Source organism: Cellulomonas hominis, from assembly GCF_005239125.1.
Lineage (GTDB): Bacteria > Actinomycetota > Actinomycetes > Actinomycetales > Cellulomonadaceae > Cellulomonas > Cellulomonas hominis_A.
Genome location: NZ_SZYE01000004.1, coordinates 1 through 55,141, shown reverse-complemented (window position 1 = coordinate 55,141; position 55,141 = coordinate 1). Strand labels below are relative to the sequence as shown.

Here is a 55,141-nt window from a genome sequence, read left to right as displayed (position 1 = left end):
CATCTTGCCGACGCCGGGGTAGGAGAAGACCTGCTCGACGATGATCGCGCCGCCGACGATGAAGCCGATGGACAGGGCGAACGACTGGATCTGCGGCAGGACGGCGTTGCGCGCGGCGTACCGCCACAGGACGCGCCGGTTCGGCATGCCCTTGGCCTGGGCCACGGTGACGTAGTCCTCGTCGAGGACCGTCAGCATCATGTTGCGCATCCCGAGCATCCAGCCGCCCAGCGAGGCGATGACGATCGTGGCCAGCGGCAGGGTCCCGTGCTTGACCACCTCCCCGAGGAACTCCAGCGAGAGCCCGGGTGTGGTGCCGATCCCGTAGGCCTTGCCGATGGGGAACCAGCCGAGCGTGACGGCGAAGACCGAGATCGCCATCAGCCCGATCCAGAAGTACGGGACCGTCGACAGGAAGGTCGTGACCGGGATGAGGGCGTCCAGGCGCGACCCGCGCCGCCAGCCCACGACCGCTCCCCCGACGGTGCCGATCAGGAACGAGAGCACGGTCGCCAGCCCGATCAGGCCCACGGTCCACGGCAGCGCGTTCGCGATGACCTCGCCGACCGGCTGCAGCCCGTGGGTGATGGCGATGCCGAGGTCGCCGCGGGCGAGCATCCCCAGGTAGTCGACGTACTGCTGCCACAGCGTCCGGTCGGAGTCCAGGCCGAGCAGGGCGCGCAGCGCGTCGGCCGCCTCCGGGGACATCCCGCGGTTGCGGGCGAGGTAGTTGTCGACCGCGTCGCCCTTCATCAGGCGGGGCACGAAGAAGTTGAGGGTGATCGCGGCCCACAGGGTGAACAGGTAGAACGCGACGCGCCGGCCGATGAACCGCCAGGGCACGCGGGCCCTCGCCTTCGTGGCCCGGGTCGCGGTCGTGCCGTCGGCGACCACGTCGGTCTCCGGGCTGCTGATGGTGGTCATCGCGCACCTCCCACGTGGTCGGCGAAGAAGGACTCCGGGTCCGGGGACGCCTCGCGGAGCTCCCGGGTGTACGGGTGCTGCGGGCGCAGGATGACGTCGTCGGCCGAGCCGTGCTCGACGACCCGGCCCTGGTTGAGCACGATGATCTCGTCCGAGAAGTACCGCGCCGTGGCGAGGTCGTGGGTGATGTAGAGCACCCCGAGCCCGTCGGCGGCCTGGATGTCGGACAGCAGGGACAGCACCCCCATCCGCAGGGACACGTCGAGCATCGAGACCGGCTCGTCCGCGACGAGCAGCGCCGGACGCGGGGCGAGGGCGCGGGCGATGGCGACCCGCTGCCGCTGGCCGCCGGACAGCTCGTGCGGCCGGCGGTCGACGACCCCGGCGTCGAGCTGGACCCTGTCCAGCAGGCGGTGCACCTCGGCGTCCACCTGGTCGCGCGGCACGACCCCGGAGAGCACGAGCGGGCGCTCCACGTGGTGGCGGATCGAGTGGTACGGGTTCAGCGACGCGAACGGGTCCTGGAAGACCATGCGCAGCCGCTGGCGGTAGGTGCGCAGCGCCGCGCCCCGGGTCGGGATCGGCTCGCCGTCGAGGAGCACCTGCCCGCTGGTGGGCCGCTCCATCTGGGTGAGGATCTTGGCGACCGTCGACTTGCCGGAGCCGGACTGGCCCACCATGCCGATGGTCTGCCCGCTGGAGAGCGTGAACGACACGTCGGACAGCGCGTCGATGGATCCCGCGCCGCGGACGCGGTAGGTCTTCGAGACGCCCTGGACGTCGATCGAGGTCATCGTGCCGCCTCCCGCTCCGCCGTCAGACGCGGGAAGGACGACAGCAGCGTCTTGGTGTAGTCGTGGCGCGGCCGGAACCAGATGTTCGCCGCGGTGTCGAGCTCGACGATCTGCCCGGCGCGCATGATCGCGATGCGGTCGGAGATCTCGAGCAGCAGGGGCAGGTCGTGGGTGATGAAGACGACCGAGAACCCGAACGCCTCGCGCAGGCTCGTGATCTCCCGCAGGATCTCCCGCTGGACCAGCACGTCCAGCGCCGTCGTCGGCTCGTCCATGACGACCAGCTGCGGGCGCAGGGCGAGCGCCATGGCGATCATGATGCGCTGGCGCATCCCGCCGGACAGCTCGTGCGGGTAGCTCTTGATGCGGGCCGCGCCGACCTTGACGATCTCGAGCAGCTCGACGACCGCGGCGGTGCGCTCGGCCCGGGACATCGCGGGCCGGTGCACCTCGAAGACGTCGGCGAGCTGGGCGCCGACGGTCGCCACCGGGTTCAGGGCGCTCATCGCGCCCTGGAACACCATGGAGATCTTGTCCCACCGGAACGCCCGCAGCGCGGCGGCGTCCAGGGCGAGCAGGTCGGTGTCGGTGCCGTCGGCGTCGTGCCAGGTGACCGAGCCGCCGGGGATGACGGCCGGGGGCTTGAGCAGGCGCTGGACGCCGTAGGCCAGGGTGGTCTTGCCGCACCCGGACTCGCCGGCGAGCCCGAGGACCTCGCCGCGGTGGACGGTGAGGGACACGTCCCGGACCGCGTCCACGGGTGCGGCGGTCTCGTACCGGACCGAGAAGTCCCTGACCTGCAGGAGGGGGTCGCTCATCTGGGGGGTCTCCTTGCGTGGGGGTGCCAGGGGCGGCGGTGCCGCCGCCCCTGGCACCGGGATCACTCGGCGGGCTCGAGGGTGCTCAGGACGAGCGCGACCTCGGCCTGGGTCGGGTCGGCCGAGGCGTACATGTCCTCCTCGGTCGGCCAGCCGGTGTAGCTGCGCTCGTTGAACAGGCCGAGCAGCGGGTGCGAGCCCAGCGGGATCGCCGGGACGTCCCGGACGAACGCCTGCTGCAGCGTGGTCATCGCGGCGGCGCGGTCGGCGTCGTTGTCGGTGCTCGCGTAGGTGTTCAGCGCCGCGTCGACCTCGGGGTTGCTGTAGCGCCCGAAGTTGAAGTCGGCGTTCTCCACACCGGCGTCGTCGGTCGTGATCCAGCGGGTCCCCATGATCGAGTCGTAGACGCCCCAGGCGCCCTCGCCGTCGAGCCAGTGGATGATCGCGTCGAAGTTCCCGGTCTTGCGCGCCTCGTCCCAGCCGCCCCAGTCGGGCTGCTCGATCGTGACCTCGATGCCGAGCTCCTTCATCTGCTCGGAGAGCAGCGCCTGCTCGGTGTTCCAGTCGGTCCACCCGGCCGGCACGGAGATCGAGAAGGTGACCGGCTCGCCGTCCGGGTCGATCAGCTGGTCGCCGACACCCGTGTAGCCGGCGTCCTCCAGGATGGACTCCGCCTTGTCGAGGTCGACCTCGTAGGTCTCGCCCGCGAACTCGTCGACGACGTCCGGCTGCAGCGACGGGCCGAGGCCGGTCACCGAGTCCACGACGGCCGAGGCGCCCTCCCGGGCGATCTCGACGTAGGCCTCGCGGTCGACGGCCCACGCGAGCGCCTGGCGCAGCGCGACGTCGTCGAACGGCTTGCGGGTCAGGTTGAGGAACAGCGTCCCGGCGCCGGCGGTCGGGGTGACCAGGTAGCGGTTGGCCGGGTCCTTGTCGAGGAAGGTCTCCTGCACCTGCGGCAGGAACGCCTGCGCCCAGTCCGCCTCACCGGTGGCGAGGGCCGTGGCCAGGGCGGAGTTGTCGCCGTAGGACACGTAGTGCAGCTCGGGGACCGCCGGCTCGCCGTCCCAGTAGTCCGGGTTGGCCGTGAGCGTCACCGACTCCGTCGACCAGCTCGACAGCACGTACGGGCCGGTGCCGATGGCCTCGCCCTCGCCGGTCAGCGCGGCGGTCGACGGGTCGTCGAGGGTGTCCCAGATGTGCTTCGGGACGATCGGGACGTGCAGCACCGTGCCGCGCTTGACGAACTTGGAGTTGCCGAACTTCAGCGTCGCGGAGTCCCCGTCGACGTCGGCGCCCAGGTAGTCGAGCGCGGCCGTGTCGGTGAGCCGCCCGTCGAGGTACATGTCGAAGGTCCCGACGATGTCGTCGATGGTGAACGGCTCGCCGTCCTGCCAGGTCACCCCCTCGCGGGCGGTGACCGTGAGCTCCGTGTAGTCCGCGTTCCACTCCACGGTCGAGGCCAGGCGCGGGGTGACGACCGTCGGGTCGGCGGTGTTGACCAGTGCCATCGTCTCGAACATGGCGTAGCGGTAGCCGTACATGCTGGCCGAGCTGTCCCCGAGGAACGGGTTGTTCGACTCGGTGGTGATGGCGCCGTCGGGCTTGGCGATGGTCAGCGCGGCACCGGACCCGCCGGTCGAGCTGCTCTCCCCGCCCCCCGTGTCTCCGGAGCAGGCGGTCAGCGCCAGCGCGGCGGCCACGCCGAGCGCGATCGCCGGGAACTTCACCCTCATGGTTTCTCCTTCGAAACGAGACGCCCGCACGGGCGTCTGTGAGGTCGCGCCGCGTCGTCGCGATCGCGCTGGCCGGAACGTTACTACACTGTCAGTAAGTTCTTTCCAGCCCTCCGGAGGAGCCGTGACCAAGTCGTGACCCGGAGGGTCGGGGCCGCGGTCGGCGCCACTAGGGTTGGCCGCGCGCCGAGGAGCGCGACACGAGGATGTGAGGAACGGATGAGCACGACGAGGCACGTCCCCCGGGCCCGGCCGGAGACCCTGGCCAAGCGCACCGAGATCCTCCGTGCCGCCACCGCCACCTTCGGCGCCAAGGGCTACAACCGGGGCCCGCTGACCGAGATCGCCGAGCAGGTCGGCATGACGCACGCGGGGATCCTGCACCACTTCGGGTCCAAGGACCAGCTCCTCGTGGAGGTCCTCAAGTTCCGCGACCGCACCGACGTCGAGGGCCTGCAGGACCAGCGGATGCCGGACGGGCTGGATCGGTTCCGGCACCTGGTGCGCACCGCGTTCGCCAACGAGAGCCGCCACGGGATCGTCCAGGCCTACGCGGTGCTGTCCGCGGAGTCGGTGACGGAGGGCCACCCCGGGCGGGCGTACTTCGAGGAGCGGTACCGCACCCTGCGCCAGGACCTCCGCGACGCGTTCGAGGACGTCTGCGCCGAGCGCGGGATCACCGTGCCCGCGACGGTGGACCGCGCCGCGGCGTCGATCCTGGCCGTGATGGACGGGTTGCAGGTGCAGTGGCTGCTCGCGCGGGACGACGTCGAGCTCGCGGAGGCGAGCGCGTTCGCGATCGAGGCGCTGGTCTCCGCGGTGCTGGACCCCCGGCCGTCGCCGCTGGGCGAGGCGGGGACGGCCGCCGCGCGGGCCGCCCGGGCAGCCGACGCCGGGACCACCGGGGCGTGACGGCCGCACCCGCGGGGAACAAAGCGGGCGGCCCGCTCGTCGTTGCTGGCATGACGACACCGACCTCCGCCGGCGCCGGCCCCGCCGAGGGCCCAGCGCCGACCGAGGGCCTCGCCGCCGAGATCGCCGCGGGCGAGCGCACCGACACCGGCGCGCACCGCGCACTGGCCCGGCTGCGCGCCCGGCTGGACAGGCGGCCGTGGCTGCGGCTGACCTACAAGGTCGTCGTGACGGTCGTCGGCGTGACCGTGGTGCTCGCGGGCGTCGCGATGCTGGTGCTGCCCGGGCCGGGGTGGCTCGCCATCTTCCTCGGGCTGGGCATCCTGGGGAGCGAGTTCGCCGTGATCCAGCGGTTCAACCACCGGCTCAAGCGGCTGGTCCTGCGGTACTGGCACGCGTTCCGCGAGCGCCGCGCCCGCCGGGCGGCCGCGCGCCGGGGGGCCCCGGCGGCCTGACCCCGGGCGCGCGCCCGCGGTTCCCACCCGGTCGTCCCCCTGCCACCCGGGCGATCGGCGGGCGCCGCGACGATCGGGTGGGGATCAGGACGCCTCGTTGCCGCAGGCGTCCGCGGGGTCGACCACCGGGTTCTGCGCCTGCAGCCGGTTCTCCGGGTCCAGCGCGCCGAGCACCGCGAGCGCGATCGCGTCCAGCTGCTCGACCTGCTCGGCCGTCAGCCGGTCCACGACCAGCCGGCGCACCTCCGCGACGTGCGTCGGGGCCGTGGCCACCACCTTCCGCCAGCCCTCCTCGGTCAGCGTCGCGAGCGTCGCGCGCCGGTCCCCCTCGTCCCGGGTGCGGGTGAGGAACCCGCGCGCCTCGAGCCGGGCCGCGACGTGGGACAGCCGGGGCAGCGTGGCGTTCGTGCTGGCGGCGAGCCCGCTCATCCGCAGCGTGCGGTCCGGCGCCTCGGACAGTTTGGCGAGCACGAGGTAGTCGTAGTGCGACAGGTCGGCGTCGCGCTGCAGCTGGTGGTCCAGCGCCGCCGGCAGCAGCTCGGCGACCGCCTCCAGGCGCATCCAGGCCTGCAGCTCGCGCGCGGTGAGCCAGCGGGTGTCCTCGGTCATGGAGACATCCTACCCGAATGGTTGACGCTTCAACCTGGAGGTCGTACGTTGGTTGAAGCGACAACATGTCGGTTGCCGCAGAGCGACCCATCGAGGAGCAGACATGACCAGCATGACGATCATCGGGGCGGGCAACATCGGCGGCGCGGTGGCGCGCCTGGCGCTGAAGGCCGGCGCCGACGTGCAGGTGCTGACCCGCGACCCCGCCAAGGCCGCGGCCGTCGACCCGGCCGTGACGCCCGGCACCGTGGGCGACGCGGTCACCGGCGACGTCGTGGTGCTCGCCCTCCCCTACCCGGCCCTCGCCGAGGTGGCCGCGCAGTACCCCGACGGCTTCGCCGGCCGCGTCGTCGTCGAGACCACCAACCCGGTCGACTTCGCGACCTTCGACTCGCTCGTGGTCCCCGCCGGCTCCTCCGCCACCGCCGAGCTCGCCGCGCTGCTGCCGCAGGCCCGGGTGCTCAAGGCGTTCAGCACGAACTTCGCCGCGACGCTGGCCTCCGGCACGGTCGGCTCCCTGCCGACGACCGTGCTGATCGCGGGCGACGACGCGGACGCCAAGGCCGCGCTGGCCGGGGTCGTCGAGGCCGGCGGCCTGCGCGCGGTGGACGCGGGCTCGCTCAAGCGGGCGCACGAGCTCGAGGCGCTCGGCTTCCTGCAGATGACCCTCGCCGCGGCGGAGCGGACGTCCTGGACGTCCGGCTTCGCCCTGGAGCGCTGAGCGTGGCCGGTGCCCCGCTCGCGGTGGACCCCGCGGCGGCCCGGTGGGCGGCGACGCCGGGCGCCGGGCGCCCGGGGGCGGACGCGCCCCTGCTCGGCGGGCCGACGCGAGGTCGAGGGGTTCCGTCGAGGTCGAGGGGTGCGGACGGCTCCGGGCCGGCGAACCCTCGACGTCGACGTCCGATAAACGCGTGACCCGCGCCCGGTGGTGGTGGGAGCGTTCTTCTCACCGCGCGGTGAGTCCCGGGGCCCGGCCAGGCCCCTCCCGGAACGTTCGAGAAGGACCCACCACCATGCACCCCACCGGCACGTTCGACCTGATCCAGGCCGACCACCGCGAGCGGATCGAGACCGCCCGCCTCCTGTCCCGGCACGCCGCCCGGCGCGCCGCGGTCAGACCCGACGGCGAGACCCGCGGTCGACCGCCGGAACGCCTCCGGCAGCTCCGCCTCCGGGCCCTGCTGCCGGCGACCACCACGGTCGCCGCGATCCGCTGACCGGGCCGGCCCCGTGCCGACCCCGGCGGCGCGCCGCCGCCCGCACCACACCGGTGAGCCCGCCGGACGCACCCGTCCGGCGGGCTCACCCGTACCCTGAGCACGTGAGCACCATGAGCAACGGCAACGGCAGCGCCGACCGGATCGTCTGGATCGACTGCGAGATGACCGGCCTGGACTCCGTCCAGGACGCGCTCGTCGAGGTCGCGGCCGTCGTGACCGACTCCGAGCTCAACGTCCTGGGCGAGGGCGTCGACGTCGTCATCTCCCCGCCCGCCGAGGCGCTGGCCCAGATGGGCGACTTCGTCCGCGACATGCACACCGGCTCCGGCCTGCTCGACGCGCTCGCGACGGGCACCACCCTGGAGGACGCGCAGGCCCAGGTGCTCGCGTACATCCGCCAGCACGTGCCCGAGCCCGGCAAGGCCCCGCTCGCGGGCAACTCGGTCGGCACCGACAAGGTGTTCCTCGACCGCGACATGCCCGAGCTGATCGGCCACCTGCACTACCGCGTGATCGACGTCTCCTCCATCAAGGAGCTCGCCCGCCGCTGGTACCCGCGGGTGTACTTCTCCTCCCCGCAGAAGCACGGCGGGCACCGCGCGCTCGCCGACATCCTGGAGAGCATCGACGAGCTCCGGTACTACCGCGCGGCGCTGCTGGTGCCGCAGCCGGGCCCGGACTCCAAGGCCGCCAAGGCGGTCGCCGCGCAGATCGAGGCGACCTCGGTCGCGGCGGCGCACCGCGGCTCGACCGCCACGTCCTGAGGACCCCTCGGGACCCGGTATGCTTGTCGACGGCCCCGGAGGTCTCCTCCGGGCATGGTGGCTATAGCTCAGGTGGTAGAGCGCCTGGTTGTGGTCCAGGAGGTCGCGGGTTCAAGTCCCGTTAGCCACCCCAGCACGAAGGGCGCCGCTCCCCCGGGAGCGGCGCCCTTCGTCGTCCGCGGCGCGGCGCCGGCGTCAGAGCCGGCGGGTGATCGCGTCCGCGAACCGGTCGACCGCCTCGGGGGCCTGCGCGAAGAAGAAGCTCGGCTCGATGAGCTCGAGCTCCAGGACGACGGGGTTGCCCTGGTCGTCCGGGATGAGGTCCACGCGGGTGTACGCGAGCGGCTGCTCGACGCCCTGGATCAGCTCCGGCAGCGCGTCGACGACGCGCTGCCCGAGCGCGAGCTCGGCCTCGGAGGCCTCGCGCGGGGTCATGACCTCCTCCTTGTAGAGGACGCCGTCGGTCTCCCCCTCGCGGTACGGGCCCTCGAGCAGCGGGGCCTTGCGCACGGCGTGCGACAGCTGGCCGTCGAAGTACACCAGCGCGGTCTCGCCGACCGTGTCGACCTGCTTGAGGTAGCGCTGCACCATGACGTGCCGGCCGTCGTCCAGCAGGCGCTTCACGTGCTGGATGGCGAGCGCGCGGGACGGCGTCTCGTCCGCCGCGTACCGGCCGGTGTCCCGGGAGCCGGCGCTGACCGTCGGCTTGATGACGAAGTCGCCGAAGGCCGGGAACCGGGTGTGGATCGCGCGGGCGTTGAAGTTCCGGGCCGGGTCCATCCAGATGGTCGGCACGATCGGCAGCCCGGCGGCCTCCATCGACCGCTGGTAGATCTTGTCGATGTTCCAGGTCAGCACCTGCGCGGGGTTGATCAGCCGCGACGCCTGCGCGACGCGCTGCGTCCACCAGCGGAAGTCGCGCGGGCGCTCCGTGTAGTCCCAGGTGGAGCGGACCACGACGGCGTCGTACGACGACCAGTCGACGTCGGCGGCGTTCCAGACGGGCGACTCGACCTCCAGGCCCCGGTCCCGCAGCGCCGTCACGAGCGGCGCGTCGTCGGGGTCGAGGTCCGGCAGGGCGGCGCAGGTGGCGAGGGCGATGCGAGTGGTCACCCTGGGCAGACTACCCACGCGCTCCGGCGGACGGCTCGTGGTCCTGCGCGGCGGCGTCCGGGACCGCGTCCTGCGCGCCGTCCACCAGCCGGTGCAGGGCGGCCACCACGCGCGGCGCGTCGAGCTCCCCGACGACCTGCTCCCCCTCGCGCACCACGACCCGGCCGGTGGGCTCGGCGGCGAGCGCGGCGAACGCCTCGTCCAGCGGGTCGCCCACGCGGACGACCGCGGCGCCCGCCCGGCCGTCCGCCGCGGCGGTGCCGTCGACGGGCCCCAGGTCGCGCCGCTCGACGCGACCCAGGGCGAGCAGCCGCACCGCCGCCCCGGTGCCGACCAGGTCGGCGACCGCCGGGCTCGCCGGCGCGGCGAGCAGCCGCACCGGGTCCGAGAGCTGCTCGAGGTGCCCGCCGCGGCTGAGCACCGCCACGCGGTCGGCGAGCCGCACGGCCTCGTCCACGTCGTGCGTGACGAGCATCACGGTGGTGCCGAGCTCGGCCTGGATGCGGCGGAACTCGGTCTGCAGCCGGCGGCGGCCGACCGGGTCGACCGCACCGAACGGCTCGTCCATCAGCAGGACCGGCGGGTCCGTCGCGAGCGCGCGGGCGACGCCGACGCGCTGCCGCTCGCCGCCGGACAGCTCGTGCGGGTAGCGGCGGGCGTACCGGTCCGGCGCGAGGCCGACCAGCTCCAGCAGCTCCCCCGTGCGGGCGCGGGTGCGCCGCTTGTCCCAGCCGAGCAGCCGCGGCACGGTGCCGACGTTCTGCTCGACCGTGCGGTGCGGGAACAGGCCGACGTTCTGGATGACGTAGCCGATGCGCCGGCGGAGGGCGACGGCGTCGACCTCGGTCACGTCGTCGCCGTCGAGGAAGATCCGGCCCGACGTGGGCTCGACGAGGCGGTTGGCCATCCGCAGCGTCGTCGACTTGCCGCAGCCGGACGGCCCGACGAGCGCGAGCAGCTCGTGCTCCCGCACCTCGAGCGACAGGTCGCCGACCGCGACGGTGCCGTCGGCGTACGCCTTGCGGACGTGGTCGAACGCGATCGCGGTGGCCATGCCGACGACCGTACCCGCGCCCGCCGACACCCGCGCCCCTGCTCCGCGCAGCGGGTGTCGGAGGTGCCCGGTAGCGTCGGGCCGGTGACCAGCCTCGAGAACCCGGGGACCGCCGCGCACGTCGCGGCGGCCGCGGGCGACCCCGCGGCCAACCCCTGGCTGTCCTGGGACTACGTGCAGCGCAACTGGGGCGACATCTCCCGCGCGCTGGAGCAGCACGCGGGCCTCACCGTGCAGGCGGTGCTCATCGCGTGCGCGATCGCCGTCCCGCTCGGGATGCTCGCGCACCTGCGCCCGCGCCTCGCCGCGCCGATCGTCGGCACCAGCAGCGTGCTCTACACGATCCCGTCGCTCGCCCTGTTCACGGTGCTCGTGCCGTGGACGGGCATCGGCCGCACGCCGGTGCTGATCGGCCTGGTGGTCTACGCGCTCCTGGTGCTGGTGCGGAACGTCCTGGTGGGGCTGAGCGGCGTGGACGAGAGCGTCCGGGACGCGGCGCGCGGGCTCGGCTACGGCCGGCTGCGCCTGCTGCTGACCGTGGAGCTGCCGAACGCCCTGCCCGCGATCGTCGCGGGCGTCCGGCTCGCGACCGTGACCACCGTCGCGCTCGTCACCGTCGGCGTGGTCGTCGGCTACGGCGGGCTGGGCCAGCTGATGTTCCGGGGCTTCCGCAACAACAAGTACCACGCGGAGATCCTCACGGCGACGCTGCTCTGCCTGGCGCTGGCGCTCGTGCTGGACCTGCTCATCTGGCTGGTCGGCCGCGCGGTGACGCCGTGGGCCCGGCGCGGACGGGAGGCCTGAGCCGTGGACGTGCTGCAGGACGCCTTCACCTGGCTGAACGACCCGCTGAACTGGACGGGCCGCGACGGCGTGCTCGCGCTGGGCGCCGACCACCTGCGGATCAGCGCGCTCGCCGTGCTGCTCGCGGCGCTGGTCGCCCTCCCGCTCGGCGTCTGGCTCGGCCACCGCCGCCGCGGCGGCGTGGTGACGGTGGTCGCCGCGAACACCTCGCGCGCGCTGCCGACGTTCGCGCTGCTGACGATCTTCGCCTCGACCGGCCTGTTCGGCGCGACGGCGACGGTCCTCGCGGTGGCCGTGTTCGCGGTGCCGCCGATCCTCAGCAACACGTTCACCGGCCTGATGGAGGTCGACGCCGACGTCCGGGACGCGGCACGCGGCGTCGGCATGTCCGGGGGCCGCTCGCTCGCGCTGGTGGAGCTGCCGCTCGCGCTGCCGCTGGTCGGGGCCGGCCTGCGCACCGCCACCACCCAGGTGCTGGCCACCGTGCCGCTCGCGGCGCTCGTCGGCGGCAGCAGCCTCGGGTCGATCATCGTGCAGGGCATGGCGCTGCAGCGGTACGGCCAGGTGGTCGCGGGGGCGCTGCTCGTCGCGGGGCTCTGCCTCGTCGTCGAGGGGGTGCTCGCCGCGGTGCAGCGCGCGCTGACGCCGGCGCCGATGCGCGCCACCTCCGGCCGCCGGCGCCGCCGCGCACCCCGCGCCGTCTCCGAGCCCCCCGGACCAGCGCCCGCCGCGACCGGCCAGCAGACCGTGACCCGATCGTGACCGCGACGACCTCCCGCAGGGGTTGCCGCACCCGGGCCGCCTCGGTCGAATGATCGACGGCCGCCCGACGCCCACCGACCCACCCGTCCGGTGCCTCAGCCGCACCGAACCCCGTGTGCCCACCCGAGACCAGAGGACCCGCACATGAACGCACGTCGCACCACACTCCCCGCCGCCGCGGCCGGCCTGCTCCTCCTGCTGGCGGCCTGCGGCGACCCCGGCTCCGGCGGCGGCACCGCCGAGACCTCGGCGAGCGGCTCCGGCGGCACGGTCTGCGAGCCCGTCGCCGGGGACCAGCTCGTCGTGCTCGAGGACGACCAGGGCCTGCAGAACGCCGACAACGTCATCCCCGCGGTCAATGCGGCGGCGGCCCAGGCGGACCCGAACCTGATCCCGCTGCTCGACACCGTGTCCGCGGCGCTCGACACGGACACGCTGATCCAGCTGAACAAGGCGGTCGACATCGACCGCCAGACGTCGACCGAGGTGGCCCAGCAGTTCGTCGAGGACCAGGGCCTGGCCGCGAGCGACGCCACCGCCGGCAGCGGCAAGAGCGTGGTCGTCGGCGCCGCGAACTTCTCGGAGAGCGCCACGCTGTCCGAGATCTACGCCGACGTGCTGCGGTCCGCGGGCTACAGCGCCGAGGTGCAGACCATCGGCAACCGGGAGACGTACCTGCCCGCCCTGGAGAGCGGCCAGATCACGCTCACCCCGGAGTACGCCGCGACGCTGGCGGAGTTCCTCAACACGTCCGCGAACGGCGCGGACGCGGAGCCGGTCGCGAGCGGCGACCCGGACGAGACCGTGGCGGCGCTCACCGAGCTCGGCACGGCCGCCGGTCTGACGTTCGGCGCGGTGTCCGAGGCCCAGGACCAGAACGCGTTCGCGGTGACGTCGGAGTTCGCGGACGAGCACGGCGTGACCACGCTGTCGGACCTGGCCGAGGCGTGCGCCGGCGGCGTCGTGCTCGCCGGCCCGGCCGAGTGCCCGGAGCGGCCGTTCTGCCAGATCGGCCTCGAGGACACCTACGGCATCACGGTCAGCGAGTTCAAGAGCTACGACTTCGGCCTGATCGGCGACGCGGTGCGCCAGGGCGAGGCCTCGATCGGCCTGGTGCTGTCGAGCGACGGGTCGCTCGCGAGCTGACCCGCGGGACGGCGAGCGGGGCGGGACCGGTCACCGGTCCCGCCCCGCTGTCGTGCGCCCCGCCGGGTCGGGGTCAGAGCCCCGCCGTCTCCAGCAGCCGCAGCCACACCTCGCTCACCGTCGGGTACGCCGGCACCGCGTGCCACAGCCGGTCCAGCGGCACCTCCCCGGTCACGGCGATCGTCGCTGCCTGCAGCAGCTCCGCCGCGTCCGGGCCGGTGAAGGTCGCGCCCACGATCACCCCGCGGTCCTCGTCGAGGACGACCTGCGCGGTGCCGGAGTACCCGTCGGCCGCCACCGAGGCGCCCGCCACGGACCCGATCGGGTAGGACACGGCCCGCACGCGCAGCCCGGCGTCGCGCGCCTGCTCCTCGGTGCGGCCGACCCAGGCCACCTCGGGCCGGGTGAACACGACCTGCGGCACGGCCGCGTGGTCCGCGGACGCCCGGTACCGGGTGAACGGCGCCGCGTCCCGCTCGGCGGCCTGCGCCTCGGCGGCGCCCTCCCCCGGCTCGGAGGCGGACGCGGAGAACCGGGCGGCCACGACGTCGCCGACCACCCGGGCGTCGTACTTGCCCTGGTGCGTCGTGGCGGTGCGGCCGGTCACGTCGCCGACCGCGAACAGCCAGCCGTCGCCGGCACCGGTCGCCTGCAGCGCGTCGTCCACCGCGATCGGCGCGCCCGGCTCCAGCCCGACCACCTCGAGCCCGAGGTCCGCCGTCCGCGGCCGGCGGCCGGTGGCCACCAGCACCTCGTCGGCGTGCAGCTCGTCCTCGCCCTGCGGCCCGGTGACCGCGAGGTGCACCCCGCGCTCGTCGCGGTCGACCCGCGTCGCGCTCGTGCCGAACCGCAGGTCGACCCCGAGGTCGCGCAGGCCGGCGGCGACCTCCTCGGCCGCGAACGGCTCCGCCTTGTCGAGCAGGCGGTCGCCGCGCACCAGCAGCGTCACGGCGGCGCCCAGGTCGCGGTACGCGACCGCCATCTCGACGCCCACCACGCCGCCGCCGAGGACCACGAGGCTCCCCGGCACCTCCTTGACCGCCGTCGCCTCGCGCGAGGTCCACGGCTGCGCCTCCGCCAGGCCGGGGATCCCGGGCACGGTCGGCTCGCTGCCGGTCGCGACGATCACGGCGTGCCGGGCGATCACCCGGGTGTCGCCCTCGTCCGACTCGACGAGCAGCTCCTTCGGGCCGGTGAACCGGGCCGTGCCGCGCAGCAGCGCGATCCCGACGGAGTCCAGCCACTCGACCTGGCCGTGGTCGTCCCAGTGCGAGGTGAACTCGTCCCGGCGGGCGAGCACGGCGGCGGGGTCCAGCGCGCCCTGCACCAGCTCGCGGGCGCCCGGCACGGCCCGCGCCGCGGCGAGCACGGCCCCGGGCCGCAGCAGCGCCTTCGAGGGCATGCAGGCCCAGTAGGAGCACTCGCCGCCCACCAGCTCGTGCTCGACCACCAGCACCGACAGCCCGAGCCGGCCCGCGCGGTCGGCGGCGTTCTCCCCCACCGCGCCCGCGCCCAGGACCACGACGTCGTACGTCACGGTGTCGTGCGGCGCGTGGTCCCCGTCCGTCTGCAGGGTGCGCTCGGTCATGTCGTCGCTCCGTTCCTCCGGGTGCCGCGGTCCGCGGTGCCCCCATCGTGGCCCGGCGGCGCGGTTCCGGCACGCAGGCGGTGCCGTGCCGCCTCACTCCAGCGGCGCTCGAAGGTTGGGCATGATCGAGCGGCTATCAGGTGAATCCGGCCCGGAACGCCGCGTGTCGGCGGGTGAAACCGGGGCAGAACCGACCGATCGCCCGATCCCGGTGGGACCTTGTACTCATGAACGAGGACCCCTGGCGCGTCGAGATCACGGACGCCGACATCCGCGGCGCGAAGCGCGCCTGGATCGCCGCGCGCGACAGCGACGCGACCGACGCCGAGGTGGACCGCCGCTACGACGACCTCCGCCGCCTGGTGAGCGGGCAGGCGCAGCAGATCGCCGACGTGGTCCGGGCGCGCGCCGCCGCGCGCCGCAAGGCGCAGGCCGACTGACCCGCGTCAGTACCGGAACCGCGACACCTGGCCGCGCAGGTCCTCCGACATCCGGGCGAGCTCGGCCACCGCGGACCCCATCTGGTTCAGGGTCTGGGAGGACTCGGTCGCGGCGGAGGCCACGCCGGTGATGTTCGTGGCGATCTCCCCCGACCCCGTCGCGGCCTCGGCCACCGACCGGGACATCTCCGTGGTCGTGGCGGTCTGCTCCTCCACCGCCGAGGCGATCGTCAGCTGGTAGTCGTTGATGCTCGCGATGATGTGGCTGATCTCCCCGATCGCCCCCACCGCACCGCTGGTGTCCGCCTGGATCGCCTCCACCCGCCGCGCGATGTCCTCGGTCGCCTTCGCCGTCTCCTGCGCCAGCTCCTTGACCTCGCCGGCCACGACCGCGAAGCCCTTGCCGGCCTCGCCCGCGCGCGCGGCCTCGATGGTCGCGTTCAGCGCCAGCAGGTTCGTCTGCTCGGCGATGCTCGTGATCACCTTGACGACGTTGCCGATCTCCTGCGACGACGTCCCCAGCCGCGCGACCTGCTCGTTCGTCACCGCCGCCGCGTCCGTGGCCTGACCCGCGACCTTCGCCGCCTGCGACGCGTTCTGCGCGATCTCCCGGATGCTGGCACCCATCTGCTCGGCACCCGCCGCCACCGTCTGCACGTTCCGCGACACCTGCTCCGCCGCCGCCGCCACGACCCCCGCCTGCGCGGACGTCTCGTCCGACCCCGCCACCACCTGCTGCGACGCCGCGGACAGCTCCTCGGCCGCGGCCGCGACCGTCTGCGCCGTGTGCACGACGCCGCTCATCAGCGCGCGCAGCGAGCCCTGGGCCTCGTTGAGGGAGCCCGCCATCCGGCCGAGCTCGTCACGGGAGTCGAGCGGCACGGAGACCGTCAGGTCGCCGTCGCCGATGCTCTGCACGGTGCGCTGCACCGTCGCCAGGTCCCGCACGATGCGGCGGACCAGCAGCACGCCGAGCGCCGCCGCGAGCAGCACCCCGACCGCGCCGACCGCGATCATCTGCACCGTCGCCGCGCGCGCGTCGGCCGCGGCGTCCGCCACGCCCTGCTCCGCGTGCGCGGACACCGAGTCCGTCAGCGCCTGGAGCGCGTCGCCGAGCTCCGTCGTGACGCCGCGCACCTGGTCCGCGTACGCGTCGTGGTACGCGGTGCCGCCCTCGTCGGCCAGCGGCTCGATCGCGTCGGCGGCGGCCTGGTAGCGCCCGTAGGCGTCCCGCAGCGCCGCGTAGGCGTCGTCGTCGAGGACGTACGGCTCGTACGCCGCGACGTTCTCCAGCGCGTCCGCGTCGAAGCCCGCGCGGTCCGCGGTGATCCCGGCCCGGTCCTCCGGCGCCACCATCCCGTACTCGAGCACCCGGGCCCGGCTCGCCTGGAACCAGCGCTGCGTGTTCACCAGGTAGGTCTGCGGCTCGATGGCGTCGCGGCCGAGGCGGTCGATCGACGACTCCAGGCCGCCGAGCCGGGCGATGCCCAGGCCGGCGACCATTCCCACCGCGACGGCGAGCAGGCCGAGCACCGCGCCGATGCGGGCGCCCACGGGGGCGTCGGCCACGAGCCGGCGGGCGCGGGGGCCGGTGGGGGCGGCGGTTGCGGGCATGCGGAGGTCTCCGTCCGTCGGTGGGGTCCGGACCCCGACCGGGGCCCGCCGACCCGATCGGACGCGACGCGCGCCGGGTGAGCACCCCCGCGGGTGAAAGGTGCGACCTTTGCCCGCGCGGACGCGGCCGTCAACCCTCGACGTCGAGGTGCTGCAGCAGGCCGGTCACCTCGAGCACCGTCTCCACCGCGGGACCGATCCCCCGGACGACGAGCACGCGGCCGGCCGGCTGGAGCGCCATCACCAGCCCCGCCAGCAGCCCGACGGCCGAGGAGTCCGCGAACGTCACCGCCGACATGTCGACCGCCCGCACCCCGGGCAGCACCGCCGCGAGGTCCGTGCCGCGCGCGCTCTCGGCGCCCAGCCGGTCGCGCAGCTCCTCGATCACGGCGACGTCCACCTCGCCGCGCATCCGGAGCAGCTCCGGTTCCGCGTCCTCGACCCACACGTGCCCCCGCTCCGGGAGCGGCGGGGTCGGGCCGGTGGCGACGGTCTGAGGCACCCGTCCAGTATGCGTGCCGCCGGGGCGGTGGGGGGAAGCGCGGCGCACCCCGGCGCGGCGGTCTCCCGCCCCGCTGCCGCCGGCGCTTTCCCGGCCGGGGCCGGACCGCCGCCCGGCCCGGCCCCGCGGGGCGGTACGACGAAGGCCCCCGACCGGCGTTGTCGCTGGTCGGGGGCCTCCCGGAGTGCGCCATCAGGGACTCGAACCCCGAACCCGCTGATTAAGAGTCAGCTGCTCTGCCAATTGAGCTAATGGCGCAACGAGGAGAGACGTTAGCAGCCCCGTGGCGCCGCGCGCTAATCGGATCCCCCGCTCAGCGGGCCGACGTGGCGGACGTCACGCCGGGTGCGGTTCGGCGGCCGCATCCGGGTCGGCCGGGACGTCGTCCTCGGCCGGCAGGCCCGCTGCGGGCGCGGGTGCAGCACCCTCGTCCTCGCCCTCCCACCACGCGTCCTCGGGCAGCCCCTCGGCCACCAGGATCGCCTCCGACCGCGGCTCCGCCACGGCCAGGTCCGCCAGCAGCGTCAGCGGCACGTGCTCCGCCAGGAGGTCCATGACGACGCCGCTCGCGTCGCCCTCCGCCGCACGCCCGTCCGGCTCGGCAGCCTGCTTCTCGTCGTCCATCACGGCCACCCCCGGCGTCGTTCCTGCGCACATGGGAACACCGCGCCGAGGGGGCGCGCAACACGTGACGCCCAGGGCGAACAACCCTGCCGCCACGGCAGGGAAAACGGTTTCTACAGGTAGAGGCCGGTGCCCTGGCCACCGTCGCGCGGCTCGGCCACGGCGTGCACGTCCTTCTCCCGGAGCAGCAGGTACGTCTGCGCCTCGAGCTCCACCTCGGCCCGCTCGTCGGGGTCGAACAGCACCCGGTCGCCCACCGCCACCTGCCGGACGTGCTGCCCCGCGGCGACGACGGCGCCCCAGGTGAGCCGCTTCCCCACGGCCGCTGTCGCCGGGATGACGATGCCGGCGGTCGACCTGCGCTCGGACGCGTCGGCGTCGAGCTGGACGAGCAGCCGGTCGTTCAGCATCCGGATGGGCAGCTCGGGGCGGGGCGGGCTCTCGGGGCGCTGTGCACTCACGGGGCAGACGCTACCGCCCGGCCGTCGTACGCTGACGGCGCCCGTCGCGCGCGGGCGCCGCACCCACCAGCCAGGAGACCGCCATGCCCCGCCTCGCCGTCGGCGACACCGCCCCGGACTTCACGCTGCCGACCGCCGACGGCGGCTCGCTGACCCTGTCGGACCTGCGCGGCCAGGGCGTCGTCGTGTACTTCTACCCGGCGGCGGGCACCCCGGGCTGCACCAAGCAGGCGTGCGACTTCCGCGACTCGCTCGCGTCCCTGCAGGCGCACGGCTACGCCGTCGTGGGCGTCTCCCCGGACACCCCGGAGAAGCTCGCCCGGTTCGCCGAGGAGGAGGCGCTGACCTTCCCGCTGGTGTCCGACCCCGACAAGCAGGTGCTCGAGGCCTGGGGCGCGTGGGGCGAGAAGTCGCTGTACGGCAAGACCGTCACCGGTGTGATCCGGTCGACCGTGGTCCTCGACCCCGAGGGCGCGGTCCGGCTCGCGCAGTACAACGTCAAGGCGACCGGCCACGTCGCCAAGCTGCGCCGCGACCTCGGCATCGACGGCTGACGCACGGCCCCGGCCCGTCCGGGGGACGCGGGAGTGGTGAAACGGCAGCCACGCCAGGTTTAGGTCCTGGTGCCCGAGAGGGCGTGCGGGTTCGAATCCCGTCTCCCGCACCGCACGCACCGGGCGCGCCCCTCGCGCCGCCCCGGGGTGCGCGTTCACCCGCCCGGCACCCCGGCCACCCGGATGCCCGCCCCGGCGCGACCCCGTCCGGGTGACCGCCCGCCGGACCCCTCAGATGCCGCTTCACCCGCTCGACGGGAGGGCGGGACCCGAGGCGGTGTCCCGCGCGGGCGCGACGCCCGCGGCGTGCGTGACGGGAGGCCGACGGATGACCGGGACCAGGGGTGCGACGGGTCGGGACGACGGGGCTGCGGCGGCGGCGCCCGGGCGCCGGGGGCTCGGGTTCACCGGCAAGATCCTGCTGACGGTGTCGGTGGCGGTCGCGATGACCGGCCTGCTGGGCTGGATCTCGATCCTCACGCTGTGGCAGAGCACCGCGCGCACCGAGCAGATGTACTCCGACCACGTGACCGGCCTGGCGCTCGCCAGCCAGGTCGCCTCGCACCTCAACGAGGCGCAGTCGATCGGCACCGACATGCGCGCGGCGCGCGACGCCGGCGACCCGTTCCGGGCCGACGCGCTGACGTCGGACCGCGGGGCGGCGGTGGGTGCCGCGCTGGCCGCCCTCGACGAGTACGCCACGATCCCGGCCCTGTCGGACGAGCTGACCGACGCGGCCGGCGAGGTCCGGACCGCGCTGACCACCTACCAGAACCTGGTGGGTTCCAGCGAGGGCGCGGACACCGCCGCCCGCGGCGCCGCCACCCGCGTGGACGCGCTGATCCAGGCGCAGACCGCCGCCGCGGCCACGGCTTCTCGGGAGGCGACCGTCGCCGGGGACCGCGCGGTGCGCCTGGAGTTCGTCGCGCTCGGGATCGCCGCCGTGGTGCCCGCCGTGGCGGGCGTCGTCGTGGCCCGGCGGCTGAGCCGCCGCCTGGACCGGGTGGCGGACACCGCGCAGGCGCTCGCCGGCGGCGACCTCACCGTCAGCAGCGGGGTCACCGGCGCCGACGAGATCGGCCGGACCGCCGCCGCCCTGGACCGCGCCACCGCCGCGCTGCGCGACACGGTCGCGGGCATCGACGGGACCGCGCGCACCGTGGCGGACGCCGCGGGCAGGCTGGAGCGCTCCGCCGGCCAGGTGGTGTCGGGCGCCGACCGGACCTCCGAGCAGGCGGTCGTAGTGGCGGGCGCCGCGGAGCAGGTCAACCGGGACGTGCACACGGTCGCGGCGGGCGCCGAGCAGATGGGCGCGAGCATCCGGGAGATCGCCCGGAACGCCGCCGAGGCCGCCGCCGTCGCGGGCCGGGCCACCGAAGCCGCCGCCCGCACCAACGAGCAGGTCACCCGCCTGGGCACGTCCTCGCAGGAGATCGGCAACGTGGTGAAGGTCATCACGTCCATCGCCGAGCAGACCAACCTGCTGGCGCTGAACGCCACCATCGAGGCCGCCCGCGCGGGCGAGGCGGGCAAGGGGTTCGCCGTCGTGGCCGGGGAGGTCAAGGAGCTCGCCCAGGAGACCGCGAAGGCCACCGAGGACATCGCGCGCCGCGTCGAGACGATCCAGGCCGACACCGAGGGCGCCGTGGCCGCCATCGGCGAGATCGGCACGATCATCGCCCGGATCGACGACTACCAGACGACGATCGCGTCCGCGGTCGAGGAGCAGACCGCCACGACGACCGAGATGAGCCGCTCGGTCGGCGACGCCGCGGCGGGGTCCAGCGAGATCGCGGCCACCATCACCGGCGTCGCGGACGCCTCCGCCGGCAGCACCGAGGAGCTGGGGCGGATGGGCGAGTCGATCGCCGAGCTCGCGCGGATGGCCGACGACCTGCGGACCCGCGTGGCGCAGTTCCGGCACTGACGCCTCCCGCCCGGCCGTCGGGGCCCGCCGGGGCCCGCACGGGACCGCACCGGGCCCGGACGCACGACGCCCCCGCACGCTGCTCGCGTGCGGGGGCGTCGTCGTCTGCGTGCGCCGGGGTCAGCTCTGGGCAGCCCCTGCCGCGGCGATCTGCGCGCGGACGTCGTCCATGTCCAGCGCCTTGACCGCGTCGACCACCTGCTCCAGCGCCGGCGCCGGGAGGGCACCCGCCTGGTTGAACACGAGGATGCCCTCGCGGAAGGCCATCAGGGTGGGGATCGACGTGATCTGCAGCTCGGCCGCCAGCTGCTGCTCGGCCTCGGTGTCCACCTTCGCGTGCACGACGTCGGGGTGGGACTCCGACGACTGCTCGAAGATCGGCCCGAAGCGCTTGCACGGCCCGCACCAGTCCGCCCAGAAGTCCACCAGCACGATGTCGTTCTCGGTGATGGTCTTCTGGATGGTGTCGGCCGTCAGCTCGGTCGTTGCCATCAGTCGCCTCCTGTTGTCGGTGTGGCCAGTAGAGCGCCCGGACCCCCGCCAGTATTCCCGGGGCCGGCGACGCCCGCCCGCGGGGAGGGGCCGCACCGCGCGTCGGGCTGTCGCCCGCCCCCGGACCGGGGTACAACTGCCGGGTGACCGACACGGCTGACCTGCCCCGCGAGCCCGAGCGCCCCTCCGGGTGGCTGAGTCCCGAGGGCATCGCGGCGGCCCGCCGCTCGCTCCCCCTGCTCTACGTCGACGCCGTCCCGGTGCGGGTCGACGAGTCCGGCGACGTGGTCGCCGTCGGCCTGCTGCTGCGGGTCACCCCCGAGGGCGTGATGTCCCGCGCGCTGGTCTCGGGCCGCGTGATGTACCACGAGCGGGTGCGCGACGCGCTGCTCCGGCACATCGAGAAGGACCTCGGGCCGGTGGCGCTGCCGCAGGTCCCGCCGACGCCGCAGCCGTTCACGGTCGCCGAGTACTTCCCCACCCCCGGCGTCACGCCGTACCACGACCCCCGCCAGCACGCGGTGTCGCTCGCGTACGTCGTGCCGGTGACCGGGGACTGCCGGCCGCAGCAGGACGCGCTCGACCTCGCCTGGCTCACCCCCGAGGAGGCGTGCAGCGAGCAGGTGCAGGTCGAGATGAACGGCGGTCAGGGCCTGCTGCTGCGCCAGGCGATGGCGCACGTCGGCCGGATGCCCTGAGGCCGCCCCGGTGACCGCCGAGGCCGGGGCGCGGGCGGGCGCGCCCGACGCGCGGCGCGGGTCCGCGCCGCCGCTCGCCGCGCGCGTGCTGCACGCCCTGCTGGCGCTGGCGGCGGCCGGGGGCGTCGCCCTGGAGGTGTCCCGGGCGCTCGCCGAGGGCCCCGGCGACGCCGGCACGCTCACGGAGCGGCTGATCCGGCTGTTCTCGTACTTCACGATCCAGTCGAACCTGCTGGTGCTCGTCGCCTCGGCGCTGCTCGCCGCCCGGCCCGCGCGCGCCGGGCGGCTCATGGCCGTGCTGCACCTGGACGCGCTGCTCTGCATCGCCGTGACCGGCGTGGTCTACCACACGGTCCTGGCGGACGCGGGCGTCGACCTCACCCCGTCCGGGGGCCTGGCGAACTTCCTGCTGCACACCGTGACGCCGGTCGGCGCCTGGGTGGTGTGGCTGCTGGTGGGCCCGCGCCCGCGGTTCGCCGGCGCGACCGTCGCGTGGTCGGTCGTGTACCCCCTGGCCTGGATCGGGTACACGTTCGCCCGCGGGTCGGCGACGGGCTGGTACCCGTACCCGTTCCTCGACGCGGGCGCCCTGGGCCTCGCGACGGCGGCGCGCAACACGGCGCTGGTCGCGGTGGCCTTCCTGGTCCTGGCGGTCCTGGTCCGTCTCCTGGAGCGCGTCCTGCCGGCCGCGCCCCGCGTGCGCTGACGCGCGGCCCTACAGCTCGATCGACGGCCAGTCTGCCAGGTCCGCCCGCATCGCCCGGTCGTGGGTCGCCACCACCACGGCCGCCGACGTGAGGCGGAGCGCAGCCGTGAGCTCGTCGACCAGGGCGATCGACAGGTGGTTGGTCGGCTCGTCCAGGAGCAGCACGTGCGGGGCGGCGACCAGCGACGCCGCGAGCTCAAACCGGCGCCGCTGCCCCACGGACAGCTCGCCGAGCGGCCGGTCCAGGTCCTCCTCCTCCAGGAGGCCCAGCGCCGCCACGGGCAGCACGTGCGCCGGGTCGAGCGCCCCGGTGGACAGCAGGTCCAGCGCCCGCCGCGCGGCGGCCTCGAACCCCGTGGTCGCCAGCCGCGCAGGGCTGTCGTCGTCCTGCACCAGCACGCCGAGCCGCACCCCGGGCGCGACCGACCGGTGCCCCCGGTCCAGCGGGACCCGGCCGGCCAGGGCCGCGAGCAGCGTCGACTTCCCGGCCCCGTTCGCGCCGGTCACCAGCAGGCGCCCCGCGGGCGGCAGGTCGACCCGCACGCCCGGCAGGTCCAACCGGCCCTCGACCCGGGGCGCGCGCAGCTCCAGCAGCGGCCCGCCCGCGTAGTCGGCGGGGATGCTCGGCAGGTCCGGGAAGGCCAGGGCGGGCGGCGGGACCGGCACCTCGACCGCCTCGGCCTCGAGCTTCTGGACCAGGCGGTCGGCGGCCTTCACGTGGATGCGGGCGCGGGTGCCGCGCCGGTGCTTCTGCGAGCCCTTGGGCGGGCGCCACTCGTCGGACAGGCCCTCGTACGACTCGTCGAGCCGCTGCGCGAGCCTCGCGGCGCGCTTGCGCTCCTGGGCGTACCGTGCGCGCCAGCGGCGCAGGGCCTGGTCCTTGGCGAACCGGTAGGTGGCGTACCGGGTCGCCCCGTACAGGACCGGCCGGCCGTCCATCGACGGGTCCAGGTCGAGGATCGCGGTCATCACGTCGTCGAGCAGCCGCCGGTCGTGCGTGACGATGACGACGACGCCCGGCCACTGCTGCAGCTGGGCGGTCAGGTACTCGATGCCGCCGACGTCCAGGTGGTTCGTCGGCTCGTCGAGCAGCAGCACGTCGGCCCGCTCGGCGACGTGGCAGGCCAGCCGCGCGCGGTACGCCTCCCCCACGCTGAGCGTGTCCAGCCGCCGGGCGGGGTCGCGGGGCGCGCCGAACCGGGTCAGCGCCTCGTCCACCCGTCGGTCGACGTCCCACGCCGCGAGCCGGTCGACCGCCGCGATCGCGTCGGCCAGCGCCGCGAGGTCGCCGCCCTCGTGGTCGAAGCCGGCGACGACCTCGTCCAGCCGCGCGGCGGCGGCGCGCACGTGGGACGCGGTCCGGCGCACCAGGTCGCCGATCGTCGCGCCCGGCGGCACGTCGAGCTCCTGCTGCACCACCGACACCGAGCCGGACCGCCGGACCTCGCCCGCGGTGGGCGCCAGGTCGCCGGCGAGCAGGCGGAGCAGCGTCGTCTTGCCCGCGCCGTTCTCCCCGACGACGCCGACCCGGTCGCCCGCGGACGCGGACAGGGCGACGCCGTCGAGGACCGGCCGCCCCGGGTACCCGAAGGTCAGGCCGTCCGCGACCAGGTGGACGTCAGCCACGCGGCTCCCGGCCCAGCACGGCGACGACGGCGGGCACCAGCGCGCGGAACGCCTGCCCGCGGTGCGAGATGCGGTTCTTCTCCTCCGGGGCGAGCTCCGCGCAGGTCAGGTCGCCGCCCGCGGGCACCAGGATCGGGTCGTAGCCGAACCCGTGCTCCCCGCGCGGCGCGGTCGCCAGCGTCCCGACCAGGTGGCCGAGCTCGACGTGCTCCTCGCCGTCCGGGGTGACCAGCGCCGCGGCGCAGGTGAACCGGGCGGCGCGGTGCTCGGGCGCGATGTCGGAGAGCTGCGCGAGCAGCAGCTCGAGGTTCGCCCGGTCGTCGCCGTGCCGGCCCGCCCAGCGCGCCGAGAAGATGCCGGGCGCGCCGCCCAGCACGTCGACCGAGAGGCCGGAGTCGTCCGCGACCGCGGGCAGCCCGGTGTGCGCCGCCAGGGCGCGCGCCTTGATCAGCGCGTTCTCCGCGAACGTCACGCCGTCCTCGACGGGCTCGGGCGCGCCGACGTCGCGGGCGCCGACGACGGCGTCCGGGTCCAGCCCGGGCAGCGCCGGCACCAGGATCGCGCGGAGCTCGCCGAGCTTGTGGGCGTTGTGCGTGGCGAGGACCAGGCCGGCGCCGCCGGTCACGCGGTCACCGCCGCCTGCGCCCCCGCGCCGCCCCGCACCGTCACGGTCTGCCCCGCGGGCAGCGCGAGCACCTCGCGCTGCACCCGGGCGAGCTCGGACGTGCCGACCAGGGCCAGGTCGAGCAGCGCGTCCAGCTCGGCGCGGTCGAACGGCGCGTGCTCGGCGGTGCCCTGCACCTCGACGAAGCTGCCCGAGCCCGTGACCACGACGTTCATGTCGGTGTCCGCGCGCACGTCCTCCTCGTACGGCAGGTCGAGCACCGGGCGCCCGCCGACGACGCCGACGCTCACCGCCGACACCGAGTCGCGCAGCACGACCTTGCGGGCGTCGACCGAGCCCTGCGCGATGCCCCACGCGACGGCGTCCGCGAGCGCCACGTAGGCACCGGTCACGGACGCGGTGCGGGTGCCGCCGTCGGCCTGGAGCACGTCGCAGTCGAGCACGATGGTGTTCTCGCCGAGCGCGGCGACGTCGATGATCGCGCGCAGCGACCGCCCGATCAGGCGGGAGATCTCGTGCGTGCGGCCGCCGACCTTGCCGCGCACGGACTCGCGGTCGGACCGGGAGCTCGTGGCCCGCGGCAGCATCGCGTACTCGGCGGTGACCCAGCCCTCGCCGGAGCCCTTGCGCCACCGCGGCACGCCGGCGGTGAACGACGCCACGCACAGCACCTTGGTGCCGCCGAACTCGACGAGCACGCTGCCCTCGCCCGCGTCCAGGTAGCGGCGGGTGATCGCGATCGGGCGGAGCTCGTCGACGGCGCGGCCGTCGGCGCGGGGGGCGGCCGGGCGGCCGCCCGCGGGCGCGGCGGAGGTGGTGACGGTGGGGTCGGAGGTCATCCCCCGAGCGTAACGACCTCCACCTACTCAGGGTCGCTCCGGCCCCCTCAGCGTCCGCACGCGTCCCTAGGGTCGCGGATGCGGGCGCCGGTGCACGCCGGGGGGCGGGGCACCGGGGGCGGGCCGGCACGACGAGGAACGGGGCCCCGACCGACAGGAGGACCATGTCCACGACCCGCACCGAGCACGACCTGCTCGGTAGCCGAGAGGTGCCCGACGACCGCTGCTGGGGGATCCACACCCTGCGCGCGGTCGAGAACTTCCCCATCAGCGGCACACCGGTCGGTGCGCTGCCGGCGCTCGTCCGCGGCATGGCCCAGGTGAAGAAGGCGGCGGCGCTCGCCAACGAGCGCCTCGGCGCGGTGCCGCCGGACGTGGCGCAGGACGTGGTGGCGGCCTGCGACCGGCTGCTCGCCGAGGAGGCGCTGCTGGCGCAGTTCCCCGTCGACGTGCTGCAGGGCGGCGCGGGCACCTCGGTCAACATGAACGTCAACGAGGTGCTGGCGAACCTCGCGCTGGACCGGCGCGGAGTGCCCCGGGGCCGGTACGACGTCGTGGACCCGCACGCTCACGTCAACGCGTCGCAGAGCACCAACGACGCCTACGCCACCGGGCTGCGCCTCGGCGCGTACGCGGCGGTCGCGGAGCTCCGCGACGAGCTGCGGCTCCTGGCCACGGCGCTCGACGTCCGCGCCCGGGAGTTCGCCGCCGTGCTCAAGATGGGCCGGACGCAGCTGCAGGAGGCGGTGCCGATGACCGTCGGCCAGGAGCTCGCCGCGTTCGCCGTCCTGATGCGCGAGGAGGTCACGCACCTGGCGACGCAGACCCGGCTGCTGCTGGAGGTCAACCTCGGGGGGACCGCGATCGGCACCGGGGTCAACACGCCACCCGGCTACCGCGACGCCGTGGTGCCGCTGCTCGCGGAGGTGACCGGGCTGCCCGTGGTGCCCGCGGCCAACCCGATCGAGGCCACGTCGGACACCGGCGCGATCGTCGCGGTCCACTCCGCGCTCAAGCGGCTGGCGCTCAAGCTCGGCAAGATCTGCAACGACCTGCGGCTGCTGTCCTCCGGGCCCCGCGCCGGACTCGGAGAGCTCGCGCTGCCGGCCCTGCAGGCCGGGTCGTCGATCATGCCCGGCAAGGTCAACCCGGTGATCCCCGAGGTCGTGAACCAGGTCTGCTTCAAGGTGCGCGGCAACGACCTGACCGTCGAGGCCGCCGCCGACGCCGCGCAGCTCCAGCTGAACGTCATGGAGCCCGTGATGGCCCAGTGCCTGTTCGAGTCGGTGCGGCTCCTCGGGGCGGGCCTGCGGGTGCTGCGCGAGCGGTGCATCGTCGGCCTCGAGGTCCACGAGGACGTCTGCCGTGCGGGCGTGCTCGGCTCCCCCGGCCTGGTCACCCTGCTCACCCCCGTCATCGGCCACGCCGCGGGCGACCGGGTGGCCGCCGCGAGCGCCGCCGCCGGGCGGCCCGTCCGCGACGTCGTGCTGGAGCTCGGCCTCATGGACGCGGACGCCGTGGACGCGCTGCTGGCGCCCGAGCGGCTCCTCGACCTCGCGCACGCCGTGCGGGCCTGCGGCGACCGGCCCGCGGCGGCCGCGGGGCGCACCACCGGTGCCGTCGCCGAGGGGGTGGCCCGGTGATCTGGCTGCACCTGATCGTCGTCCTGGGGGCGATCTTCCTCGGCGCCCGGCTCGGCGGGATCGCCATCGGGTACGCCGGCGGGCTCGGCGTGCTGGTGCTCGCGGTGCTCGGCGTGACGCCGGGCGACATGCCGCTCGACGTCGTCTCGATCATCATGGCGGTGATCGCCGCGATCGCCGCCATGCAGGTCGCCGGCGGCATGGACTGGCTCGTCGACCTCGCGGCGCGGCTGCTGCGGCGCAACCCCCGGCACCTGACGTTCCTGGCACCGGTCGTCACGTACCTCATGACGCTCATGGCGGGGACCGGGCACACGGCGTTCTCGACGCTGCCGGTCATCACGGAGGTCGCCAAGGAGAACGACCTCCGGCCGGCGCGGCCGCTGTCGATCGCCGTCGTCTCCTCGCAGATCGCGATCACCGCCTCGCCGATCTCCGCGGCGGTCGTGTTCTTCTCCGGGCTGCTCGAGGACGGTGACACCGGCGTCGACTACATCGGCCTGCTCTCCGTCGCGATCCCGTCGACCTTCCTCGGCTGCCTCGCGACGGCGGCGATCTTCACCGCGGTGGACCGCGTGCGCGGTCGCACGCGGCTGCAGGACGACCCCGAGTACCGGCGCCGGCTCGCGGCGGGAACCGTGGCCGCGCCGGGTGCGCACGCCACGCGGGAGCTGAAGCCGGGGGCCCGGCGCTCCGTGGTGGTCTTCCTCACGGGCCTGGTCGCGGTGATGACCTACGCGACGGTGATCTCCGACAAGGTCGGCCTGGTCGAGGACCCGGTGATGGGCCGGGACGCGGCGATCATCGCGATCATGCTGTCCGTCGCCGCCGTCATCGTGCTGGTGTGCCGCGTCGACACGTCCGAGGTGCTCACCGCGGGGACGTTCCGATCCGGCATGAACGCGTGCGTCTGCGTGCTCGGCGTCGCCTGGCTGGGGCTGACGTTCTTCGGCGCGCACGAGGACGCGATCCAGGGCGCGGCCGGCGGGGTGCTCGAGGCCCAGCCGTGGCTGCTCGCGGTCGCGCTCCTCCTCGCGTCGGCGCTGATGTACTCGCAGGCGTCCACCGCGCGGGCGCTGATGCCCACCGCGCTGGCCATGGGAGTGGCGGCGCCGGCGGCCGTCGCGGCGTTCCCCGCGGTGTCGGCGCTGTTCATCCTCCCGACCTACCCGACGCTGCTCGGAGCCGTCGCGATGGACGACACCGGCACGACCCGGATCGGGAAGTACGTGGTCGACCACCCGTTCCTCGCGCCGGGCCTGGTCGCGATCACGATCTCCGTCGCGCTGGGCTTCGGGATCGGCGCGGTCGTGCTGTGACGTCCGGAGGGCGCCGGGCGGGGCGCCCTCCGGCAGGGCCGGCGCGCGCTCCGGCCGGCCCGGTCCCGCACCCGTCCGGGGAGGGTCAGAGCGCGACGACCGTCCCCGGCCGGGCCAGGTCGAGCGGCCCGTCGTACGCCGCGGCCGCCTCGGCCAGGCTCTCCGCCGGGTCGTTCCACGCCACCAGGTGCGTGAGCAGCAGCCGGCGCGACCCGTTGCGCTGCGCCGCCTCGGCCGCGCGCCGGGCCGTCAGGTGCACGCCGCGCGGGGCGTGCGGCGTCGTCTCGAGGTAGGCGGCCTCGGCGAGCAGCAGGTCCGCGTCCGCCGCCAGCTCGTCCAGGCCCGGGCAGTCGTCGGTGTCGCCGGTGTAGGCGAGCGTCACCGTGCGCGACGGATCGGCCTCGGACGGGCCGGTCACCCGCAGGCCGAACGCGGGCACCGGGTGCAGGACCGGCACCGGCTCGATCGTGAGCGGCCCGACCCGGACCGGTTCCCCCGCCCGCCAGGTGCCGAGCGCGAGGTGGTCGGCGGTGCTGGTCGCGGGGTCGTGCCCGGACAGCTGCGCCAGCCGCTCGCGGACGCCCTCGGGGCCGTGCAGCGGCAGCGGCGCCGGACGGGCGCCGCGCGGGTCGTAGCGCAGCATGACGCCGAGGACCACGACGTCGGCGACGTGGTCGGCGTGCAGGTGGCTGATCGCGACCGCGTCCAGGTCCGCCGGGGCGAGGTGCCGCTGCAGCGGGCCGAGCGCCCCGTTGCCGAGGTCCAGCAGGACGTTCCAGGTGCGTGAGGTGCCTGCGTCGTCCGGGCCCTCCGCCTGCACCAGGTAGCACGACGCCGCCGAGTCCGGGCCGGGGAACGAGCCCGCGCTGCCGACGACCACGAGCCTCATTCGCGGGCCCCTTCCGCTGCGTGACGGCGCACCGGCGTCCGACGGCGGCCCAGGGAGCCATGATGCCGTGCGGGGCGGCGCGGCGGGCGGCGGTCGGCCCGGGCGGGGACGTGTCGCTCGTCACGGCGCGCCGGGGGCCCCGGTCGGCCGCCGGCGCGGCGGTCGGGCGTCGGCGCAGCGCGGCCGGGCGTCAGCGCAGCGCGCCGCGCGCCTCCACGTGCCGGACCTCGGGCCCGAGGAACCGCCGGGCCAGCGTCGCGAACGAGTCCGGGTCGCCGGTCGCGAGGAACCGGTGCTCCGGCGGGCCGGCCGCGGGGTCCCGCTCCAGGTCGTGCGCGACGAGCTGCCGGTACACGTCCTTGGCGGTCTCCTCCGCGGACGACACCAGCGTCACGTCCTCGCCCATCACGTACGAGATGACCCCGGTGAGCAGGGGGTAGTGCGTGCAGCCGAGCACGAGGGTGTCGACGCCGGCGGCCTTCACGGGGCGCAGGTACTCCTCCGCGACGCTCAGCAGCTCTGGGCCCGACGTCACGCCGGCCTCGACGAACTCGACGAACCGCGGGCACGCCTGCGTCGTCAGCTGCACGCCCGGCGCGACGGCGAACGCGTCGTCGTACGACTTCGACTTCACCGTCGACTCGGTGGCGATCACGCCGATCTTCCCGGTCCGGGTCGCGGCGACCGCCCGGCGCGCGGCGGGCAGGATCACCTCGACCACGGGCAGCCCGCGGCGCATCGTGTACCGCTCGCGGGCGTCCCGGAGCACGGCGGACGACGCGGTGTTGCACGCGATGACCAGCATCTTCACGCCGGCGTCCACGAGGTCGTCCATCACCTCCAGCGCGTGCGCGCGCACCGCCGCGAGCGGCTTGGTGCCGTACGGGGTGTTGAGGGTGTCGCCGATGTAGAGCACCGACTCGTGCGGCAGCTGGTCGATGATCGCCCGCGCGTTGGTGAGCCCGCCCACCCCCGAGTCGAAGATCCCGATGGGTGCGTCGTTCACGGCACCGATCCTAGTCCCGGTCGCGGGGCGCGTCCGGCAGGTCGGCGAGCAGGCAGGCCATCAGCGTCTCCTGCCACCAGCCGAGCGCCAGGAACACCGAGCCCAGGTACTGCCGGGCCTGCCCCGCCGCGTCACCGGGGCGGCCGCGCACGACCTCGTGCTCGAGGCGGTCGCTCGACTCCTCGTCGGTGACGCCCAGCCGCTCGCCCAGCACCAGGCGGACGTCGGTGAGCGTGGCCGCGAGCGCCGGGGCGCGGTCCTTCGCGACGCGCACCACGGCGACGGCCTCGTGCCGGCCGCGGGACCGGCGGCGGCGCCGCGCGGGCGGGTGCGCGTCGTCGGCCTCGCCGGCGCCGTCGTCCGCGTCGGACCCGTGGCCCAGCGCCTCGACGGTCAGCGCGTCGAACAGCACCGCGAGGCGGTCGATCTTCTGCTGCCGCAGGTCGTCCTCGGTCAGTCGGCGGAACTCCGCGGCCACCTCCGCGTCGTCTCGCGACGCGTCGGGCAGCAGCCGGTGCACCGCCGGGTCGTCGGGCGCGGGCAGCGGCTCGAGCCGCAGCCGCATCGCGAGCGCGGCGGGGTCGTCCGCCGCGTCGCCCGCCCGGGCCGGCCGGGCGCTGCCCGTGTCGCGGGCGCGGTCCTCGAACCGCCCGCCGCCCAGCAGCTCCGCCACGTCGGCGACCACCGTCGCGAGCACCTCGCGCTCGCCCGGGTCGACCTCCGCGACCAGCTCGTCGCCCTCCCGCCGGAACGCCCGCACCTACGCGTCGCTCCGCTGCAGGGTGGCCCACAGGCCGAAGGAGTGCATGGCCTGCACGTCCACCTCCATCTGCTCCCGGTTCCCCGTGGACACCGCGGAGCGCCCCTGCTCGTGCACCTCGAGCATCAGCTTCTCCGCCTTGGCCTGCGGGTAGCCGAAGTACGACCGGAACACGTAGGTCACGTAGGACATGAGGTTCACGGGGTCGTTCCACACGATCGTGACCCAGGCGTCGGCGAGCTGCCCGTCGGCGTGGACGGTCTCCTCGGGTGCGATCTCCACGGACACCCGACCACTCTAGGTGCCGTGGCGGCGCGCACCCGCAGGTCGGCGCCTACCGTGTGCACATGACCTCGAGCACCGCGCTGCTGACCGACCGGTACGAGCTCACCATGCTCCAGGCCGCACTCGCGGACGGCACCGCCGGCCGCCGGTGCGTCTTCGAGGTGTTCACCCGGCGCCTGCCGCACGGCCGCCGGTACGGCGTGCTCGCCGGCACCGGCCGGGTCCTGGAGGCGCTGGCCGACTTCCGGTTCGGCGCCGAGGAGCTCGACTGGCTGGCCCGGGAGCGGGTCGTCGACGACGCCACGCTGGCGTACCTCGCGGACTACCGGTTCACCGGGTCGGTGCGCGGCTACGCCGAGGGCGAGATGTTCTTCCCGCACTCCCCCGTGCTGACCGTCGAGGGCACGTTCGCCGAGGCCGTGCTGCTGGAGACCGTCGTGCTGTCGGTCCTCAACTACGACTCGGCGATCGCCTCCGCGGCGTCCCGGATGACCTCCGCCGCGATCGGCCGGCCCGTGCTGGAGATGGGGGCGCGCCGGGCGCACGAGCAGGCCGCGGTCGCCGCGGCGCGCGCCGCCGCCGTCGCCGGGTTCGCGGGGACGTCGAACCTGGAGGCCGGCCGCCGGTACGGGCTGCCGACGATCGGCACCGCCGCGCACGCCTTCACGCTGCTGCACGACGACGAGGAGGCCGCGTTCGCCGCGCAGGTCGCCTCCGCGGGTGCCGGCACCACGCTGCTGGTCGACACCTACGACGTGCGGCGGGGCGTCGAGCGGGCGGTGAAGGCCGCCGGCACCGGGCTGGGCGCCGTGCGGCTCGACTCCGGCGACCTCGGGGTGCTGGCGCAGGAGGTGCGCGCGCAGCTCGACGGCCTCGGCGCCCACGACACGAAGATCGTCGTGACCTCGGACCTGGACGAGTACGCGATCGCCGCGCTGGCGGTCGCGCCGGTCGACTCCTACGGCGTCGGCACCTCGCTGGTCACCGGCTCCGGTGCGCCGACCTGCGGCATGGTCTACAAGCTCGTGGCGCGCGAGGGGTCCGACGGCCGGCTCGCCCCCGTGGCGAAGGCCTCCAAGGCCAAGGAGTCCGTCGGCGGCCGGAAGTCGGCGGCGCGCCGGCTCGACGGGGACGGCCGGGCGGTGGAGGAGGTCGTGGTCGACGGACCCGACGCGGCGGTGGCGGCGTGGGCCCCGTCCGAGCCCGACCTGCGCCCCCTCGTCGTGCCGCTGGTCACCGACGGCGAGGTCTGCCCCGGCTGGACCGGCCCCGAGGGCGTGGCCGCCGCCGTGGCACGGCACGCGGCGTCCCGGGACGAGCTGCCGCGCGGCGCCCGGCGGCTGTCGGCCGACGAGGCGGCGATCCCCACGGTGACGCTCACCCTCTGAGCCCCGCGCCCCGCGCGCCGGACCGGCCGCCCGGACACGACGAGGCCCGCGCTCCAGGGGGGTGCGCGGGCCTCGTCGTACGTGCGGTGCTGGTCGCTACACGCGAGCCTTCCCGCGGCGCAGCAGGCCGAGGACCAGGCTCACGACGAGGACGGCGATACCGATCCAGATGAGGATCTTGGCGGCCTCCACGGCCACGCCGATGATGAGCAGCACTGCACCGATGATGATGAGGATCAGCCACGTGGGCATCTGACGGCTCCCTTTCGCTCTGCGTCACCGCGCCCGTCGGGGGTGTCCCGGCGAACGCGCTGTTCACGGGGATGACGATGGCACCGATCCTGAGGTTCGGCACGTCGAACGCACCGGTTGCGCGCCGGCCGCGCGATGGTAAAGCGACGCGCTGACCTGCGGGTTCGCGAGAGGTCAGCGCTTGCCGACGAACCAGCCCCGGAGCATCGCCACCCGGGCCTCGAGCTGCTTCGGGTCCGCGAGCGCCACCTCCGGCCCGCCGCACCGGCGCCGCAGCTCCGTGTGCACCGCGCCGTGCGGCTGGCCGCTCTTGCGCGACCAGGCCCCGACCAGCTGGGCGAGCTCCTTGCGCAGCTCCGCCTGCTTGCGGTGGTCCATCTCGGCGCGGTCCTCCGCCGGCTGGGCCTTCGACCGCTTCGCGCTCTGCTGGTTCGCCTGGCGCTGGCGCAGCAGCGTCGTCACCTGGTCCGGGTCGAGCAGGCCGGGCAGCCCGAGGAAGTCCAGCTCCTCGTCCGAGCCCACGTCCGCACCGGTGCCGAACTCGCCGCCGTCGAACAGCACGCGGTCGAACGACGCCTGCGCCTCCAGCGCCTCGAACGTGCCCTGCAGCGCGTCCGAGCCCTTCTCGGCCCGGTTCGCCTGCGCGACGAGCGCGTCCTCGGGGTTGTAGCCCTCGCCCTGCTCCTCCGCGGTCAGCGGCCGGTCCAGCGCGTGGTCCCGCTCGACCTCCATGGAGTTGGCCAGCGCGAGCAGCGGGGCGACGCTCGGCAGGAACACCGACGCCGTCTCCCCGCGCTTGCGGGCGCGCACGAACCGGCCGATCGCCTGCGCGAAGAACAGCGGGGTCGACGCGCTGGTGGCGTACACGCCGACCGCGAGCCGCGGGACGTCGACGCCCTCGGACACCATGCGGACGGCCACGAGCCAGCGGTCGTCGGAGGCCGAGAACTCGTCGATCCGGGCGCTCGCGCCGTCGTCGTCGGACAGCACGACCGTCGGCGACCTCCCGGTGAGCCGGGCGATGTGCCCGGCGTACGCGCGGGCGTCCGTCTGGTCGGTCGCGATGATCATGGCGCCGGCGTCCGGCACGGTGCGGCGGACCTCCGTCAGCCGCCGGTCGGCCGCGGCGATCACGGACGGGATCCACTCGCCGTCCGGGTTCAGCGCGGTGCGCCACGCCTGCGCGGTCATGTCCTTGGTCAGCGGCTCGCCGAGGCGGGCGCTCACCTCGTCGCCGGCCTTGGTGCGCCACCGCATCGAGCCCGAGTACGTGAGGAACAGCACCGGGCGGACGACGTGGTCGCGCAGCGCCTGGGAGTACCCGTACGTGTAGTCGGCCTTGCTGCGGCGGATGCCGTCGGGGCCGCGCTCGTACTCGACGAACGGGATCTGCGCGGTGTCGCTGCGGAACGGCGTGCCCGTGAGCGACAGCCGGCGGGCCGCGCCCTCGAACGCCTCCTGCACGGCGTCGCCCCAGGACAGCGCGTCACCGCCGTGGTGCACCTCGTCGAGGATCACCAGGGTGGGCGCCGCGGTCGTGCGGGCGGCGTGCAGCGCGGGCTTGGCCGCCACGCCGGCGTAGGTCAGCGCCACGCCGTCGAAGCCGTGCCCGTGCCGGCCCTGCGCGTTCTTGAAGTTCGGGTCCAGCTTGATGCCCACGCGCGCCGCCGCGTCGGCCCACTGGTGCTTCAGGTGCTCGGTCGGCGCGACGACGGTCACCCGGCGCACCACCCCGGCCTGCAGCAGCTCGGTCGCGATGCGCAGCGCGAACGTCGTCTTGCCCGCGCCCGGCGTCGCCACCGCGAGGAAGTCCCGCGGCGCGGTCGTCAGGTACTGCTCGAGCGCCTCGGCCTGCCAGGCACGCAGCTTGCCCGCCGTCCCCCACGGCGCACGCGCAGGGAACGCCGGGGGCAGCTGCGATGCTGCCGACGGCGAGGCGTGCGTGCTGGGAGCGGACGAGGGGCGGTCCGGGGCGCTCACTGCCCGCCGGAGGAGTCGCCGGACCCCTTGCCGCGGCCGAAGCCCCAGCGGCGTCCGCCGCCCGAGCCCTTCTGGGAGTCCCCGTCGCCGCCGTCCTGCGGCTCCCGGAGGCCCTCGTAGATCTCCTTGCACACCGGGCAGACGGGGAACTTGTTCGGGTCCCGGCCCGGCACCCACACCTTCCCGCAGAGCGCGACCACGGGCTTGCCGGACATCGCCGACTCCATGATCTTCTCCTTGCGCACGTAGTGCGCGAAGCGCTCGTGGTCCCCGGGCTCGGCGGTCTGCTCCGCGGGCCGCTCGAGCAGCCCGGTGCCGGTGCCGGTGCTGGGGTCCGAGAGTCGGTCCGGCTCGGTGCTCGGCGGCAGGGGCTCACTCATGCCGACCATCGTACGTCCCCCCTCCGACGCGCCGGGGGCCTCGCGCGAGTTCGCCGGTTGCGCGGCAGAGCCCCGCGCGGAACCGGCGAACTCGCGCGGAACCGGCGAACTCGTCACCGTCGGCGCCCCGTCAGCGCCCGGCGGACCCGGCGCACCAGGGCATCCGTGTCGCGCAGATCACCCCAGGTCACCCGGAGCACCCGCCAGCCCTCGTCCTCGATCGCGTCCTGCCGCTGCTTCTCCGCGAAGACGACCTCCGGTGCCGTGCTCCCGAACGCGCCGGAGTACGTCACGAAGCCGTCGAACTCCATCCCGACCTGCGCCGACGGCCACCCGAGGTCGAGCCGGAAGAGCCCGCCCCGCGTGCGGACCTCCACCTGCGGTTCCGGGACGGGCAGCCCACCCGCCACGAGCGCCCAGCGCAGGATCGTCCCGCCCGGTGACTCCGCGCGGCCGTCCGCTGCGTCCAGCACCAGCCGGGCCCGCGCGACGCCTCGCGTGCCGGCCCGCGACCGGACCACGTCCGCCAGCTCGGTCGGGTCGAGCCCTCGCCGCAGCGCGGAGTCGGCGACCACGAGCCCGCGGTCCGCCGGGAGCGAGCCGGCGCAGTCGACGACCGTCCGCGCCAGGCTGGTCACCGGGAAGCCGTCGACCTCCGCGCGGTGCTCGTCGAGGAGGCGGCCGTAGTGCCGGACCACCGGATCACCGCCCCGGGCGTGCGGGCGCGTCTCCTGCACGACGTGCACGAGCCCCGTCAGACCCACGACGTCGCAGCCCCACAGCACCGCCGCCGACTCGTGGCTGAACCAGTGCTCCAGACGGAGCTGCGCGTGCACGGCGCAGATCCGGGCACGGGCGAGCCGCCGGCGGTCGCGCGCCGGCCCGAGTGGCGGGACGCGTGCGACGTACGCCCCGCGCCGGATCCTCTCGAGCGACCGCTGGTCGCGGAGGCGCACGCCGCTCGCAGCGGTCTCGCGGACCAGCATCACCTCGGCACCCGACGACGTCACCCCTCGACGATGCCCGTCGGCGACCCGCGGCGGGGGCGCGCGGCTGGATCTGTGGATGAGCACCGCCGAGTTCGCCGGTTCCGCGAAAATCCGGCCCGCGCAACCGGCGAACTCGCGCGCAACCGGCGAACTCGGCCGGTGAGGGGGCTAGGAGCGGAGGATGGTCGCCAGGCGCTTGCCGCGGGCCAGCTCGTCCACCAGCTTGTCCATCCAGCGGATCCGCTGCATCAGCGGGTCCTCGATCTCCTCGACCCGGACGCCGCACACGACCCCGCGGATCAGCTCCGCGTCGGGGTTCATCCGCGGGGCGCGGTCGAAGAACTCCGCCAGGGTGCGCTCGTCCGCGACCGCCGCCGCCAGGGCTGCCTCGTCGTAGCCGGTCAGCCAGGCCAGGACCTCGCCCAGCTCGGCGACGTCGCGGCCCTTGCGCTCGACCTTCGTGACGTAGTGCGGGTAGATCGCCGCGAACGGCGTGCCGAAGATCCGGTGCCCGCCCGCGGCACCGGCCCCACCGGCCCCGCCCGGCCCCGCCACGCTCAGATCCCCTGCCAGTCCGGCTTCGCGTCGAACGTCTCGCGGTAGTACGACGCGAGCTGCAGCCGGCCGGCCGCGGCCTCGTCGACGAGGACCGTCGCGTGCGGGTGGTGCTGCAGGATCGTGCCGGGCCACATGGCGCTCACGGCGCCCTCGGCGAGGTGGTGCACGGCCTCGGCCTTGTGCTTCCCGCTGGCCAGCAGGACCACGTGCCGGGCGGACATGATCGTCGCGAGCCCCTGGGTGAGGCAGTGCGTCGGGACCTGGGAGACGTCGCCGCCGAAGAACCGGGCGTTGTCCTCGCGGGTCTGCCGGGTCAGCGTCTTGATCCGGGTGCGGGAGGCGAGCGACGAGCCGGGCTCGTTGAACGCGATGTGCCCGTCGGTGCCCACGCCGAGGATCTGCACGTCCACGCCGCCCGCGTCCGCGATGGCCGCCTCGTACGCCGCGCAGGCCGCGGGGACGTCGTCGGCGAGCCCGTCGGGCCCGTGCACGTCGGCCGGGTCGATGTCGACGCGGGACGCGAACTCCTTCTCGATGACGTTGCGGTACCGCTCGGGGTGGTCGGCGGGGAGGCCGACGTACTCGTCGAGCATGAAGGCGCGCACCCCGGCGAACGACAGGCCCTCCTCGGCGTGCCGGCGGGCCAGCTCGTCGTAGACGGCCAGCGGGCTGGACCCGGTGGCGATGCCGAGGACCGCGTGCCGGCCCTCCGCCGCGCGTGCGCGCACGACCCGCTCGATCGCGTCGGCGGCCAGCCGCGCGAGCTCCGGGCCCGGGGCGATGACGACCTCCATCAGGACTCCTTCCGTCCGACCAGCGCGGCGCCCACGGCACCCACCGGTACTCCGCGCGGCGCGAGGGTCACCCGTTCCGCCATGTGCATCGCGGCCAGGAACGCGGAGTCCCGGGCCTCGTCGTCCAGCCGTGCGCGCACCACCCGCAGCAGCGGGTCGCCGAGCTCGCTGACCCCGCCGCCGACGACGACGTGCGCGACGTCGGTGGTGAGCAGGAGCACGCGCACCGCGGCGGCCACGGCCCCGGCGAACCGGTCGCGCACCGCCACGGCACCAGCATCCCCGGAGTCGGCCGCCTCGAACAGGGCCACGGGTGCGGGCCGGTCGCCGGGGCCGGGCCAGGCGGCGGACAGCGCGCCGCCGGAGGCGTACTGCTCGAGGCAGCCGCGCTGGCCGCACGGGCACGGCAGCCCGCCCGGGACGTGCACCAGGTGGCCGATCTCGCCGGCGACGCCCGAGGCGCCGCGGCGCAGCCGGCCGTCGAGCACCAGCCCCGCCGCGAGCCCGGTGCCGAGCGCGAGGAACGCCAGGTCGGGGGCCGGGTCGGGCAGCAGGTGCGCGGCCCCCAGCGCGGCCACGTTGAGGTCGTTCTCCAGCCGGACCGGGACCCCGCCGAGCGCGGCGGACACGTCGGCGGCCAACGGCACCGCGGTCTCGATGGCGAGGTTCACCGCGTGCTCGACGCGGCCCGCCGCGGGGTCCACGATGCCGGGCAGCCCGATGCCGACCCCGGCCAGCGCGCCCGGGGTGAGCCCGGCCTGCGCGACCAGCGCGTGCACGGCCTCCGCGGCGGTGCCGGCGACGCCCGCGGCCCCGGGCCGGGCGGCGAGCCGCACCGACGGACCGACGGCGCCGTCCGGTGCGACCAGCACGCCGAGCGTCTTGGTCCCGCCGATGTCGAGCCCCACGGACCAGCCCGCGGCGGCGCCCGCCTCCCCGGCGGCCGTACCCGCCGGGGCCCCGGCCGGTACCGGCACACCGGCTCCCTCCGGCCCCGCGGACGCGCCGCGCGGCCAGGTCATCAGCTCGTCCACGTCAGCCCTTCACCGCTCCGGACACCAGCCCCGAGGTCATCCTGCCCTGCACCAGCAGGAAGAACACGATCACGGGCACGGCGATGAGGGTGGACGCGGCCATGACCTCGCCCCAGTCGACGCCGCGGTTCGCCGACGACGCCAGGAACGACCGCAGCCAGAGCGGGAGCGTCCGGGCGGACTCGGCGGGCAGGGCGACCAGCGCGACGGTGAACTCGTTCCAGGCCTGCAGGAACGCGTACACCCCGGAGGCGACCAGGCCGGGCGCCAGCAGCGGGAAGGTGATCCGCAGGAACGCCCTGACCCGGCTGAGCCCGTCGACCATGGCGGCCTCCTCGAGCTCGATCGGCACGCCGGCGACGAACCCGCGCAGCATCCAGATCGTGAACGGCACGACGGCCGCGGTGTACAGGATCGAGACGCCGATGACGCTGTTGAGCAGGTTGACCGAGGACAGCATCTTGTACTGCGCGATGAACAGGCCCTCGGCGGGCAGCATCTGCACGAACAGCACCGCGATGACGAACGTCAGCCGCCCGCGGAACCGGAACCGGCTGATGGCCAGCGCCGCGAGGAACGCGAACACCAGGACCGCCACGACCGTGACGGCGGTGATCGCGAGGCTCATCCGCAGGGCGGTGCCGAACCCGGCGCCGTCCAGGACGGACCGGAAGTTCGCGAGCGTGGCGCCGGTCGGCAGGAACGTCGGCGTCGTGGCCCGCAGCCGGGAGCCCGGCAGCACGGAGGACAGCACCATCCAGTAGACGGGGAACGCCCAGACGACCGCGATGACGACCGCGAGCAGGCCGAGCAGCGCGCGGCGGACGCGGCGACCCGCCCGCCCGCCGGCGCGACCCCGCCGCGGCGCAGGCCCGGCGGCGCTCGGCACGGCGGGGGTGCCGGCCCGGGCGGGCGGGGCGGCGACGGGGTCCACCGACCCCGCCGGGCCCGCGGGGGACGTGGTGGCGCTCATGCGTCCTCCTTCAGCAGGTTCCGGACGTACGGCCAGCTCAGCAGCACGGTCAGCGCGAGCACGAAGATCGACACCGCGGCGGCGCCGGCGAAGTCCTGGCGGCCGATGCCGAGCTCGAAGATGAAGTTGCCCAGCAGGTTCGTCTCGCTGACCGGCGCACCGCTGTCCTGCAGCAGGCGGATCTGCGCGAACACCCGCAGGTCCCAGATGATCTGCAGCAGCAGCACGATCGAGAGCACGGGGCGGATCAGCGGCATCGTGATGTGCCAGAGGATCCGGGTCGGGCCGGCGCCGTCGATGCGGGCGGCCTCGAGCACCTCGTCGGACACCTGGGTGAGCGCGGCGTAGACCGACAGCGCCACGAACGGCACCGACATCCACACGATGATCACGGTCGCGACGAAGAAGAACGACAGCGGCTGGGCGAGCCAGGCGTGCCCGCTGTACTGGTCGAAGCCCAGCTGGACCAGCAGCCAGTTGACGACGCCGGTGCGCCAGTCGAACAGCCACTTCCAGACGGTGACGGCGGCGACCATCGGCATCGCCCAGGCCAGCAGCAGGGCCACCTGCAGCACGATCCGGACGACCGGGTGCACGGCCTTCATCAGCAGGGCGAACAGCACGCCGAGGATCACCGTGGTGAACGCGTTGACCAGGCAGAACACGATGGACCGGGCGACGACGGCCCACAGCCGGTCGTCGGTGAAGATCCGGGCGTAGTTGTCGAGGCCCACGAAGGTCGGGGGCTGGCCGAACTGCTGGGCCAGGCCGAACTCCTGCATCGACGTGACGACCTGCCAGTACAGCGGGTAGCCCAGGCCGGCGAGCAGGACCAGGACGGCGGGGACCAGCAGGACGTAGGCGGTGAGCCCGGGCCGGCGCCGACGGGGGCGGCCGGCGGGTGCGGGGGCCGCCGGCGGGGCGGGCGGGGTGGCCGGCCCGGGGCGGGCCGTGGTGGTGGACATGGCACCTCTCCTGACGAGCGGTGGCCGGACGGTCCCGGCCGCGGGGCGAGGTGCCCCGCGGCCGGGCGGACGTCACTGGCCGTTGAGCATCGGCGTGATCTTCTCGTCGTACTGCGCGGCGAGCTCGGTCACGTCACCGCCCTCGGCGATCGCCTGGAACAGCTCCTCGTAGACGAACGCCGCCTCGACGGCCGCCCAGCCCGGCGCGGCCGGGGTGAGCTTGGAGGAGGACGCCGTCTCGATCATCGTCTGCGCGAACTTGTCGTCGCCGAGCGAGTCGACGTACTGCGAGTTCGCCGGGCCGAGGCCGTTCTCGCCCAGCATCTGCTGGTACTCGGGCGAGAAGATGATCCGCAGCAGGTTCTCGGACAGCTCCGGGTGCTGGGACTTCGCCGAGATGGCGATGTTCGAGCCGCCCGCGAACACCGGCGCGATGCCGCCGTCCACGCCCGGCAGGGCGAAGATGTCGAACTTGGCCTCGTCGACCATGCCGTCGCGGACCTCCTCGCCGGCGTCGTTCGTGGTGAGGTCGCCGATCGACCAGCGGGCCCAGCCCGGGGCCATGATCGTCGCCGCGGCCGGGGCAGCGCCGTCGGCGCCGTCGTTCAGGAAGTCCCAGTACGCCACGTCGCGCTCGGTGGCGGGCACGTTGGACGAGCCCTGGTAGACCGCCTGCCACTGCTCGAGGCCCTTGACGGTGTTCGGGTCGGACAGCGTCGAGGTCCACTCGCCGCCGTCCTCGGTGGCGAGCTCGCCGCCGTTCGCGAACACCCAGGAGATGCCGTTGCGCCAGTCCTGGCCGCCGATCGCGAAGCCCGACTGGGTGTCGGTCTTCAGCGCCGCGACGTCCTGGGCGAACTCGTCGAGCGTCGTCGGCTTCTCGAGGCCGGCCGCGGACCACAGGTCGGCCCGGTAGAACATGTAGCGCGAGCCGAAGTAGTACGGCAGCGCGTAGTTCTTGCCGTCCGCCTTGCCCACCTCGACGAACGAGGGCAGCAGGTCGTCGCCGCCGAGCTCGTCGTAGAGCGGGGTGAGGTCGCGGAACGCCCCGATGGTGGTGAACGTCGGCGACTGGGTGTTGCCGATCTCCACCACGTCGGGCGTGTTCGCCTCGTCGGGCAGCGCCGTCGTCAGCTTGGTGACGACGTCGTTCCAGTCCTGCTCCTCGATGACGAGGGCCGACCCGGGGTTCTCCTCCTCGAAGGTCGTCTTGAGGTAGTCGCGCAGCTCGTCGGGCGTGTCCGCCCCGTTGAGCCAGAGCGTGATCTCCGCGGCCTCGGGGGTCCCGTCGGACCCGGTCGAGCCGCCGTCGTCGCCCGACGAGCAGGCGGTCAGCACGAGCGCCGCCGCCACACCGACGGCTGCCATCCGTACGATCTTCACGTTGGTGTTCCTCCCTGATGCGTGGCGGGGCCTGCAAGCCCCGCCGGGGGTGGTGGTACCGGCACTGCAAGCGGTCGGCTCGGGGTCGTCACGTGACCCCGAGCTGACCGGACAGCACGAGGGCCGCGGCGCCGGACAGCGCCCCGTCCTCGTCCAACGAACCCATCCGCAGCACGAGGTCCTGCCCCAGCAGGGGCAGGGTCCGGGCCCGGAGCGTGGCGAGCGCCTCGACCCTGAGGGCTCCGTCCAGCAGCTCCGGGGGACCCGAGAGCAGGACCTCGGCGAGGTTGAGCGCACTGACGACGGGAGCGAGGGCCACGCCCAGCTTCCGTCCGACCGACGCGAGGACCGCGTCGGACTCCTCGGGGCTGCGGCCGGTGGTGGCGCGGCGCAGCGCGGGCAGGGAGAGCAGCGTCTCCAGGCAGCCGGCGCGCCCGCACGCGCACGGCCGGGGCTCGGGGTCGCCGGCCCGCACGTCGCGGTCGTCGACCACCGTCACGTGCCCGATCTCCCCGGCGGCGTTCGCGCGACCGCGCACGAGGGCGCCGTCCAGCACGATCCCGGCGCCGAGGCCCTGGCCGACGGTCACGACCATGAGGCCGGACCCGCTGGCGCCGCCGTAGGTGTACTCCCCCAGCGCGTGGGTGTTCGCGTCGTTGGCGACCTGGACCGGGACGCCCAGCCGCTCGGCGAGCAGCGCGGCGAGCGGCACGTCGTACCACCCGCGGTTGGGCGCCTCGACGACGACCCCGGCGGCGTCGATCACGCCGGGCGACCCGATGCCGACACCCACCACGGGGCGGTCCGCGGCGGCGAGCAGCTCGCGGCACAGGTCCTCGAGCACCGCGACCGCGGCGTCGCCGGTGCGGCCGTCGAGCGACACGGTGCGCCGCGCGACGACCGCGCCGGTGAGGGTCATGACCGCGCCGCGCAGGCTGGCGTCGTCCGCGAGGTCCACGGCGACGACCTGGAAGTCCTCGGTCCGCATCCCGACGAGGGTCGCGGGCTTGCCGACCTTTCCCTCGGGCCGGACGCCGAGCTCGGCGACCAGGCCCTCGGACATGAGCACCGAGACCAGGTCGGAGACCGTGACCCGGGTCAGGCCGGTGCTGCGCGCGAGGTCGGCGCGGGACGACGGGCCCTGGTGGAACAGGTGCTGCAGGACGAGGGCGCGGTTGTGGGCCCGGGCGTGCTCGGGGAGCACCTTGCCCGTGGGCCGCAGCGTCCGGCCCACCCCGCGGTGCGGGGCTGCGGACGGCGTCGTCGTCGTCATGTTTGTTAGTAGACCTTCCTTACTAATCCCGGGTCAAGACCCCCGTGTGACCGTGACCACATCGTGACCGCACGTTCACGGGGCCGACATCGACGCGGCGCGGGGCCGGCGCCCGGGAATGCGCCGCGGCCCGTCCGCGCTGCACCGGGCATGGAGCTCGGCCTGTACACGTTCGGCGACGTCCACCCCGACCCGGTCACGGGCGCCCGCACCTCCCCCGCGCAGCGCCTGCGCGACGTCCTGGAGCGCGTGCGGCTCGCCGAGCAGGTCGGCCTGGACCACGTCGGGATCGGCGAGCACCACCGCCCCGACTACGCCATCTCCTCCCCCGCGACCGTGATCGCCGCCGCCCTCGCGCAGACCGAGCGGATCGACGTCGGCAGCGCCGTGACCGTGCTGTCCACCGAGGACCCGGTGCGGCTGTACCAGCAGTTCGCGACGATGGACCTGCTGTCCGGCGGCCGCGTCGAGCTGCTCGCGGGGCGCGGGTCGTTCATCGAGTCGTACCCGCTGTTCGGCGCCTCGCTCGACGACTACGACGAGCTCTTCGAGGAGAAGATCCGGCTGCTGCTGCGCATCGACCGCGGCAACCCGGTCACCTGGTCCGGCCGGTTCCGCCCGCCGCTGCACGCCGCGGAGATCCTGCCGCGGCCGCTCGACAAGCCGGGCCTGGGCGAGCACCTGCGGATCGCGGTCGCCACCGGCGGCAACCCCGCGTCCTCGGACCGCGCCGGACGCCTGGGCGTGCCGGTGTCCTACGCGATCATCGGCGGGCGGCCCGCGGACTTCTCCCCGCTCGTCCGGCTGTACCGCGCGGCGCACGCCGAGGCCGGCCACGACCCCGCCACCCAGCGCGTCGAGGTCGCGGGCATGGGGTTCGTCGCCGACGACGCGCAGCAGGCCCGCGAGTTCTTCTTCCCGTACTGGCTCAGCACCATGCGCCGGATCGCCGCCGAGCGCGGCTTCGCCATCCCGAACCGGATCGCGTTCGAGTCGGGGGCGTCCAAGGGCGGGGCCTACTTCGTGGGCTCGCCCGAGGAGGTCGCCGAGCGGGTCGTAGCCCTGCACGCGGCCCTCGGCCACGACCGGCAGATCTTCCAGATGGACCTCAGCGGCGTCCCGCAGCGCGAGTCCCTCCGGGCGATCGAGCTGCTGGGCACCCGGGTGGCCCCGCTCGTCCGCGACGCGCTCGGCGGCTGACGCCACCGGGCCGCACGTCCCGCTCGCCCACCGCCTCCGCCTCGATACGGTGGACCCCGTTCGATCTGCTTCCGAGAGGGACCCGCCGTGACTGCACCCGTCGACGCCACCACCACCGGCGCCTGGACCGCCCTGACCGCCCACGAGGAGGCGTTCGTCCCCGACCTGCGGGGCTGGTTCGACGCCGACCCCGGGCGCGCGACGCGCCTGACCCGGCAGCTGGCCGACCTCACGGTCGACCTGTCGAAGAACCTCGTCACCGACGAGACCCTGTCCCTGCTGGTGGCCCTGGCCGACCAGGTCGGCCTCCGGGCCCGCCTCGACGCGATGTTCGCCGGCGAGCACATCAACGTCACCGAGGACCGCGCCGTGCTGCACACCGCGCTGCGCCGCCCGGCGGACGCCGAGCCGACGCTGGTCGTCGACGGCCAGGACGTGGACGCCGACGTGCAGGAGGTGCTCGCGAAGATCGCCGCGTTCGCCGACAAGGTCCGCTCCGGCGAGTGGACCGGCGTCACCGGCGAGCGCGTCGCCACCGTGGTGAACATCGGCATCGGCGGTTCGGACCTCGGCCCCGTCATGGCGTACGAGGCGCTCAAGCCGTACGTCCAGGACGGCCTCGAGGTGCGGTTCGTGTCGAACATCGACCCGACCGACATCGCCGAGAAGACGAAGGACCTCGACCCGACGACGACGCTGTTCATCGTCGCGTCCAAGACCTTCGGCACGCTGGAGACGCTGACCAACGCGCGCCTGGCCCGCGACTGGCTGTGGCGGGAGCTCGTCGCCGCCGGCGCGATCGAGGACACCGAGGAGGCCCGCACCGGCGCGGTCGCCAAGCACTTCGTCGCGGTGTCGACGGCGCTGGACAAGGTCGCCGCGTTCGGCATCGACCCCGAGAACGCGTTCGGGTTCTGGGACTGGGTCGGCGGCCGCTACTCGGTCGACTCGGCGATCGGCACCTCGCTCGCGATCGCGATCGGCCCGGACGCGTTCGGCGAGTTCCTCGAGGGCTTCCACGCCGTCGACGAGCACGTCCGCACCACGCCGTTCGACCAGAACGTCCCGGTCCTCATGGGCCTGCTCAACGTCTGGTACGTCAACTTCCTCGACGCGCACACGCACGCCGTCCTGCCGTACGCCCAGTACCTGCACCGGTTCCCGGCGTACCTGCAGCAGCTGACCATGGAGTCGAACGGCAAGTCGGTCCGCTGGGACGGCACGCCGGTCACGACCGAGACCGGCGAGGTGTTCTGGGGCGAGCCCGGCACCAACGGCCAGCACGCGTTCTACCAGCTGATCCACCAGGGCACCCGGCTGATCCCGGCCGACTTCATCGCGGTCGCCAACCCGGCGCACCCGCTGAAGGACGGCGGGACGGACGTCCACGGCCTGTTCCTCGCGAACTTCTTCGCCCAGACCAAGGCGCTCGCGTTCGGCAAGACCGCCGACGAGGTCCGCGCCGAGGGCACGGCCGAGGCGATCGTGCCGGCCCGGGTGTTCCCCGGGAACCGCCCGACGACGTCGATCCTCGCGCCGTCGCTGACCCCGTCGGTGCTGGGCCAGCTCATCGCGCTGTACGAGCACATCACGTTCGTCGAGGGCGTCGTGTGGGGCATCGACTCGTTCGACCAGTGGGGCGTCGAGCTCGGCAAGAAGCTCGCGATGGAGATCGCCCCGGCGGTGGAGGGCGACGCGGACGCGCTCGCCGGCCAGGACCCGTCGACCCGGTCGCTGATCGCCCGGTACCTGGAGCTGCGCGAGGGCTGACGCCGGCACGCCACGGGACGGGCCCGCCGCGACCACGCGTCGCGGCGGGCCCGTCGTCGTCTCCGGCGGCCGCCGCGGTGCGCCGCCGCGCCGAGCGAGCAGTCGACGCGTCGAGCGTGTAGTCGGCGCATACTCGCTCGACGCGTCGACTACCCGCTCGGCGGGCGCGCGGTGCGCGGGCGCGCGCGGTGCGCGGCGGCCGCGGCGTGGGCTCAGGCGACGGGGCGCGGGCGCCGGCGGCCCAGCAGGTCGTCCAGCGGGTCGCCCCGGTCCTCCACCTGCGTCGGCACGGGCGGCGCGCCTACCCCCGCGTCGGCGGACGGCAGCACCGGTCCCCCGACCAGCAGCGTCGGCTGCGGCACGGGGATCCCGCGGGCGTCGGGCCACCGGGCCGCGTCGGCGCGCTGCCCGCGGCGCCGCGAACGGGCGTAGCCGCGCAGCCCGAGGCCCACGAGCACCACGACCAGGACCGCGGCCTCGTAGGCGAGCACGACCTGCGCGAACAGCGTCAGCCAGACCTGGAGCGCCAGCACGGCCGCGCCGGCCACCACGGCGACCACCCGTCCCATGAGTCCCCCTCGGCTCATCCCCCCTGCGGTGCGGGCCGCCAGCCTCCCGCCGATCCGGCCCGCGGGTCAAGCCCCGGCGGGCACGTCACCGAACCGGTCGCGGACCCGGGCCACCACCGTGCGGTCGAACGCGTCGTCGTCGTGGTGCGCCGACAGCCGGCGCACGAACGACCCGCCCGCGACCGCGTCGAGCTCCCGCCGGCAGGCGACGGGCCGGGTGACGGCGCTCTCGAGCTGGTCGGCGGCCTCGTCCGGATGAGACGTACGGCCCAGGTGGGCGGTGGCCGCCGGCGTCAGCCCCAGCGCCCCAGCCGCTGCGCGAGCAGCGCGAGCGCCACCGGCCCGGCCGTCGAGGTCCGCAGCACGTGCGGACCCAGCAGCACCGGCTGCGCGCCGGCGTCGACCAGGTCGGCGAGCTCGCGCTCCGCGATCCCGCCCTCGGGCCCGACGACGACGAGCACGTCGGCCGGGGCACCGGGCGCGGGGAGCGCCGCGGCGGCGAGGGGTGTGGTCGCCTCCTCGTGCAGCACGAGCACCGCGCCGCCGGCCTCGACCACCTCGCGCGCGCGGCGGACCAGCGCCGCGCTCGCCAGCGCCACGTCGACGGCGGGCACGTGCGCCCGGCGGGCCTGCTTGGCCGCGGTGCGGACCGTGCCGAGCCAGCGCGCCCGGCTCTTGGCGGCCCGGTCGCCGCGCCAGACGACGATCGACCGCTCCGCCTGCCACGGCACGACGCCGTCGGCGCCGACCTCGGTGGCCGCCTCGATGGCGAGCTCGTCGCGGTCGCCCTTGGCGAGGGCCTGGACGAGCAGCAGCCGCGGCGCGGGCACCGGCTCGACCACGACGGCGCGGACCCGCAGGTGCACGCCCTCGGGCCCGGCCGCCTCGACCTCGCCGACCAGCCGGGTGCCGGCGCCGTCGACGACGTCGACCCGTTCCCCCGCCGCCCGGCGCTGCACGACGCCCGCGTGCCGCCCCTCGGCGCCGGCGAGCAGGTAGCGGCCGCCGACGTCGAGCGCGTCGAGGTCGCCCGGCTCCGCCAGGAAGACCGGTGCCGTCACCTCAGCGCCCGGCGAGCTTGTCGCGCAGCTTCGAGAACACGCCGCCGCCGGAGGCCGACAGCCGCGCCTCGGGGCGCTCCTCGCCGCGCAGGCCCGCGAGCCGGCGGAGCAGCTCGGACTGCTCGTCGTCCAGCGCGGTGGGGACCTTGACGTCGACGTGCACGTGCAGGTCGCCGCGGCCGCCGGCGTGCAGGTGGCCGACACCCAGGCCGCGCAGCGTGACGACCTGCGCGGGCTGGGTGCCCGGGCGCAGGTCGACCTCCTGCGGGCCGTCGAGGGTGTCGAGCGTGAGCACGGTGCCCAGGGCGGCCGCGGTCATCGGGACCTCGAGCGTGCAGTGCAGGTCGTCGCCCTCGCGCAGGAACGTGTCGTGCTTGCGCTCGCGGACCTCGAGGTAGATGTCGCCCGCGGGCCCGCCGGCGGGGCCGACCTCGCCCTGCGCGGTGAGCTTGATCCGGGTGCCGGTGTCGACGCCCGCCGGGACGTCGACCTCGAGCGTGCGGCGCGAGCGGACGCGGCCCTCGCCGGCGCACTCCGTGCACGGCTCGGGGATGACGGTGCCGAAGCCGTGGCACGCGGCGCAGGGCTGCGAGGTCATGACCTGGCCGAGGAACGACCGGGCCACCCGCTGCACGGTGCCGCGGCCGCCGCAGACGTCGCAGGTGCGCGGGGAGGTGCCCGGGCGGCAGCAGGAGCCGTCGCACGTCGGGCAGACCACGGCCGTCTCGACCGGGACCTCGCGGTGCGTGCCGAACGTCGCCTCGGCGAGGTCGATGTCGAGGCGCAGCAGCGCGTCCTGGCCGCGGCGGGCGCGCGGGATGGGCCCGCGCTGCGCGCCCGCGCCGGCGGCGGCGCCGAAGAACGTCTCGAAGATGTCCTGGAAGCCGAAGCCCCCGGCGCCACCCATGCCACCGCCGGGGGACGACGGGTCGGCGCCCATGTCGTACATGCGGCGCTTCTCGGGGTTCGACAGCACCTCGTACGCGCGCGACACGTCCTTGAACCGGTCCTCCGAGCCCGCCTCCGCGCCCGCGACGTCCGGGTGCAGCTCGCGCGCGAGGCGGCGGTAGGCCTTCTTGATCTGCTCGGGCGTGGCGTCACGCTCGACGCCGAGCACCTCGTAGTAGTCGCTCACTCGTCACTTCCTGTGCGTGTGCGGGCCGCGCGCGCGTGCGCGGGGTCGGGCGTTGCCTGTCGAACGTGCACGGACCCGGGTCGGTGCCCGGTGCTGGTCATCCGGCGAGGATCCGGGACAGGTACCGCGCGACGGCGCGCACGGACGCGATGGTCCCGGGGTAGTCCATGCGGAGCGGGCCGACGGAGCCGATCCGGGCCACCGCGGCGCGCTCGCCGCCGCCCCCGTCGAACCCGCCGTACCCGGTGGTCACGAAGCTCGTCTCCACCAGCCCCTCGTGCTGGGTCTCGCGGCCGATCCGGACCGACACCGCGGCCTCGTCCTCGGCCATCTCGCCCAGCAGGCGCAGCAGCACGACCTGCTCCTCGAGCGCCTCCAGGACCGGGCTGATCGTGCGGGCGAAGTCGGCGCCGCCGCCGCGGACCAGGTTCGCGGTGCCCGCCAGGACGACGCGCTCCTCGCTCTCCTGGGCCAGCGTGTCCTCGACCACGTCGACCACGCCGCGCACGAGCGGACCGTCGGCGGGGGCGAAGTCGTCGGCCAGGTCGGACAGCGCGGTGCCGAGCTCGGCGAGCCGCCGGCCCGCCGCCGCGGTGTTCAGCCGGACGCGCAGCCGCGCCACGGTGGCGACGTCCAGGGCGTCGGGGGCCTCGATCGTGCGCTGCTCGACCCGGCCGTGGTCGGTGATGATGACGACCAGCAGGTGCCGGTCGCCGATCGGCACCAGCTCCACGTGCCGCAGGGCCGTGCGGCGCAGCGAGGGGTACTGCACGACGGCGACCTGGTGCGTGAGCTGCGCGAGCAGCCGCACCGAGCGGTCGACCACGTCGTCCAGGTCGGCGGCGTCCTCCAGGAACGTCTCGATGGCGCGGCGCTCCGGGGCGGACAGCGGCTTGATGGTCGCCAGCCGGTCCACGAACATCCGGTAGCCCTTGTCGGTCGGCACCCGGCCGGCCGAGGTGTGCGGCTGCACGATGAGCCCGGCGTCCTCGAGGGCCGCCATGTCGTTGCGGATCGTCGCGGGCGACACCCCGAGGGCGTGCCGCTCGACGAGCGCGCGGGAGCCGACGGGCTCGCGGGTGGCGACGTAGTCCTCCACGATCGCCCGCAGCACGTCCAGCCTGCGGTCCTCGCTCATCGCCACCTCCTCGACCTCCTGGCACTCGCTCGAACCGAGTGCCAATTCTACGCGTCCGCGGGCGCGGTCGCCGCGTCCCGCCGCCGGGCCCGCAGATCGAGCACGCCGACGACGAGGGCGACGGCGACGAGCGACACGGTGAGCAGCAGCGCGCGCCCGGCCGCCGCGCTGCCGTCGACGCCCGAGGCCAGGGCCGAGTAGTACGTCGACAGGGCCACCGCGACGCCGAGCGCCGAGCCGACGCGCTGACCCACCTGCAGCATGCTGCCCGCCACCCCGGCCCGCTCGACCGGCACCCGAGCGAGCGTCAGCGTCTGGTTCGGCGCGATGACCAGGCCGCTGCCGGCGCCCGCGACCATCTGGGTCGCCGCCATCACGAACCCGACGGCCGGCGGGTCGACCAGCCGGATCGCGAGGTCGGTGCCGATCAGGCCGACCACCACGAGCACCAGGCCGATCACCACCAGCGCGCGCCCGCGGGAGGCGACCAGCCGGCCCGAGCGCTGCGCCGACACCGCCGAGGCGATCGCGAACGGCATGTTGACCAGACCGGCCTGCAGCGGGGTGAAGCCGGCGACCTGCTGCAGGTACAGCGTCGCCACCAGGAACACCGACGTGAACCCGCCGAAGTACGCGATGCCGAGCAGCACCCCGTTCCGGAACGCCGGCTCGCCGAGCACCCGCGGGTCCAGCACGGCGGCACCCGTGCGGCGCTGGTACCGGCGCTCCCACAGCACGGTGGCGACGGCGAGGACGGCCGCGACGGCGAGCCACCACCAGCGGGCCGGGTCGTCGCCGCCCTCCCCCGTCGTCGTGACGAACGGCACCATCACCGCGGCGGCGGTCAGCGCGACACCCGCCAGGCCGACGCCGTCCAGCCGCGGCCGGCCGCGCGGGCCGAGGGTGCCGCTCGGTGCCCCGACCGTGCCGCGCGGGAGGAACCTCACCGCGAACGGCAGCACGACCGCGATCACCGGCACGTTCACGAAGAACACCCAGCGCCAGCCCTCCTCGGCGCCGAACGCCTGAATGATCAGGCCGCCGAGCAGCGGGCCCAGCGCGGTCGACACCCCGATGGTGGCGCCGAAGTACCCGAAGGCCTTCCCGCGCTCGTACCCCGAGAACAGCTGCTGGATCGTCCCGACCACCTGCGGGTTCAGCAGGCCGGCGCTCATCCCCTGGAGCAGCCGGGCGACGGCCAGCAGCTCGTCCGACGGCGCCAGGCCGGCGCCCAGGCTGGTGAGGGCGAAGCCGGTCAGGCCGATCAGGAACAGGCCGCGGCGGCCGCGGGCGTCGCCGAGCCGGCCCGCGGGGACCAGCACCAGGCCGAAGGCCAGCGTGTAACCCGCGACGATGAGCTGGAGCTGGCTCGCCCCGGCGTGCAGGCTGCGCTCGATCGACGGCAGGGCGACGTTGACGATCGACACGTCGAGCATCGTGATGAACCCGATGGCCAGGCAGACGCCGAGGGCGCGCCAGCGGTGCGGGTCGGGGGCGGGGCGGTCGCCGGGGGCCTCCCGGCGGTCGGCGGGCGGGTGCTGCGCGGGGCTCGACGTCACCGTCGTGTCGTACCACGCGCGCCGCGGGTCGGCACCTAGGCTGCCGCGGGTGACCGACCGCTACGGAACCGACGTGCTGTCCGGGGCATCCTCGAGCGCGCACCGCCGCCCCACCTCCACCCCGACGCCCGCCGAGCGCGGGCTGGTCGTCGAGGAGGTCACGACCGGCTGGGTCGGGGCCGTCGTCCGGGTGGAGAAGTCGGGCGGCGAGCACGTCGTCGTCCTGGAGGACCGCCGCGGGCGCACGCGGACGTTCCGGCTCGGGCCGGGGTTCTGGGTCGACGGCAAGCCGGTCGAGCTCGTCCCGCCGCGACCGACGGCACCGACCGGGCCGAAGCGCACCGCGTCCGGGTCGCTGGCGGCAGCCGACCAGCGCGCCCGCGTCGCGATCGGCAGCCGGATCTGGGTCGAGGGCAAGCACGACGCCGAGCTCGTCGAGAAGGTCTGGGGCGACGACCTGCGCGCCGAGGGCGTCGTCGTCGAACTGCTCGACGGCGTGGACAACCTCGTGGACGCCCTGCGCGACTTCCGGCCCGGGCCGGGGAAGCGGGTCGGCGTCCTGGTCGACCACCTGGTGCCCGGGTCCAAGGAGCAGCGGATCGCCGACGAGGCGCTGCGCACCGTGCCCGCCGGCACGCTGCTGGTGCTCGGCCACCCCTACGTCGACGTGTGGCAGGCCGTGAAGCCCGCCCGCGTCGGGCTGACCGCGTGGCCGACCATCGAGCGGGGCACCGAGTGGAAGCGCGGCATCCTGCGCGAGCTCGGCTGGCCCGCCGAGGAGCAGGCCGACGTCGCCCGCGCCTGGCAGCGGATCCTGCGGTCCGTGCGGTCCTACGCCGACCTCGAGCCCTCGCTGCTGGGGCGCGTCGAGGAGCTGATCGACTTCGTGACCGCACCCTGACGCGCACGCGACCTCAGGGGGCGACGGGCTCGCCCTGCAGCCGGCGGTACATCCAGGTGGTCGCCAGCAGGCCGACCGGGAACGACACGAGCTGGCCCACGCCGCACAGGGCGGACCCGACCAGGTTCGCGGCGTACACGCCGAGGAACAGCAGCAGGACCGTGCTCAGGTTCCGGGACACCAGGGTGAAGCTCGCCCTGATCGCGTCCACCGGCGCCATGCGCTTGTCGATCACGAAGAACAGCGTGAACTGGGCGAGGAACGCGAACACCAGGCCGGGGATCACGAACAGCAGGGTGCCGACCGCGGTGCCCAGCCCGACGAGCAGCGCCGCGACGACCACCTTGCCGAAGTCGTCGAACCGGAAGAACGTGCCCACCTCGATCCGGCGGCCGTCGGCGACCTCGAGGCTCGCGCGGGTCACGCCGGCCTGCATGAAGGCGGACAGCAGGAACGCGACCGCGGCCACCAGGAGGTAGCCGAACACCAGGCCGACACCCGCGCCGTTCCGCAGCTCCTGCGTGTCCGGGTCGACGCTCGCCACCGTGCCGCCGAGGAGCACGGCGAACAGCACGGCCGAGACCACGACGATGACGGCCAGGTAGGCGAGCACGCCGAGCAGGAACGGGCCGACCTGCTGGGTGAACTTGGTCCAGCCCCAGCTGAACGCGTCGCCGACGCTCGTCCCGGCGGTCGGGGCGCCGTACGCGGGGGCGTCGTAGGGCTGCTGGGCGTAGCCGGGCTGCGGGTACGGCTGCTGGGGCGGGTACGGCTGGCCGGGCGGCGGCTGCTGGCCGTACGGCTGCTGCGGCGGGTACGGCGGCTGCCCGGCGGGCGGCTGCTGACCGTACGGCTGCTGCGGGGAGGGCGGCGGGCCGGCGGGCGGCTGCCCCTGCGGCGGTCGCGGCTCGTCGTCGCGCGGCGGGGTGGTGCCCGGGTTCTCGGTCATCGCGTGCCCTCCTGGTCGGACGTACGTCGCCCGTCCCGCCAGCGAACCGAAGGCGACCCGCGGGTGTCAAGGAGTCCACCGCAGGGGCGAAGGGGACGAAAGACCCGGTCACACCGCTACGCTTCGACCGCCGTAGCCCCGCAGCACCCACGAGGAGACTCATGTCGTACGACCAGCAGCCGCCCGCGGGCGGCCAGCAGCAGCCGCCGTTCGGCGGCCAGCCCCAGCAGCCGTACAGCGGCCAGCCGCAGCAGCCGTACGGGGCCCAGCCGCAGCAGCCGCTGCGCCCGGACGAGGAGAAGACCTGGTCGCTGCTCGCGCACCTGGGCGGCATCCTGTTCGGCTTCCTCGCGCCGCTCGTCGTCTGGCTGGTGTTCAAGGGCCGTGGCCCGTTCCTCGACGACCAGGCCAAGGAGGCGCTGAACTTCCAGATCGCCGTGACGATCGCGTACGTCGCCGCGTGGATCCTCAGCATCGTCTCGGTCGGGATCCTCGCGTTCCTGCCGTTCGTGGTGTGGGTCGCCAGCCTCGTGTTCGCGATCCTCGCGGCCGTGGCCGTCAACAAGGGCCAGTGGTACCGCTACCCGGTCACCCTGCGCCTGGTGAAGTGACACCCACGCGCGAGCAGCACCCCTGAGTGGAAGGTCTGGCCCGACACGCCCACGGCGAGTCCGGCCAGACCTTCCACTCGTCTTCCGGGCGGCGCGCCCCGGGCCTCAGTCCGCGAGGGTGCGGCTCACGCGCCGCGGCCGGCTGCTGGACGGCGGGGTCGCGGCGCATGCGACGAAGCGTAGGGCCCCGGCGGCCCCGCGCGGTCAGCGCCGCGCGAGGTGCGCGACGACCGGGCGGTGGTCGCTGGTGCCCACCCGGTCCAGGACGCCGAACGACGTCACCCGCCACGCGCGCCCGTCGACGAGCACGTGGTCGATCGGCGCGGCCAGGACCCGGGGCACGTCGGACGGCCAGGTGCCCAGCCCGGCGACGCCGGTCGCTGCGGCCGCGTCGACGCACGGACCGAGGTCGCCGAGCCCCGGGTGGTCGAGGGTGGCGTTGAGGTCCCCGGCGACGATCGCGCCCGGGGTGCTGCGGCACACGGCGGCGATGCCGGCGGCGTGCGCGCGCCAGTCGGGCATGGAGGAGGCGGCGGAGGGCGCGCGGGTGTGCGCCGCGACCACGACGCC

At 74.9% G+C, this 55,141-nt stretch carries 58 protein-coding genes and 3 tRNA genes (1 of these 61 cut by a window edge); 22 read left to right on the top strand and 39 right to left on the bottom strand.

Annotated features, from left to right (window positions below; genetic code table 11):
- From FA014_RS01470 to FA014_RS01455, 4 genes are all read right to left on the bottom strand, one after another.
- Window positions 1-924: the 5' portion of an ABC transporter permease gene (locus FA014_RS01470; protein WP_154727936.1), read on the bottom strand. The gene continues 144 nt to the left of window position 1, outside the view; only the first 924 of its 1,068 coding nucleotides appear in the window; the start codon lies at window positions 922-924; the stop codon falls past the left edge of the window.
- The gene (locus FA014_RS01465) at window positions 921-1,718 is read right to left on the bottom strand and encodes an ABC transporter ATP-binding protein (protein ID WP_154727935.1); all 798 of its coding nucleotides are present in this window, start codon (window positions 1,716-1,718) and stop codon (window positions 921-923) included. The genes FA014_RS01470 and FA014_RS01465 overlap by 4 nt, the downstream gene beginning before the upstream one ends.
- Window positions 1,715-2,536, bottom strand: a complete 822-nt coding sequence (locus tag FA014_RS01460; RefSeq protein ID WP_154727934.1) for an ABC transporter ATP-binding protein — start codon at window positions 2,534-2,536, stop codon at window positions 1,715-1,717. Before FA014_RS01460 ends, FA014_RS01465 begins: the two co-directional genes overlap by 4 nt.
- A 62-nt stretch (window positions 2,537-2,598) precedes the next feature.
- Window positions 2,599-4,272, bottom strand: coding sequence for an ABC transporter substrate-binding protein (locus FA014_RS01455; protein WP_154727933.1), 1,674 nt, complete (start codon window positions 4,270-4,272; stop codon window positions 2,599-2,601).
- Window positions 4,273-4,491: 219 nt separating this feature from the next.
- On the opposite strand from FA014_RS01455, the gene FA014_RS01450 reads away from it, so the two are divergent.
- Both FA014_RS01450 and FA014_RS01445 read left to right on the top strand, forming a co-directional pair.
- A complete protein-coding gene (locus tag FA014_RS01450; protein ID WP_154727932.1) occupies window positions 4,492-5,184 on the top strand; it encodes a TetR/AcrR family transcriptional regulator in 693 nt (230 codons plus the stop codon).
- Between the two features lie 50 nt (window positions 5,185-5,234).
- Window positions 5,235-5,639 (top strand): PGPGW domain-containing protein, encoded by a 405-nt coding sequence (locus tag FA014_RS01445; protein WP_154727931.1) that lies wholly within the window; start codon window positions 5,235-5,237, stop codon window positions 5,637-5,639.
- Window positions 5,640-5,723: 84 nt separating this feature from the next.
- Here FA014_RS01445 and FA014_RS01440 read toward each other — a convergent pair whose 3' ends face one another.
- Complete coding sequence (locus FA014_RS01440) at window positions 5,724-6,248, bottom strand: MarR family winged helix-turn-helix transcriptional regulator (protein WP_154727930.1); 525 nt, start codon at window positions 6,246-6,248, stop codon at window positions 5,724-5,726.
- Window positions 6,249-6,351: 103 nt separating this feature from the next.
- Between FA014_RS01440 and FA014_RS01435 the strand changes: the two genes are divergently transcribed.
- From FA014_RS01435 to FA014_RS01420, 4 genes are all read left to right on the top strand, one after another.
- Window positions 6,352-6,969, top strand: coding sequence for an NADPH-dependent F420 reductase (locus FA014_RS01435; protein ID WP_154727929.1), 618 nt, complete (start codon window positions 6,352-6,354; stop codon window positions 6,967-6,969).
- Window positions 6,970-7,261: 292 nt separating this feature from the next.
- A complete protein-coding gene (locus FA014_RS01430; RefSeq protein WP_154727928.1) occupies window positions 7,262-7,465 on the top strand; it encodes a hypothetical protein in 204 nt (67 codons plus the stop codon).
- 113 nt (window positions 7,466-7,578) lie between these two features.
- On the top strand, window positions 7,579-8,232 hold the full coding sequence (orn, locus tag FA014_RS01425; RefSeq protein WP_154727947.1) for an oligoribonuclease: 654 nt from the start codon (window positions 7,579-7,581) through the stop codon (window positions 8,230-8,232).
- A gap of 57 nt (window positions 8,233-8,289) precedes the next feature.
- Window positions 8,290-8,365: transfer RNA gene (locus FA014_RS01420), tRNA-His, on the top strand.
- 62 nt (window positions 8,366-8,427) lie between these two features.
- Here the strand turns inward: FA014_RS01420 and FA014_RS01415 are convergent.
- Together FA014_RS01415 and FA014_RS01410 are read right to left on the bottom strand one after the other, a co-directional pair.
- Entirely contained in the window at window positions 8,428-9,345 is a 918-nt protein-coding gene (locus FA014_RS01415) for an ATP-grasp domain-containing protein (RefSeq protein ID WP_328288163.1), read from the bottom strand.
- Window positions 9,346-9,355: 10 nt separating this feature from the next.
- Window positions 9,356-10,399 carry an ABC transporter ATP-binding protein gene (locus tag FA014_RS01410; protein WP_154727927.1) on the bottom strand — a complete coding sequence of 348 codons (1,044 nt, stop codon included), beginning with the start codon at window positions 10,397-10,399 and terminating at the stop codon, window positions 9,356-9,358.
- Between the two features lie 84 nt (window positions 10,400-10,483).
- Between FA014_RS01410 and FA014_RS01405 the strand changes: the two genes are divergently transcribed.
- The 3 genes from FA014_RS01405 to FA014_RS01395 all read left to right on the top strand — a co-directional run bounded on the left by FA014_RS01405 (window position 10,484) and on the right by FA014_RS01395 (window position 13,111).
- Window positions 10,484-11,203 carry an ABC transporter permease gene (locus FA014_RS01405; protein WP_154727926.1) on the top strand — a complete coding sequence of 240 codons (720 nt, stop codon included), beginning with the start codon at window positions 10,484-10,486 and terminating at the stop codon, window positions 11,201-11,203.
- A gap of 3 nt (window positions 11,204-11,206) precedes the next feature.
- On the top strand, window positions 11,207-11,965 hold the full coding sequence (locus FA014_RS01400; RefSeq protein ID WP_154727925.1) for an ABC transporter permease: 759 nt from the start codon (window positions 11,207-11,209) through the stop codon (window positions 11,963-11,965).
- Window positions 11,966-12,109: 144 nt separating this feature from the next.
- Window positions 12,110-13,111 carry a glycine betaine ABC transporter substrate-binding protein gene (locus FA014_RS01395; RefSeq protein WP_154727924.1) on the top strand — a complete coding sequence of 334 codons (1,002 nt, stop codon included), beginning with the start codon at window positions 12,110-12,112 and terminating at the stop codon, window positions 13,109-13,111.
- A 73-nt stretch (window positions 13,112-13,184) separates the two neighbouring features.
- On the opposite strand, the gene FA014_RS01390 is transcribed toward FA014_RS01395, so the two are convergent.
- Complete coding sequence (locus FA014_RS01390; RefSeq protein ID WP_154727923.1) at window positions 13,185-14,699, bottom strand: dihydrolipoyl dehydrogenase family protein; 1,515 nt, start codon at window positions 14,697-14,699, stop codon at window positions 13,185-13,187.
- Between the two features lie 227 nt (window positions 14,700-14,926).
- On the opposite strand from FA014_RS01390, the gene FA014_RS01385 reads away from it, so the two are divergent.
- A complete protein-coding gene (locus tag FA014_RS01385; protein WP_154727922.1) occupies window positions 14,927-15,139 on the top strand; it encodes a hypothetical protein in 213 nt (70 codons plus the stop codon).
- 6 nt (window positions 15,140-15,145) lie between these two features.
- On the opposite strand, the gene FA014_RS01380 is transcribed toward FA014_RS01385, so the two are convergent.
- The 5 genes from FA014_RS01380 to FA014_RS01360 all read right to left on the bottom strand — a co-directional run bounded on the left by FA014_RS01380 (window position 15,146) and on the right by FA014_RS01360 (window position 18,289).
- The gene (locus FA014_RS01380; protein WP_154727921.1) at window positions 15,146-16,753 is read right to left on the bottom strand and encodes a methyl-accepting chemotaxis protein; all 1,608 of its coding nucleotides are present in this window, start codon (window positions 16,751-16,753) and stop codon (window positions 15,146-15,148) included.
- A gap of 130 nt (window positions 16,754-16,883) precedes the next feature.
- On the bottom strand, window positions 16,884-17,255 hold the full coding sequence (locus FA014_RS01375; protein WP_154727920.1) for an STAS domain-containing protein: 372 nt from the start codon (window positions 17,253-17,255) through the stop codon (window positions 16,884-16,886).
- Between the two features lie 185 nt (window positions 17,256-17,440).
- Window positions 17,441-17,513, bottom strand: a tRNA-Lys gene (locus FA014_RS01370).
- A 78-nt stretch (window positions 17,514-17,591) separates the two neighbouring features.
- A complete protein-coding gene (locus FA014_RS01365; protein WP_195969114.1) occupies window positions 17,592-17,888 on the bottom strand; it encodes a hypothetical protein in 297 nt (98 codons plus the stop codon).
- Window positions 17,889-17,992: 104 nt separating this feature from the next.
- The gene (locus tag FA014_RS01360; RefSeq protein WP_154727945.1) at window positions 17,993-18,289 is read right to left on the bottom strand and encodes a GroES family chaperonin; all 297 of its coding nucleotides are present in this window, start codon (window positions 18,287-18,289) and stop codon (window positions 17,993-17,995) included.
- 134 nt (window positions 18,290-18,423) lie between these two features.
- Here FA014_RS01360 and bcp point away from each other — a divergent pair, with 134 nt between their 5' ends.
- The 3 genes from bcp (at window position 18,424) to FA014_RS01345 (ending at window position 20,821) form a co-directional block, all read left to right on the top strand.
- Entirely contained in the window at window positions 18,424-18,894 is a 471-nt protein-coding gene (gene bcp, locus FA014_RS01355; RefSeq protein WP_154727918.1) for a thioredoxin-dependent thiol peroxidase, read from the top strand.
- Between the two features lie 27 nt (window positions 18,895-18,921).
- Window positions 18,922-19,004: transfer RNA gene (locus FA014_RS01350), tRNA-Leu, on the top strand.
- 218 nt (window positions 19,005-19,222) lie between these two features.
- On the top strand, window positions 19,223-20,821 hold the full coding sequence (locus FA014_RS01345) for a methyl-accepting chemotaxis protein (RefSeq protein ID WP_154727917.1): 1,599 nt from the start codon (window positions 19,223-19,225) through the stop codon (window positions 20,819-20,821).
- 120 nt (window positions 20,822-20,941) lie between these two features.
- Here the strand turns inward: FA014_RS01345 and trxA are convergent, their stop codons facing one another.
- Window positions 20,942-21,409 (bottom strand): thioredoxin, encoded by a 468-nt coding sequence (gene trxA, locus FA014_RS01340; RefSeq protein ID WP_268865874.1) that lies wholly within the window; start codon window positions 21,407-21,409, stop codon window positions 20,942-20,944.
- A gap of 47 nt (window positions 21,410-21,456) precedes the next feature.
- Here trxA and FA014_RS01335 point away from each other — a divergent pair, with 47 nt between their 5' ends.
- A complete protein-coding gene (locus tag FA014_RS01335; protein ID WP_154727915.1) occupies window positions 21,457-22,011 on the top strand; it encodes an NUDIX hydrolase family protein in 555 nt (184 codons plus the stop codon).
- Between the two features lie 10 nt (window positions 22,012-22,021).
- The gene (locus FA014_RS01330) at window positions 22,022-22,717 is read left to right on the top strand and encodes a Pr6Pr family membrane protein (RefSeq protein ID WP_195969113.1); all 696 of its coding nucleotides are present in this window, start codon (window positions 22,022-22,024) and stop codon (window positions 22,715-22,717) included.
- A 9-nt stretch (window positions 22,718-22,726) separates the two neighbouring features.
- Here the strand turns inward: FA014_RS01330 and FA014_RS01325 are convergent, their stop codons facing one another.
- The 3 genes from FA014_RS01325 to rph are packed head-to-tail and all read right to left on the bottom strand — an operon-like array spanning window position 22,727 to window position 25,807.
- Window positions 22,727-24,343: an ABC-F family ATP-binding cassette domain-containing protein gene (locus FA014_RS01325; RefSeq protein WP_154727914.1), complete on the bottom strand. Its 1,617-nt coding sequence runs from the start codon at window positions 24,341-24,343 to the stop codon at window positions 22,727-22,729.
- The gene (gene rdgB / locus FA014_RS01320) at window positions 24,336-24,968 is read right to left on the bottom strand and encodes an RdgB/HAM1 family non-canonical purine NTP pyrophosphatase (RefSeq protein WP_154727913.1); all 633 of its coding nucleotides are present in this window, start codon (window positions 24,966-24,968) and stop codon (window positions 24,336-24,338) included. The genes FA014_RS01325 and rdgB overlap by 8 nt, the downstream gene beginning before the upstream one ends.
- Complete coding sequence (gene rph / locus FA014_RS01315; protein ID WP_154727912.1) at window positions 24,965-25,807, bottom strand: ribonuclease PH; 843 nt, start codon at window positions 25,805-25,807, stop codon at window positions 24,965-24,967. Before rph ends, rdgB begins: the two co-directional genes overlap by 4 nt.
- Before the next feature lie 164 nt (window positions 25,808-25,971).
- On the opposite strand from rph, the gene FA014_RS01310 reads away from it, so the two are divergent.
- Window positions 25,972-27,450, top strand: coding sequence for an aspartate ammonia-lyase (locus FA014_RS01310; RefSeq protein WP_154727911.1), 1,479 nt, complete (start codon window positions 25,972-25,974; stop codon window positions 27,448-27,450).
- Window positions 27,447-28,769 carry an anaerobic C4-dicarboxylate transporter gene (locus FA014_RS01305; RefSeq protein WP_154727910.1) on the top strand — a complete coding sequence of 441 codons (1,323 nt, stop codon included), beginning with the start codon at window positions 27,447-27,449 and terminating at the stop codon, window positions 28,767-28,769. The genes FA014_RS01310 and FA014_RS01305 overlap by 4 nt, the downstream gene beginning before the upstream one ends.
- An 85-nt stretch (window positions 28,770-28,854) precedes the next feature.
- Here FA014_RS01305 and FA014_RS01300 read toward each other — a convergent pair whose 3' ends face one another.
- The 4 genes from FA014_RS01300 to clpS form a co-directional block, all read right to left on the bottom strand.
- Window positions 28,855-29,658 carry an MBL fold metallo-hydrolase gene (locus tag FA014_RS01300; protein WP_154727909.1) on the bottom strand — a complete coding sequence of 268 codons (804 nt, stop codon included), beginning with the start codon at window positions 29,656-29,658 and terminating at the stop codon, window positions 28,855-28,857.
- Between the two features lie 190 nt (window positions 29,659-29,848).
- On the bottom strand, window positions 29,849-30,664 hold the full coding sequence (gene murI / locus FA014_RS01295) for a glutamate racemase (RefSeq protein WP_154727908.1): 816 nt from the start codon (window positions 30,662-30,664) through the stop codon (window positions 29,849-29,851).
- A 10-nt stretch (window positions 30,665-30,674) separates the two neighbouring features.
- Window positions 30,675-31,424 (bottom strand): DUF2017 family protein, encoded by a 750-nt coding sequence (locus FA014_RS01290; protein ID WP_154727907.1) that lies wholly within the window; start codon window positions 31,422-31,424, stop codon window positions 30,675-30,677.
- Window positions 31,425-31,712, bottom strand: coding sequence for an ATP-dependent Clp protease adapter ClpS (gene clpS / locus FA014_RS01285; RefSeq protein ID WP_154727906.1), 288 nt, complete (start codon window positions 31,710-31,712; stop codon window positions 31,425-31,427). It lies immediately after the preceding gene.
- Between the two features lie 59 nt (window positions 31,713-31,771).
- Between clpS and FA014_RS01280 the strand changes: the two genes are divergently transcribed.
- Entirely contained in the window at window positions 31,772-33,097 is a 1,326-nt protein-coding gene (locus FA014_RS01280; RefSeq protein ID WP_154727905.1) for a nicotinate phosphoribosyltransferase, read from the top strand.
- A 96-nt stretch (window positions 33,098-33,193) separates the two neighbouring features.
- Here the strand turns inward: FA014_RS01280 and FA014_RS19790 are convergent, their stop codons facing one another.
- From FA014_RS19790 to FA014_RS01230, 11 genes are all read right to left on the bottom strand, one after another.
- Window positions 33,194-33,349 (bottom strand): hypothetical protein, encoded by a 156-nt coding sequence (locus FA014_RS19790; protein WP_195969112.1) that lies wholly within the window; start codon window positions 33,347-33,349, stop codon window positions 33,194-33,196.
- Window positions 33,350-33,523: 174 nt separating this feature from the next.
- Complete coding sequence (locus FA014_RS01275) at window positions 33,524-35,329, bottom strand: DEAD/DEAH box helicase (RefSeq protein WP_154727904.1); 1,806 nt, start codon at window positions 35,327-35,329, stop codon at window positions 33,524-33,526.
- Window positions 35,326-35,709, bottom strand: a complete 384-nt coding sequence (locus tag FA014_RS01270) for a DUF3039 domain-containing protein (protein WP_195969111.1) — start codon at window positions 35,707-35,709, stop codon at window positions 35,326-35,328. The genes FA014_RS01275 and FA014_RS01270 overlap by 4 nt, the downstream gene beginning before the upstream one ends.
- A gap of 113 nt (window positions 35,710-35,822) precedes the next feature.
- Complete coding sequence (locus FA014_RS01265; protein ID WP_154727903.1) at window positions 35,823-36,719, bottom strand: hypothetical protein; 897 nt, start codon at window positions 36,717-36,719, stop codon at window positions 35,823-35,825.
- A gap of 147 nt (window positions 36,720-36,866) precedes the next feature.
- Window positions 36,867-37,253 carry a DUF2200 domain-containing protein gene (locus FA014_RS01260; protein ID WP_154727902.1) on the bottom strand — a complete coding sequence of 129 codons (387 nt, stop codon included), beginning with the start codon at window positions 37,251-37,253 and terminating at the stop codon, window positions 36,867-36,869.
- Window positions 37,254-37,255: 2 nt separating this feature from the next.
- Window positions 37,256-38,050, bottom strand: a complete 795-nt coding sequence (gene nagB, locus FA014_RS01255) for a glucosamine-6-phosphate deaminase (protein ID WP_154727901.1) — start codon at window positions 38,048-38,050, stop codon at window positions 37,256-37,258.
- Complete coding sequence (locus tag FA014_RS01250; RefSeq protein WP_230322775.1) at window positions 38,050-39,084, bottom strand: ROK family protein; 1,035 nt, start codon at window positions 39,082-39,084, stop codon at window positions 38,050-38,052. The genes nagB and FA014_RS01250 overlap by 1 nt, the downstream gene beginning before the upstream one ends.
- Before the next feature lies 1 nt (window position 39,085).
- On the bottom strand, window positions 39,086-40,057 hold the full coding sequence (locus tag FA014_RS01245; RefSeq protein ID WP_154727900.1) for a carbohydrate ABC transporter permease: 972 nt from the start codon (window positions 40,055-40,057) through the stop codon (window positions 39,086-39,088).
- Complete coding sequence (locus tag FA014_RS01240; protein ID WP_154727899.1) at window positions 40,054-41,022, bottom strand: carbohydrate ABC transporter permease; 969 nt, start codon at window positions 41,020-41,022, stop codon at window positions 40,054-40,056. The genes FA014_RS01245 and FA014_RS01240 overlap by 4 nt, the downstream gene beginning before the upstream one ends.
- Before the next feature lie 72 nt (window positions 41,023-41,094).
- On the bottom strand, window positions 41,095-42,390 hold the full coding sequence (locus FA014_RS01235; RefSeq protein WP_154727898.1) for an extracellular solute-binding protein: 1,296 nt from the start codon (window positions 42,388-42,390) through the stop codon (window positions 41,095-41,097).
- Window positions 42,391-42,493: 103 nt separating this feature from the next.
- Window positions 42,494-43,678 carry an ROK family transcriptional regulator gene (locus FA014_RS01230; RefSeq protein ID WP_154727897.1) on the bottom strand — a complete coding sequence of 395 codons (1,185 nt, stop codon included), beginning with the start codon at window positions 43,676-43,678 and terminating at the stop codon, window positions 42,494-42,496.
- Window positions 43,679-43,828: 150 nt separating this feature from the next.
- Here FA014_RS01230 and FA014_RS01225 point away from each other — a divergent pair, with 150 nt between their 5' ends.
- Both FA014_RS01225 and pgi read left to right on the top strand, forming a co-directional pair.
- A complete protein-coding gene (locus tag FA014_RS01225; RefSeq protein ID WP_154727896.1) occupies window positions 43,829-44,878 on the top strand; it encodes an LLM class flavin-dependent oxidoreductase in 1,050 nt (349 codons plus the stop codon).
- An 87-nt stretch (window positions 44,879-44,965) separates the two neighbouring features.
- Window positions 44,966-46,648 (top strand): glucose-6-phosphate isomerase, encoded by a 1,683-nt coding sequence (gene pgi, locus FA014_RS01220; RefSeq protein WP_154727895.1) that lies wholly within the window; start codon window positions 44,966-44,968, stop codon window positions 46,646-46,648.
- 212 nt (window positions 46,649-46,860) lie between these two features.
- Here pgi and FA014_RS01215 read toward each other — a convergent pair whose 3' ends face one another.
- From FA014_RS01215 to FA014_RS01195, 5 genes are all read right to left on the bottom strand, one after another.
- Entirely contained in the window at window positions 46,861-47,235 is a 375-nt protein-coding gene (locus FA014_RS01215) for a hypothetical protein (protein ID WP_154727894.1), read from the bottom strand.
- Between the two features lie 275 nt (window positions 47,236-47,510).
- Window positions 47,511-48,278: a 16S rRNA (uracil(1498)-N(3))-methyltransferase gene (locus FA014_RS01210; protein ID WP_154727893.1), complete on the bottom strand. Its 768-nt coding sequence runs from the start codon at window positions 48,276-48,278 to the stop codon at window positions 47,511-47,513.
- Window position 48,279: 1 nt separating this feature from the next.
- Complete coding sequence (gene dnaJ, locus FA014_RS01205; RefSeq protein ID WP_154727892.1) at window positions 48,280-49,413, bottom strand: molecular chaperone DnaJ; 1,134 nt, start codon at window positions 49,411-49,413, stop codon at window positions 48,280-48,282.
- A 97-nt stretch (window positions 49,414-49,510) separates the two neighbouring features.
- Window positions 49,511-50,551, bottom strand: coding sequence for a heat-inducible transcriptional repressor HrcA (hrcA, locus tag FA014_RS01200; protein WP_154727891.1), 1,041 nt, complete (start codon window positions 50,549-50,551; stop codon window positions 49,511-49,513).
- A 47-nt stretch (window positions 50,552-50,598) separates the two neighbouring features.
- The gene (locus tag FA014_RS01195; RefSeq protein WP_230322774.1) at window positions 50,599-52,110 is read right to left on the bottom strand and encodes an MFS transporter; all 1,512 of its coding nucleotides are present in this window, start codon (window positions 52,108-52,110) and stop codon (window positions 50,599-50,601) included.
- A 49-nt stretch (window positions 52,111-52,159) separates the two neighbouring features.
- On the opposite strand from FA014_RS01195, the gene FA014_RS01190 reads away from it, so the two are divergent.
- Window positions 52,160-53,011, top strand: a complete 852-nt coding sequence (locus FA014_RS01190) for a DUF3097 domain-containing protein (protein ID WP_230322773.1) — start codon at window positions 52,160-52,162, stop codon at window positions 53,009-53,011.
- Between the two features lie 13 nt (window positions 53,012-53,024).
- Here FA014_RS01190 and FA014_RS01185 read toward each other — a convergent pair whose 3' ends face one another.
- The gene (locus FA014_RS01185) at window positions 53,025-53,960 is read right to left on the bottom strand and encodes a hypothetical protein (RefSeq protein ID WP_154727888.1); all 936 of its coding nucleotides are present in this window, start codon (window positions 53,958-53,960) and stop codon (window positions 53,025-53,027) included.
- Between the two features lie 161 nt (window positions 53,961-54,121).
- Between FA014_RS01185 and FA014_RS01180 the strand changes: the two genes are divergently transcribed.
- The gene (locus FA014_RS01180) at window positions 54,122-54,571 is read left to right on the top strand and encodes a DUF4870 domain-containing protein (RefSeq protein ID WP_154727887.1); all 450 of its coding nucleotides are present in this window, start codon (window positions 54,122-54,124) and stop codon (window positions 54,569-54,571) included.
- 204 nt (window positions 54,572-54,775) lie between these two features.
- On the opposite strand, the gene FA014_RS19785 is transcribed toward FA014_RS01180, so the two are convergent.
- Window positions 54,776-55,141 (bottom strand): endonuclease/exonuclease/phosphatase family protein (locus tag FA014_RS19785; protein WP_195969110.1); only part of this gene is annotated, 366 nt, incomplete at its 5' end.

Bases quoted from the DNA above. Each gene is read 5' to 3' on its own strand.
- FA014_RS01465 (WP_154727935.1), bottom strand. From the start codon at position 1,718: ATGACCTCGATCGACGTCCAGGGCGTCTCGAAGACCTACCGCGTCCGC.
- FA014_RS01460 (WP_154727934.1), bottom strand. From the start codon at position 2,536: ATGAGCGACCCCCTCCTGCAGGTCAGGGACTTCTCGGTCCGGTACGAG.
- FA014_RS01455 (WP_154727933.1), bottom strand. From the start codon at position 4,272: ATGAGGGTGAAGTTCCCGGCGATCGCGCTCGGCGTGGCCGCCGCGCTG.
- FA014_RS01450 (WP_154727932.1), top strand. From the start codon at position 4,492: ATGAGCACGACGAGGCACGTCCCCCGGGCCCGGCCGGAGACCCTGGCC.
- FA014_RS01445 (WP_154727931.1), top strand. From the start codon at position 5,235: ATGACGACACCGACCTCCGCCGGCGCCGGCCCCGCCGAGGGCCCAGCG.
- FA014_RS01440 (WP_154727930.1), bottom strand. From the start codon at position 6,248: ATGACCGAGGACACCCGCTGGCTCACCGCGCGCGAGCTGCAGGCCTGG.
- FA014_RS01435 (WP_154727929.1), top strand. From the start codon at position 6,352: ATGACCAGCATGACGATCATCGGGGCGGGCAACATCGGCGGCGCGGTG.
- FA014_RS01430 (WP_154727928.1), top strand. From the start codon at position 7,262: ATGCACCCCACCGGCACGTTCGACCTGATCCAGGCCGACCACCGCGAG.
- orn (WP_154727947.1), top strand. From the start codon at position 7,579: ATGAGCAACGGCAACGGCAGCGCCGACCGGATCGTCTGGATCGACTGC.
- FA014_RS01410 (WP_154727927.1), bottom strand. From the start codon at position 10,399: ATGGCCACCGCGATCGCGTTCGACCACGTCCGCAAGGCGTACGCCGAC.
- FA014_RS01395 (WP_154727924.1), top strand. From the start codon at position 12,110: ATGAACGCACGTCGCACCACACTCCCCGCCGCCGCGGCCGGCCTGCTC.
- FA014_RS01390 (WP_154727923.1), bottom strand. From the start codon at position 14,699: ATGACCGAGCGCACCCTGCAGACGGACGGGGACCACGCGCCGCACGAC.
- FA014_RS01385 (WP_154727922.1), top strand. From the start codon at position 14,927: ATGAACGAGGACCCCTGGCGCGTCGAGATCACGGACGCCGACATCCGC.
- FA014_RS01380 (WP_154727921.1), bottom strand. From the start codon at position 16,753: ATGCCCGCAACCGCCGCCCCCACCGGCCCCCGCGCCCGCCGGCTCGTG.
- FA014_RS01360 (WP_154727945.1), bottom strand. From the start codon at position 18,289: ATGCTGAACGACCGGCTGCTCGTCCAGCTCGACGCCGACGCGTCCGAG.
- bcp (WP_154727918.1), top strand. From the start codon at position 18,424: ATGCCCCGCCTCGCCGTCGGCGACACCGCCCCGGACTTCACGCTGCCG.
- FA014_RS01345 (WP_154727917.1), top strand. From the start codon at position 19,223: ATGACCGGGACCAGGGGTGCGACGGGTCGGGACGACGGGGCTGCGGCG.
- rph (WP_154727912.1), bottom strand. From the start codon at position 25,807: ATGACCTCCGACCCCACCGTCACCACCTCCGCCGCGCCCGCGGGCGGC.
- FA014_RS01310 (WP_154727911.1), top strand. From the start codon at position 25,972: ATGTCCACGACCCGCACCGAGCACGACCTGCTCGGTAGCCGAGAGGTG.
- FA014_RS01300 (WP_154727909.1), bottom strand. From the start codon at position 29,658: ATGAGGCTCGTGGTCGTCGGCAGCGCGGGCTCGTTCCCCGGCCCGGAC.
- FA014_RS01280 (WP_154727905.1), top strand. From the start codon at position 31,772: ATGACCTCGAGCACCGCGCTGCTGACCGACCGGTACGAGCTCACCATG.
- FA014_RS19790 (WP_195969112.1), bottom strand. From the start codon at position 33,349: ATGCCCACGTGGCTGATCCTCATCATCATCGGTGCAGTGCTGCTCATC.
- FA014_RS01270 (WP_195969111.1), bottom strand. From the start codon at position 35,709: ATGAGTGAGCCCCTGCCGCCGAGCACCGAGCCGGACCGACTCTCGGAC.
- nagB (WP_154727901.1), bottom strand. From the start codon at position 38,050: ATGGAGGTCGTCATCGCCCCGGGCCCGGAGCTCGCGCGGCTGGCCGCC.
- FA014_RS01245 (WP_154727900.1), bottom strand. From the start codon at position 40,057: ATGAGCGCCACCACGTCCCCCGCGGGCCCGGCGGGGTCGGTGGACCCC.
- FA014_RS01240 (WP_154727899.1), bottom strand. From the start codon at position 41,022: ATGTCCACCACCACGGCCCGCCCCGGGCCGGCCACCCCGCCCGCCCCG.
- FA014_RS01235 (WP_154727898.1), bottom strand. From the start codon at position 42,390: ATGGCAGCCGTCGGTGTGGCGGCGGCGCTCGTGCTGACCGCCTGCTCG.
- FA014_RS01230 (WP_154727897.1), bottom strand. From the start codon at position 43,678: ATGACGACGACGACGCCGTCCGCAGCCCCGCACCGCGGGGTGGGCCGG.
- FA014_RS01225 (WP_154727896.1), top strand. From the start codon at position 43,829: ATGGAGCTCGGCCTGTACACGTTCGGCGACGTCCACCCCGACCCGGTC.
- FA014_RS01215 (WP_154727894.1), bottom strand. From the start codon at position 47,235: ATGAGCCGAGGGGGACTCATGGGACGGGTGGTCGCCGTGGTGGCCGGC.
- hrcA (WP_154727891.1), bottom strand. From the start codon at position 50,551: ATGAGCGAGGACCGCAGGCTGGACGTGCTGCGGGCGATCGTGGAGGAC.
- FA014_RS01185 (WP_154727888.1), bottom strand. From the start codon at position 53,960: ATGACCGAGAACCCGGGCACCACCCCGCCGCGCGACGACGAGCCGCGA.
- FA014_RS01180 (WP_154727887.1), top strand. From the start codon at position 54,122: ATGTCGTACGACCAGCAGCCGCCCGCGGGCGGCCAGCAGCAGCCGCCG.